This window comes from Labilibaculum sp. K2S, assembly GCF_030372765.1.
Taxonomy (GTDB): domain Bacteria; phylum Bacteroidota; class Bacteroidia; order Bacteroidales; family Marinifilaceae; genus Labilibaculum.
Genome location: NZ_JAUCMW010000002.1, coordinates 301,642 through 359,312 on the forward strand (window position 1 = coordinate 301,642; position 57,671 = coordinate 359,312).

The window sequence follows — 57,671 nt, forward strand, 5'->3', positions numbered from 1 at the left end:
CTTTAGTTTTTTCCTGAATTTTTTGAAAAATCCGTCCAAAGCACCCAAAAGTCCAATGGTTTCACCTTCCAGACTCATGCCGTTAAGCGGTGATAAATTTGCTTTTTCCCACTCCGATCCGTCATTTAGTTTGATGATGATACCGTCCAGAGAATCACCGTTTTTCAAGGCTTGAAAAGCTCCTTTCATATGCTCCCAGTACCTTCGGCCAAAACCCAAAGCATGGTATTTTTCGGGCTCTTTTTCGTACTCCCGCAAGGTGGTTGCCAATTGGGTTTTTCCCAATAATCTCAGGGCTTGTTCCTCTTCGGCCAATCCTGAATCCTGAATGCCGTTAAGCTCTTCCTGCTTCTCAATGTTCTGCATTGTAGAATCAAAATCTTCACCGCTTTGATGCAGTTCGCTTAATGCTCCAAGACCTTCAAGCTCGTTTTCTCCGTGCCCTGCCAATGTTTCAATTTGCATTTGCTTGTCTTTTTTAGATGTATATTTTGCTTCACAGTTGAAGCGATGTAAAACGGTATCTATGCAAACATCACCGCAGATCACGTAAACATGTGAATAGGGTTTTCCCCCGTAACCGGCTATCCGGATGGTAAAAGGAATTCCCAGACAGTAAAGAAGGGAACCCACAAAAACGGTATGATCGTCACAATCACTGGGCGTATTGGGTGTAGACCGGTTCAGCCAGATTCTTGCCGGTGTGCTCAATTGTTCAACCCCGACTTTATCCCGCTTGTACTGGATGTGATGAAACACAAAATCCCAGATGGATTCCAGCGTTTTAATCCGGCTGTCCTTTTTCAGGAAATCGGCCAAGGCTTTTACCTGTGGGTGGTGTTTTCGGATGAGTTCACACATCATCAAAACGGTATCTTCAACCGTTCCTTCTGTAAATGTGCTGGTGAACTGTACGCTTTTGGTATCAATCAGGTGATCGTACTGATCACCTGACTGAATCCTCCTGACACCTTGATTCACTAATAAACCTGTAGAAGTTCGGAAAGCTGTCTCCCCTTTTTCGTTGATCGTTCTTGAGATTGTTTCCATGTTTAAAACTGGTTGTACAGGTCAGTGATTACAGAGGCAGGGTTTTTGACTTTTCCGGCAATGTCCCGCCATGTTTTGCTGATGTCTATTTTCACACCGGGCATATCCAAACCGTTAACCCGTAAACTGTCTACATAAAGAAACAGTCCGTAGCTTAACAGTTCTTTGGATTCCAACAGTTTGGAAATGCTGTCCAGCTTTACCGCAAAAACATAGTTGACTGCTGTTTTTGAATTTCCTTTTATCTCCTTGTTTGGCGTTAAAAGCGGGGTTTTTCCCAGTGATAGTTTTTTGTCTCCTTGTTCCAGAACCAGATTAATCTGATAACTGTTCAGTGTGGCCGATAAACCTACTTTAGTCGATAATTCTATACTTCCTTTTAGGGTGATGGCTCCTCTTAGAAAATCCACCCCCAGCCTTGGAAAGCCTTTGGGGGTTATGCTGATTTTACTGGTGGTGTATGAAATGATTTTATCTTTTATCTCACTGGTCTTACCACTCACATAAGGGATGATATCGTCTTTAAAAACTAAGGCGGTTACAACTCCGCCAATGAGTATTATGTGTCCTGTTTTCATGCCTCAAATATGGGAATATCATGTCAGTAAAAAATGTAATTAACTGACCGTGAGAGATGTTGACATACCAAGAATTACGGTGAATTACGATGATTTACAGGCTTACTTGTTTTTTAACCTACTTTTATCCCCATAAGACATGGCTAATTTTCAGACACAGGTAAAACGTTTGATTATCAATCATTTGACAGGGATTAAACCTGTCTATAAACAGGTTTAAACAGGTCTAAGCAGAAAATGACCGGAATAAAATCTGCAAACAATTGATTTTTAGATTTTTAACCAAAAATAAACCGGTTGCTAAAGGGGTTTATACCTGTCTTTTCTGAAAAACAAGCCTCTTATCACAAACAAAGCTTTGATTGAAAGCATTTTAACCTAGATAAAAACCAGTAAACAGACAGGACTATGACCAGAAAATGTGAGGTGTGTTTAAAACCCATTAGAAACAGGCGTGCTGACAGCAAGTATTGCTCTGCAAGCTGTGCAGGCAGGGCGAGACGCAAAAGAGTAACGGAAAAAGAAAAAAATGAATTAAACGGGTTTAAACACGTTTACGAAGAAAACGACCCAAAAAAACAAAACATGGATAAAACAGGAATAAACGAGCTTAGAACCATAGAAAAGGACAATTTCAACACGATTTTAAATCTAAGAAGTGAGTACGGGGATAAAATCAGGGCTTTGGAGAACTCGAACTTAACGTACAATTTCACCATTGAAAAACTCTCTGATAAAATTGCTGATCTTAAGGAAAAACATGCAAAGGAACTTGCAGAACTTAGGGAGAAACACAGTAAAGATATTAGCGATGCCAATACCAGCACAACCAAAGAAACGGTTCAGGCAATCACACAAATGCCGGCCATTCAATCGGCTTTGGGTGCTTTTGCAAACAATCTCATTCCCAGCAACACCAATGGATTAAACGGCTTGGCTGATCAACTGAACATTCAGGAAAGACAAATCATTGATGCAATCCGAAGAATGCAACCCGATGCACAAGGCTATCTTGCACAAATGCTTTACATTCTCTTTTCAAAACCTTATGAGGAACAAATGCAGATATTCAGCTCATTACAGGCCTACATGACCCAAGAAGAGGAAACAGACGATATTTAACCGGTGTACACTAAAAAAAAGGCATAATGGCAATTATTAAATTAATGGCAAAGAAGAAAGCCTCCAAATTGGAGGCTTTCTTTTTAATTGAAAATAGGATAACAAAGATCATAAGTTTGGTATATCATTTACTACATCCGTCAGAAATCCTAGATCATAAAAATCTTCTTTGGGGTTCACATTTCTTTAGCCTTTTGACTGAAAGAATGAGCATAAAAAATGCCTCTAATTACAGAGGCATTCTATTTAGAATTATTTCTTAGTTTTCAAAAACATAAGAGTAAATGAAATCATTAGAACTAATAATATCAACATTGTAATTTTTATTCAATAAAAAATTACTTTCATCCGACACGTCATCATAAATGTATTTAAATTGCTTTTCATTATTAATGAAAACAATTACAGAATCACACTCTATAGGGAAAGATATATCTGAAGGAGATAAATCTTTTGGACCTTCAGTATCTACAATCAATTTCAACGTATCATTAACAGCGATATTATGATTTTCAAGAATCTCTCCTTTACTAAAAAAGTCTAATCTAATCTCACTTTTCATTTTGTTAATCAAATGAAATTGACCTGTTACACTATGATCAACAACCTTAGTTCCGCAAGCAAAAAACAAGCAACTAATTATTCCAGTAATCAAATATTTCATCCAAATTATTTTCTGTGTTACCACTATTTTGGTTTTAGTTGTTTTCTATTGGAATAGCTTTTTCATAATCTTCTTGAGTTATTGAAGCTTCGAAAGCCTGAAAAATAGAATGGCAAGACCGTGCGTCGCTAAGGTCACATTTTAAAACCAAAAGCTTTTCATCATTGAATACAACTCTGACAGAATCAATTTCATCTTCTGAGAAATAAGTGTTAGTATTTAATCCCTCCCCTGTATCCCACGTAACTTCATAAGATAGAAGTGGCTCAATAAAAATTACTTCAGCTTCTTTGTAAAAAGGTTCATTATTTATATCTGTCCGATTACTAAACCCTGAAATTTTAACTTGATAGATAGTTTCGTTATGTAGCTTGTAAGTTACAGTTGGTGAATCTCCACAAGAATAAAACCCACAGCTAAAGAGTATTAAAAAAATATATTTCATGAAAATTTTATTTAATTATAAGTCCTGAATAAATAATCTACGTTTTCTTCTGTACTATTGTTGTATTTTTCTTTGATTTTTGTTCTCCAACTCCACCAAGATCCTAAAGCACCAGGGAGAGCATCGTTTAATTGTTTTAAAGTATATCCGGACACCTTATCATCAGGATAAGCCGAATTATTATAATGTGTAACTTTTTGATTCTCATCATCGATTAAATCTATTACTAGAGGAGTGTAGCCTTTATTATCAGTAATACTTTTGATTGTATAGCTTTGTAAATCTTCAGGATATGAGCCATAAATATCCTTAGTAACCTTCCATTCAACACCAACAGCCCAGCTTTCCGGTAACTTAGGGTCTGATGTTAATGCATCCAATACGAATTGTCCTGTAGAATAACCCATACCCCAATGAGCAACATGAGCCAGCTCATGAATTGTCGTTCCAAATATTTCTCGGCTGTTCAATTCTTTTCCTTTTTTGCTTTTTGAATACACAGCGACTTGTGCAGACCATATAAAATTATTAAAAGTAAAATAGTGCGAACGACCCGATTTGTCTTTTCCTGCAATATGAAGACGATGTTTTAATTTTTTAATTCCGGTTCTTCTTGGAGGTGGGGTTAATCCCCAACGCCCGTAATCATAAAAATATGTCATTGCAGCCCTATGTATATGTGCATATAGCCATGATTTAGGAGTGCTCGCTTTAGTGATAGTGAGATTCCAAGATTCTTTTCTTTTTTTTACAAAATTATACCAAGCCTGTCCATATGAGCCACTACGGATATCAAAATCCCGTCTTTCCCATTTTATACCATATTTAACGGTTTTACTCCGGAATTTTGCAGTACTGAATTTTCCGTTTTTATCGGTAATACTATGCTTCCATTTGAACCATCTTTTTACAACAACACGGACTCCCACCAAAGGGATAACCCCCATATAATCGTCCTCTACTTTTATTTCTCCCGAAGGCCTCCATTTTCTTTTCAGATTTCCTTCTTCCTGATAATCTTCAGGATTGTAATTTCCTGTTATCTTCAGTGCTTCGTCTTCCAGATTAGCCCAATCATTATTCTGCATCAGTCCGCTTTTGGTCATGCCACTATCTTCCTGATCTTCCTCCTGAAGGAATAATTCAGCCAAAACTTCATATGTAACATCCGGGAAATTGTAATTTACAGGCACAACCGTGTATTGCCAAGTAATTTGATCTGTAGAAATTCCCGGATCATGATAAAATGTTCCGCCCTCTTCTATCTCATAATCCAAAGGCATGTCAAAAAGTTCAAGACTGTCTGCCCTTAACTGTTGCCACTGCTCTTCATCAGCAGGTGCAAACCTGACATACAGGTCTGTAGTTTGAATTTGAAAGGAGGATTTTAGCCCGTTTTCTTTATTCAAATTATCGTATGCTTTCTGCATATTTTCCACTGTATAGGGGTTTTCTAATTTCTTACCCAGAACAATATCCGGCACTTCTGCTTGCAGTTCTTCTTTTTGTATCAAAGATGTTTCGTTCTTGTCACAGGAAACAATGAATAAAATACAAAAGAAACTTAGTAATGTGTAATTAAATTTCATCATAAAAATTCAAAATTAAAGATTTTACTTAAACTATCCCTTTATTCCGAATTTAACAAAAAGGTAACCCCAATAAACAATTTTTATTAATAATTTCGGGATATTAATTTATTAACATACTCAATTATAGGCAAATAACACTCAATTTATTTCCATACTGCTTTCTTATTTTACATAGCAAGCTTTTAGTGTTATCCGACTGGTATTTTTCACCATTGCAGTAAACAACAAACGGACATTTGCCCTCACTGGTAATTATTTGTTCGACTAAGAATTTTTCATTTCTTATAATCTCTTTTACTTTTTGATTAAATTTTTGCAGTTGGGTATTTACCCGATGAAACCGAACCCGACACTTTCCACTGCAAAATTCCTGTTGCTTATTTTTAGCCGTGAATATTTGACCGCATGCAGAACATTTTTTTCTGTTTTCCTGTAACGGTAAGCCATTACAGGAATCCTTTATTAATGATTCTGCCCAGTCAATATCTATTTGGCATTCTTCGGTTATTTCCAAAATGCCGTGAAAATTTTTATAATGCTCAATTATCCTTGTTCGATTCATATCAGTTGCTTTTTTTTATCCTTTTCAATTTTAGGCCAATCCAGCCGGACTTTGCAATTATTACATTTTGCACTGTTTGCCTCAATACTTGCTTTGCATTTGGGGCACAAATAAAAAGTTATTGGTTTTGACAATGCAATAAGGATTTCTATAAACATGGTCTTTAGCTTTTAATTTCGGATGAAATTTTCTGGAATGTATTCTTTTTAGAGTGTACCCAATAGAGGGCACATTTATTTATGTGAAAAACCCTTGTTTTGCTGTGTTCATTCAAACACCCTTAAATGAACACTCTTTTTGTTTCTCAATAAATGATTTCACCCTTTGAACCGTGGATTTTGATTTTTTTACAATCTTCGCCGTGTTTCGTATAGACTTGCCATCGTTTAGCATTTCGATAATATCAGAATGTTGCTCTAAATATTTTTCATTGCTCATTTTTCCTTTTCCAGCATGAAGCTGGTAAACCTCTTTTATTTTAGCAACGGCAATACCTTGTCTTTGGGCTTCTCGATTACTCATGTAATCCATTTCGGCTAATGATGCCATAATTCCAGTCATAAGAGTAAAAAAGAAATCATCCTTTCCGTTTTTTTTGCTTTTCAATCCATGCCTAACTATTTCAATCGTGCAGTCCTGTTTTACAAGCGTGTTTATTGTTTCAACAATATCAAACGTATCTCTTCCAAGTCTGTTTATATCTTCAACAATCACATAGTTAATTTCCTTGTTTGCCACATCTTTTAAAAGTTTTGAACCCTGCTTTCTTTCTTTAAACGGGATTCGTCCGCTTATCTTCTCAATGTAGGCCTTGCCTTGTATGATTTCTTCCTGTCTGCCTGTGTTTTGTCCTTCGGTTGAAACTCTTATATAAGTGGCTTTTTTTACTGTATCCATATCGGGGTCAATTTTAGAGTGGGTTCGTTTTTCATTGTTTTGATTGGGAAAAAATCAATATTCCCTTTGTTTTCAGGCTCAAACTAGACTATACCCTATTTTGAACCTGTTTTGTGTTTATTCGTATTTAGTATTCATATCGGTTACTTTCTCAATAATGTACTTTGCCTGATTCTCGAACAAAATAGGTTTGCCAAAAATCAGTTTTTGAAATTCAGGATTTAAGTTTCGTATTCTTCGGGAAAGAGTGGATACTGAAATTTCCAATTCCTTCGCAATTTCTTTTCGGTTCGTTGTTTTGTATTTCATAGTTATTTAGGGTTTAATGAGGTTTTACAAAATGAACAAGTGTTTTCTGTTTTTATATCGATCTGAGCCCCACAATTGGTACAAGTCTCAAAAACTTCATGATTAGATATTTTATTATTCGCTTTCATTTCCTAATGCTTTTTCATATCGATCAACTAATTCGGATAAAATCATATCTGTATCAGTAATTTCAGGAGGAACACACATTATGTGACTTCTCCCACCTGTTCTAGCCATTTCGGATATTTGATGTCTAACTTTTTAAATTAAAACATCATTTGGCATTTCAGCCTGTAGTTTTTTTAATTCGTCTGTAGTCATGATTTTTATTTAAGTAATTCAATAAATTTATCGTTGAGTGTATTTCCAGCTTTTATCTTTCCTTCATTCAAAAGCTCTCGAAGTGCTTTTCCAATCTGACTGCCTAATTCTGCCTTAAGCTCCAAATACATCACATGGGTAGGAAACTGTTTGCCTAGTATCTTCTCTTTGGTAATCCTTTCCAAGTTTTCTAATACAATTTGCTTCATGGTGTCGGTATTGGGTTAAATTCTTTACTTTCTGTTTTCTTTTCGAATTCATTCAGGAAGAACCTGGCTTCTGATCCGTGGTAATATTTTTTCTTTCCTCCTATGGTCACCACTATTGAGGTTTTCCGGCTGGGAACTCCCTTTATCTTTTTTCTATTGGGGTTGGTAGTCCTGACTAAGCTCAGTTCACTACCTAGTTTTTTAATCAGGTGTAGTATCTCCTTTTCTTTTTCACTTCGTTTGGCTTTCCTTTTCTCGGACACTTTCAGGTTATAGGCTTTATCCCTGCATTTCCTGTTATGGGAACAGTACTTTGATTCTTTCTTCTGGTGGGAAATATCCGCTCCACAACACAAACAATATTTTTTTTCTTTCACCTCACTTTGTTCGGTTGAATCCGCACATACAATACAATGTGTATTCGTCCCCTTTTTTACTGCGTTTTCGGTATTGTTCCAGTTTTCAAGGCTTTCAAATCCGGTGTATTCGTCCCCTTTTTTACTGCGTGAAAACCTTTTTAATTCGAATGAAATCAAGCCTTTCAGAATGTTTTTAATGTTACGGTTTGCATACTTGTCAATCAGCTTTTCAAGCAACACTTTATTTCTAAGCCTTTCTTTTCTGCTTCGCTCATCTTTTATCCACCAATCGGGATTACGTAAGTCTTTAAACTTGCTTTTGTATTTGGCCGGTAGTTTTCGGGTGGTTTTGATTTGCTCCCATTCAAAAAAGATTGTTTCATCGATGGGTTTCAGGAACTTATCTAATATTAGCTTGCTTAGTTTTTCCCTGTCTAAAAGGTCGTTCAGGGTGAAAATCTTGTAACTTTCCACCGCTCTCATTCGGGTGAATTTGGTTTCAACCCTTAAGAGTTCAGCTTGTATTTTTGATTGCTCCGCTTTATCGTAGAATTTGTAAGTGGCATTGGTCGTATTGTAGGTGTATCCATAGCCGATTTTTCCGTTTAGCTCCATATCGGAGCGTTCCGCCCCTCGGCAATAAAGGATACTTTCCAAAAAAGTTTTAGTATCAATTTTACTATTTGAAGTATCTAGGTTTAAACCGATCTCGAAACTTTTTAATCGGGTTTTTTCCGCTTCGATTCCAAAAACTTTTAATTGACTAACTGCTTTCTGTAAATCCTCATAGGTAAAGCGGTTAGCATTGTTTTGTCCGTTGTTGTAAAACTTGTGAATCGAGCCTTTAAGCTTGGCTTTTCCTCTTGGTTCCAGAATAAAATCTAAACCCCTGTAATGGGCTTTTCTGCTTCCCAGCTCTTCACCGGAACCAACCGAGGTAAGCACCGAAAATTCAAGTTCCGGTATTTGTTCCCAAGTACTTGGATTGAAATTTAAAAGCTCTATGGAAATGCCGTCTATCAAGGTGAGTAGATGAGTGAAATGTGGTGAGTTAATTGTCTTAAAATGTATGTGTATGCGTACCCTAAAGACGTGCGTTTTTATTTTCCAAAAATGGAAATTCAAAAAAAATACAGACTTTAAAAGTCTGTGTATTCGTACCCTTTTTTACTGCGTGTTTCGCTCTGGATTATCAGTAAATACGAAGCATAAAGCCGATTTAAGAAAAACCGTTTTGCAAGCCCATAACAACAAAGCCTTTTTCAATCCCAAAGCTCCCACCCTCTAAAATGTAGGTGACTTTCTTTTCGATTACCCTACCTGTGAATGATTGAATAGAAATGCTGTATTCTGCAAGAATTAAAATATCTCCCACCTCGAAGCCTCTGTCATTTTTGCGGACTTCAAAAGTCTTGGTTCCTTTTGCCACTTCTTCGAAGTATTTAGGCCAAATCTTTAAAAGATGTTTCATGATAATTGCTTTTTTGCTGGTTCAGCAAAGCTGAATTGTAGAGTTAAACACATTATTAGAGTAATGATATGCTGATATGCTCCAATGATAATTCCGATTAAAGCCATTATGGCAAGAAATAGGAATAGCACCCGAAATGCTTTATTAATTGTTTTTTCCATAGTGATGTTTATTTTTTGGAGGGAATAAAATCTTTTTCTCAACTACCCATTTTTCAAATCTTCTTCGAAACAACTCCGTTTCGGTCATAGGTTTTGGTTTCAATTGCTGGTCAACTTGCACACCTTTCCCTAACTGCTCAATAAGCTGTAACTTATCTTGATCAGTTAGATTCATGCTATCAATAACACTTAATACTATGTCGACTGCTTTTGACACCCTACGAAACCCGTTTAATGGTTATTGACATACCTCGAGAACTTGTACTAAAACTAAAACCCGATTGCTTAAGACGTGTACACTTAACTTTAATTTGATTAATCTCCCTTACATCAGTAATCAAGAAAGTTTTTTCATCATTCGGATTTAGACTCAACAAAGTCTCTTTCCAATTTACCGACATGATAGGCTTGCATTCTTGTTTGTTTTCCATAATTCTATTTTGTAATTTCGTTCGTAATCAGATTGCGAATATATAGACATATATCTCAATTAACAAATAAACCATAGACATATTTCTAAATGATTAAAGACAGAGTTTTAAAACACATTGACAGCTTGAACATTAGTAAGAGTAAGTTTTACAAGCTTACAGGCATACCAAATGGCACTCTGGATAAAAAAACTGGTGTTTCGGAAATGTTTATTGAGAAATATGTCTCGACTTTTCCTGAGATTAATACAGCTTGGCTTATAACAGGAGAAGGAGAAATGCTGTTAAGTGGGGAAAATCAAAATTCACCCAGCGGAAGTTTTCAAGAAGAACGTATAATCACAATACCACTATACAATGCAGAAGCTTCAGCAGGTATTGGCGCATTACAGCTCAGCAATGAATATGTAATAGATAATTTACAAGTTCCTTTTGCACGTGAAAATGACATAGCTCTTACAATTGTTGGAGATTCAATGACACCAGCAATGCAGAGCGGTGACATTGCAGTAGTTAGAGGCATGCCAAATTGGAGAGAATATTTAGACTACGGAAATATTTTTATTGTGGTAACCGATAATGAAGTATATTGTAAAACCGTCTCAAAGAGTACCGAAAAGGATATTTTCACACTAAAAAGCTACAATACCAATTATGGTGATTTTGAAATACCTAAAAAGTATATTTCTGAAATATATAAGGTAATTGGGATAATATCACAAAGGAGTTACTAATAGACATATTACTACGACAAATTCAACATAGCTTGCGAAAATTACTTCCTAAACAGGATGAATAATACAATTTTGATTCCAAATATAAATGGAATAAATGCTATTGCGTTTATTTAGAAGTTGTATTTAGGCTTGCCCCTCATTAAGCTCTTTTAGCTTCTGCCTTTCCTCCAAAAATTAAAAGAGCTTTCATTTGCAATCGCTCAATAGATATCCCGAAATCCTAAATAGATATCCTTTTTTCATATATTTGTATCAACAAATTCTAAATGATGACAGAATTAGGAGAATTTTTTAATAAGAAATCTGTTAATAAAGCAGAAATTTCAAGAAGAACTAGAATCAACACTTCAAGACTTAGTGAGTTAAGCCTTAATAGAAAAGCTAGGCTAACGGCAGAAGAGGTTGTTTTAATTGCGAAAGCTATGGATATTGAGCCTGCTATTTTATTAATGGAAGTTTGTAAAAATGTTGAACTAGTAACAGAGAAATAATGTCAAAAGTTGAGTTCACTGTATCAGCAAGGACGGTTAGATTAATTGGTCGTGAAAATGTAGCCAATGCAGAAGGTGCTATAATTGAACTGGTTAAAAATTCATATGATGCAGATGCAAAATGCTGTATTGTATATTTTGACAACAAATATAATTCTCCTCCAATTGAACTTTCAAAAGAGGAATTTGAACATTTTTCTTCGGAGAATGAAAATATTAAAAATGTATATCACCCCAACTTACTTGGCAGTTTTTCTTTGATAGAAAAATTAGAGAAAGAAATAGAAAAAAACATTTCTCAATTCTTTCGTTCCAAAACATCACTTTATATTATCGACAATGGTGAAGGAATGGACAATGATATTATCCGAAAAAGATGGATGCACATTGGTACAGATTTCAAATTAAACGACATTTATACACCCAATGGAAGAATTCGGTCAGGAGCTAAAGGTATTGGACGTTTTGCTCTTGATAGATTAGGTGATAATGGTGAAATGGTTACATTACCAAATAAAATTACACAACCAGATAACACCTTCAAACCAAATATATCTTCTCTTGGCTTTAAATGGAATGTTGATTGGTCTGATTTTGAAAAAGAGAATGCAATCATTGGAAAAGTTACAGCAGATTTATTTGAAGTTAATAATATGAACTTTAATGATGAAATTGTAAATTCTGTAGACAATAAGCGGATTGAGGAAGTTGTAAATTGCGAATTCAATAATGGCACTATTCTAAAGGTGACCAATCTGCGTGATGATTGGAACGAAAAAAATGTACGTAGAATATTCAATAGCCTTGAGATATTAACACCTCCAGAAGGACAACGGGAGTTTTCAATTCATTTATTTTCAAATGCTCAGCCTGAAGATTTTGGTAAAATTGACAATTCTGATTTTAATGATTACGATTATAAGATTCAAGCAAGTTTTTTGAACGATACAGAAAAGAATATAGAAATTACAATTGAAAGAAATGAAATCGACTGGGAACTTTTAGACAAAGATTTATTTCAGGAAGAAGATATGAAATCTTACCCTTTTGATGCTGACACAATTAAAAAGAGTACTTTTACATTATATAGAACGCTCTATGATTTCTTTCCAGGCTATAAAGAAGAACTTGGAGAGTTGGCGGAGGAAAAGTTTAATATGTTAGGGCAATTTGAATTTAATTTCTATTTTTTAAAGCGCTCAATATCAAGCATTGACCAAACAAAGTTTTTCCAAAAGGATATCTCAAAATCTAGGCGAGACAATTGGTATAAAAAATTTGGAGGAATTAGAGTTTTCAGAGACAGTTTTAGAGTTCGTCCATTTGGTGAATTAAATAGTAGCTTTTATGATTGGCTCGCTCTTGGGGAGAGACAAGCAAGTAGCCCAGCTGCGGTTAGTAGAAAGAATCAATGGCGAACTAGACCATACAATGTTGCTGGGAATGTTCATATTTCAAGGATCTTCAATCTTGAATTGCAAGATAAATCAAGCCGTGAAGGGCTTCAAGAAAATGAGACTTTCAACTTACTTAGAGAGGTGTTACTTAAAATCATTAAGATTTTTGAAGATGATAGAAGTACTATTGCATACAATTTGGATGTTCTAGAAACTAAAAAGAATAAAGTTAAAGAAGCCATTGAAAATGCTAACCGCATACTTGAAGAAGAAAAAAAGGAAAAAGAAGAACAGTTAAAAAGGGAAAAAGCAGGTAAACATCCAAATCCAAAGAAGGATAAAACTTTAGAGCAATTAGAAAAAGAAAATCAAGACTTTAAAACAAGTTTTGAAGCGCTAAAGAAGGAACAAGAGTTTTCTGTAAATAAAGAAGCGCGACTACAATCGTTAGCTAGTACTGGAATATTATTTACAAGTTTTGCTCATGAACTTGCTGCAATAAGGAATGATTTGGATAGTCAAATTCCTTTCTTAAGAAAATATATCAATGAGTTAAATATTGATCTTAGCGAATTAATTAAGCACAAAAATCCATTGTATTGGGCAGGTCAAATAGAAGAAACAGATGTGATAATTAAACAGTGGTATGATTTTGTTTTGAATAAAATAAATAGAAAAAAACATTTATCAAAACCTCAGAGCATAGTAAGTTATTTAAACTCGTTAACATCGCAGTGGCAGAACTTAATCAATACCAACGGTATTGTTGTTGATTTTAGCCCGAATCTATACGATGAAGTATTTACTTTTTCAGAAATTGAGTTTAACTCAGTTTTTGATAATTTAATAGTAAATTCTGTTGATGCTTTCTCTAGACCTGGATTTAAGGGAGAAAAGAATATCAACATTAATCTAACTGATAATGACAATTCAATATTAATTGAATATAAAGATTCCGGACCAGGTCTAATTGAAGCTTATAAAAAAGAACCTTATAGAATATTAGAGTTTAATGAGTCTTCAAAAATAAATAAACAGGGTGAACAAGAGGGAACAGGTGTCGGTATGTGGATTGTTAAGAATACTGTAAATGAATACAAAGGAACTTTGAAAATAGACACTACTGTTGAAGGATTTAAAGTTTTAATTGAATTCCCAAAGAAATAGAATATGACGAAATATAGATTAGGCATAATTGACGAATCAGAAAAAGATAGAACTAAAAGCATAGCTTTTTTTGAAGATGATTTTGAGTGTATAGAACTATCCTTGGATGTTGAAAATGAAGATGAATTAATTAATCAAGTTATAGAGAATCAATTGGATGCAGTTGCAATTGATTACAAATTAATAGATCATCCTAAATTAGATTTTAATGGCAATATCATTTTGAAAAAATTAATGGATGAAAGGTATAATTTCCCTGCCTTTATTTTAACAAATTTAGTCCCTGATGCTTCAGAAGAAAATATCGATGATTTTAGAATAATTTCAAAGAGGGCAATAAATCCAGAATCAACAGAAGGTGAAGAACTGTTAAAGAAGCTAAAAAACTATATAATAAAGTATTATAAAGAAATAGAAAAAAAAGAAGAAGAACTTTTTAACCTAATCCAAAAAGAACAGAAAGAAGAATTGAGTGACCCTGAAAGAGAAAAAATGATTGACTTAGATGATTTCTTAGAACATTCATTTAGTCAAAAATCAAAAATACCAACAGGATGGAAAAGACCTGAAGGTTTTGAAGGAATAGAAAAGATGAGAAAGCTAGCCGAAGAAATTTTAAAAGAAATAAAAGGAGAAGATGAATAATTTCAGAGAACAGAATCCATCCAAAAGAGAGATTGATAAAGTTGTATCTAAATATCAGAATCATAAATCTGATTTAAAAATAGACTTTAACAATAGGTGTGGTTATTGTGATGACCATGCTACTTGGCGTAGTTCTTTTTACGAAATTGATCATTTTGTTCCTAAACAATATCTATCTGGCAAAGAAATAACGGACTACGGGAATTTGGTTTATTCTTGCCGTTACTGTAATAATTCAAAGCGTGCTAAATGGCCTACAGGAGATAAAAATAACCCAAATGATGGTAAGGCTGGTTTTGAAAAACCGTGGACTTCAGATTATTCTAATATCTTCAGAAGAGATGATAAAGGAAGAATAGTATCAGATTCAGATTTAGGTAATTGGATGATAAAAAATTTGAATCTTGGATTAAAAAGACATTCAATAATATGGCAACTAGACAAATTAAAAAGTGTAGTAGAACAAATAAAGACTCATTATGAAAGTAAAGAAAGCATTGACCCTAAAATTGAGTTTTTATTAGAGTATATTAAATTGAATGAAATGTTGAGAGATAATATTTAATGAAAGACATTAAGAAACATACGGGTTCATATTATACACCAGATTTTTTAGCTGGGTTCATTTCCAAAAGAGTTCTCTCTCATTTTGAAGGTAGGAAACGTATATCTATTCTTGAACCAAGTGTAGGGAATGGTTCATTTATAGCAGAACTCGATAAAAGTAAACTTGCAATTAATGTTACAGCGATTGACATTAATGTACAGGAGCTGAAATATGCTAAATCTAAATGGAATGGCAATAAGTCTGCATTTATTAATAGTGATTTCTTAAATTTTAACACAGAAAAAAAATTCTCTGCTATAATTGGTAATCCTCCTTATGTTAAGAAAAGCTTTTTGAAAGAAGAGCAAATTGAAATTGCAAAAAGAATACATGAAAAGGAAGGTTTATCTGAAACATCCGTAAAAAACATATGGACTACTTTTTTAATTAAGTCAAATACGCATTTAGCTTCTTCAGGTGTTTTAGCCTTCGTTTTGCCTTCTGAGCTTCTTCAGGTAAAGTTTGCTGAAGAAATAAGAGAATATCTTAAAAATCAATTTCAAAGGATAGAGATTTTTACTTTTAATGATTTAATGTTTGAGTGCAAAGGACAAGATACTATTGTTCTTTTTGCATACAAGTTACATTCTCAAAAAGGGGAATACTTTACAAATATCGTTAATAAGAACAGTCTAATAGATCAGTCTTTTGAATTAAAAAATAATGACTTATTGGTAGAGTCAAAAGTAAAATGGACACATCATTTCCTTTCTAATGATGAAATAATCTTTTTAAAAAGGCTAAAAGAATCTCTCTCAAAAATAAATGACTATTGTGAATCTAAACCTGGCATTGTTACAGCAGCAAATAAGTTCTTTATCATTGATCGGCAAATAGAAGAGAAATTTAATTTATCAAACTATACTAAACCGATAATTCAAAAAGGATATTATGTGAATGGTAGTGTCGAATTTAATTATTCAGATTTTGCCAACTTAGAGAATAAACACCCATCACGTCTTATTCAGCTTAATAATAGCGATATAATCAACAATGATTTGAAAAAATATCTTGAAATAGGCGTTGAGCAAGAAATTCCGAAAAGATATAAGTGCACGAAAAGAAATAACTGGTATGTTATTCCGAATATAGCTAATTCACCGGATGCTTTCTTTTTCAAAAGGAGTCATCATTATCCTAAATTGTTAAAGAATAATACAAATGCCTTGGTTACAGATTCTGCTTACAAGGTTATGGTTCGGGAAGGATTTGATTTAAATAGCCTAATATTTTCTTTTTATAATTCATTAACTCTAGCATTCTCAGAAATTGATGGGAGATATTATGGTGGAGGAGTTCTAGAACTTACACCAAATGAATTTAAGAATTTACCTATTCCTTATGTGGCAATTAATAATCAAGACTTTGTAGAATTTGTAAACAGATTTGAAAACAAAAATAATATAAATGAAGTTTTGCACATAAATGATAAGCTAATACTTAACAAAGTACTTAACTTATCGCTACCTGACATTGAGAAAATTCAAAATATTAGAAAAAAACTTATAACGAAACGAATGAGATAACCCCTCCCCTTTATGCTCAAGCACATTTGCCTTTTCCGTGCCTCCAAAGTCAAAAGAACTTTCATTCCGACCCAAGACAGAAAACAAAGCTAGCATACTACAATGTGTATAATTAAGGGTTTCAGAGGTTTTCGAGCATTGTAGTTTTGAGTGGCAACATGACAAGGTTTAAAGCCCGAAATCCCTTACAAAGTCATACATTTAACGTTGCACTAAAAAAAAACAGATAACAACAACAATATTAAATGATAGTAATACTAACAACTTAACAAGACGCATACAAAGGCGAATATTATTGACAGAATACAAGGGTAAGACTGAAACCCTAACAGTCTGACAGTCTGAGACCATTGATTTCATTGGTAAATTGTGGTTCCAGAGGTCGCCGGTTCGAGACCGGTCTTTCACCCTAGATAAAAAGTCAATGAAAATGCGCCTTACGGCGCATTTTTTTATGGCTAAAATTATAGACCTACTACGTAGCGAATACTCAAGCGAATACTTTGTGAAAAAATATACTACACCTTGTATTTATCCAAAAATTGTAATTTCCAAGCCACTTTCCTCATTCACAAATGATGAGAAAAATGCTATTCTGAAAAAATACAACCGCTGGTATGTTTACTATTCTTTTGAACATCCAACGGCAAAAACTGAGTTCGGAAATCCTAAAAAAATCCGTCAGGCTCCCATTTATTTTAATGTCAATAAAGATCACCCTGATTTCGATGAACGGGGTCAGGAGGAAAAGTTGGGGGGATTAAATTTTAAGCATTTTTGATAGTCGAAAAAAAAAACTCAACATATCCATACTAAAATCTATCTGGAACAACATAAAGGTAATAATTGTAAACTCAGTGGATTATAGCAGCTTCTGTTAAAACTCCTCCTATACCACCAACTACAACCCCTGAAACGGAAACTAGAATTGTTAAAATAATATTTCATTGGAATTTTCTCGCCACACTTCTATATTTCTTTTGTTATTGGTAAGAAATTGAGGAATTCAATGACAAACTCCAGGAATAAGACAACCAAACCCAATATACAGCCAATATTAATATCACAAAAAACAATACAACCAAAAGTCTGTCAATCACTTTGGCTTTTGTACTAAAAATATCATAATTATTCATCTTATTCATACTTACATTACAAAACGCACACAAAAGATAAGAGTGTCACTTTTTACTTCTCAATCATGCTCCACATTAAACAAATCTTCTTTATTAATTGGTCTAGGTGGAGTATTATATAACTCTTCAGGATTACATTCAAAAAAATCAGCAAGCCTTATAATTACTTCAGAAGGAAAATCTTTTACTGAACCTTCCGGAGCATTAAGAATTCTGCTAACATGTTCTCTTGTTCTGCCCATCATCAATGCAATTGCCTTTCTGAGTGCAGCTCCCTCCTTGGCTTTCAGATTCCCCAATCGATCATTGATGTTAAATTTTTTCTGCATTGAATACCGCTATTTTAAAACTATTGCTTAATTTGTGCGCTAGAGATCACATAACCCTTATTCTATTTCACAATAAAGATTATAAATTTCACAAAGATGTCCAAATAAAATAGACACTTTTTGATTAAATAATTCACACCCTATGTCAAAAGGCGATATTATCAAAACATTAATTACAGAATCGGGACTGCCAATTACTGAAATTGCAAGAAGAATTAATGTTGACAGACGAACAATATATACCTATATGAAGAAAGACAATTGGAAACCTGAAACTTTAAAACAGATTTCGATTGCCTGTAATAAAGATGCCAACTATTTGCTAAAAAAAATATTGGACAGCAACTCTAAGCAAGGAGAAGATAAACAGATAAAAATAGAAGAACCAAACGTAATCTATCACAGTACAAAAAAACTAAACGATCTTTTAACCGAAAATGCAATTCTCCTGCACAAATTAGTGGAATTACAGGAAAAACATATTCTACTGCACGAGGAGTATTTACAATTAAAAAAAACAATTCCGAACAAGCAATAATTCGCACAGATAATTTACTCAAAATTCAATTCTAAACTGATATTTTGAAAACTTAATATATTGGAGATATTAGTCTAAAAGAGATTATTGATTACATAGAGGCAACAAAAAAAACAATCCCACCTACGAAACAGTTATTTTGTGACTAGCTTGAATTGGTGACAAAATTTCACGTAAATTCCCTCTATGTAAATTTCAGTCAACATTAATTCGGAGAATCATCTTCACACGGCATATAATCCAGAATATCAGCTGGTTTACAATCGAGTTCACGACAAATAGCCTCCAATGTAGAAAAACGTATGGCTTTCGCCTTACCACTCTTCAGAATAGATAAATTGGCTACAGTAATCCCTATTCGATCTGCAAGATCTTTCGAACTCATTTTTCTCTTGGCCAGCATCACATCTAAATTTGTTATTATTGGCATGTCAATATTTCCTTTAAATTGTTAATTCAGCATCATTTTTCATCTCCAAACCAACCTTATAAACTTCAGCAACAACAAAAAGAATCATAGCCTTGAATACACCAGTAAGAATTATTCCATCGGGTATAAGCCTTAAGAGATTACCTGCTAATTTAAAATCCTCTATCAAAAACATAGAAAAACCAAAAAATATAACAAAAGTATAAACAGAATAAGCTAAAATCAAAAATGCCAATTTTCGAATTCGAATGTAATTCTCCTTGCAAAAATAACCCTTCTCTCGATTTTCTTCTTTTAATGTATTAAAAATATCTTTTAGTTGCTTAACACTTAAAATAAAGAATCCCATAAGAATTAACTTATTCAATACTGCAACAATTCGGAACCAAATATTACTTGAAATAATAGACTCGGGTCTAACAATAAATTCACGAATTCCTTCCATGTGTTCTCCCCATAGAAAAGAAAAAGAATACGGCAGCTCTACTGTGCTGTAAAATGGTAAACTAAGCCCAATATCATCCCCAATAATCAGGAATACAACTCCAGAAATCGCGCCTACCACACCAATCAAAATACTAAAAAAAAATACAACATTAAACAGCCCGTAAAGAAACCCTATAATTCTGTTACTATCTTTCATATGTTTATAATTATATGTTTTTGCTATATGGAACTTACCATGCTGAAATAATCATCTCCCTGTGCGTCAAAATCGCTTTGGCATGGACGTTTCATTTGTTATGAGATTAATTAACATTACAGACACAAACATAAATAATAATTTCTTGTTTAGCAACAATTTATTATCGAATAACAATAATTAATTATTAATATATAACCATTTGCACATCAAATTTATTTGACATTATAATTACCCTACACTCCTAATTTTCAATACTTACCTAACATACAGCCAAAAACCGAAGTGTGAACAATTTCACTTAAACTCATCCTATTCGCATCCTCTTTAACTTAAATTCTACTAGAATTACACAAACCAATATTTTCATCAATGCTATTCCTGTTTTTACTGCTATATTTGCCTATTTCAAACTCGATGAAATTTTAAACTTCCAGAAAATGGCAGGTATTTCCATCGTAATTTGTGGTTTGTTTCTATCCCAAGCCAAACAAAAACTTTCAAAAAACAGAATCAAGTAATGAGCAATATAGAGATCGATTTGGAGTTACTGAAGCAGAATGCAAAAAATACCGAAGCTGCTACCAAAGAATTATTCACCAGACTTAAAAAGAAGAAACCCAAACAATTGGACTCTATTGTTCACACACTTCACGATGAAGTATTCGAAGATCTGGATTGTTTGGAATGTGCCAATTGCTGCAAGAGCATTAGTCCGATTGTTATCGATAAGGACATTGAACGTCTGGCAAAACAGTTTCGAATGAAACCTTCCGAATTCATCAATCAATATCTGTATATGGACAATGAAAACGATTATGTTTTTAAAGAAACTCCTTGTCCGTTTTTAATGCCTGACAATTACTGTATGGTTTATGAAAATCGTCCTCGTGCCTGTCGCGAATATCCACATACCGATCGCAAACGCTTCTTTCAAATACTCGATCTTACATTAAAAAATACACATTACTGTCCGGCAGTATACGAAGTAGTCGATCGCCTTAAAAAGAAAAAAGAACAACTGTAAGCAAAAATCTTTTCATTCGGATTTCTATCTTTAGGATGCCTAAGCAATCAATTTCATGAATAAAACAGCAATTCTAATCCTCATTTCCCTTCTTGCAAGTCTTTCTTTGAAAGGCCAAAATGGAGGCGAGAACATCTATGAGTTTCTGAATTTGGGAAGTTCGGCCAGAGTTGTTGCTATGGGAGGAGATCAAATTGCACTAAGCGATGTGGATGCAGATTACTCTTTTTACAATCCCGCAGCCCTTCATCCCGATTTGGATCAAAAAGTAGCTTTGAATTACGTAAATTACCTTACCGATATTAATTACGGATATGCTTCCTACACCAAAGATTACACTAAAACAGGCACCTTTTCATTGGCGATGCATTACGTAAACTATGGAAAATTTACCGAAGCAAACGAATTTGGAGAAATAACAGGCAATTTTAAAGCTTCCGATTACGCACTGATTATTAGTTACGGCCGGCAATTGAATAAGAACATTCGTGTGGGAGCTTCCATAAAACCGATCTACTCATCATTAGAAAAATACAGCTCTTTTGGTTTGGCCGCCGATTTGGCTTTTATCTACGACAGTTCCGATGAACTATTCAGAGCTTCAATTGTGGCACGGAATTTTGGTTATCAGATAAAAGCTTACTACGGATCGCATCGGGAAGATCTTCCGAATGAAGTATTAATTGGAATGAGCACCAAACTGCAACACGCTCCTTTCCGTTTTGCAATCACCTACCGCCATCTGGAAGAATTCGATCTGACTTACGAATCCGAATTAAATAAAACGGACGACTCCTTCTCAAAATCAAGCAAAGACGGCTTCTCCGACAAAGCACTGAAGCACTTTATTTTAGGCACAGAGTTTCTGCCATCGAAGAACTTTAGCATTCGGCTGGGTTACAACTTTCAGCGAAGAATGGAACTTAAAGTCGATGAAAAAACTTCTACTGTTGGATTCACCTGGGGATTTGGAGTTAAAGTTTCCCGTTTCCGGATAAATTTTGCCTCGGCAAAGTATCATTTAGCAGGTGCTAGCAATCATTTTTCAATCAGCACCCGATTAAGCGACTTTAATTTCTAAAAAAATAATTCAAATTACGCATTTCAATCGTTTACAGGAGACTATAATCTTTCGCACCCCCTATTTTTAGTTCCAAATCTCATATTTTGATGGATTTTCTTTATACTTTTGTAGCCAATTGCACAAAAAAATCGAGCAATAAATAGAATGGATATACCTGAAAAGAAACTAATTATAGCAATCGACGGACATTCGTCGTGCGGAAAAAGTACTGTTGCCAAGGATTTGGCAAAAAAAATTAAATACACTTATATTGATAGTGGTGCAATGTATCGGGTGGTAACTCTTTTTGCAATGAGAAACAACTTAATTTCCGGCGACAAAGTAGATGAAAATAAGTTGGCTCATTTGATCGACCAAGTAAACATCTCTTTTCAATACAACACTGAAAAACAACGTCACGAGACTTATTTGAATACTGAATTGGTTGAAGATGAGATTCGTAAAATGGATGTTTCGAACAATGTAAGTTTGATTGCTAAAATCAAATTTGTTCGTGAGAAAATGGTGGCTTTTCAACGTGAATTGAGCAAAGAAGGTGGAGTTATAATGGATGGCAGGGATATTGGAACTGTGGTTTTCCCAAATGCTGATTTGAAAATATTTATGACTGCCGATGTGGAAATAAGAGCCATTCGCCGTTATAAAGAATTAAAAGATAAAGGAGAAAATATTTCATTGGACGAAATCAGAGAGAACGTTTCAAAAAGAGATTATATCGATGAAAACCGTAATGAAAGCCCACTTCGAAAAGCTGATGATGCAATTACACTCAACAACAGTCATTTAACTCCTGATGAACAATTGGATTGGATTGTTGATCGAATGAATGAACTATAGGTAATCAACAGATAGGATAAAGAATGAATATTGAAATTGATCCTAACGCCGGATTCTGCTTTGGTGTTGTAAATGCCATAAATAAAGCGGAAGAAATACTGAAAGAGGATAATCAACTCTTCTGTATTGGTGATATCGTTCACAACAATATCGAAGTTGATCGCCTTAATGCTCAAGGATTACAAGCAATCAATCACGATCAGTTTTCGAAACTATCAGGAAAAAAAGTTTTATTTCGAGCACATGGAGAACCGCCATCCTCTTATGAAACAGCTAAAAAACAAAATATTAAAATTATTGACGCTTCGTGCCCGGTAGTTTTAAACCTGCAAAAAAAAATAAAAAAAGCATACCGGGAGATTAAGAAGTCAAACGGTCAAATAATTATATACGGTAAAAAAGGTCATGCCGAGGTAAATGGTTTAGTCGGTCAAACCGAAGACAAGGCAATTGTTGTTGAAAACACAGAAGATCTAAAATTGGTAAACTTTAGCTTGCCGGTTGTTCTGTTTTCACAAACAACAAAAACCATTTCAGGCTTTGCTGAAATTTCAGAATATCTGAAAAAAGAATGCAAAAACAGCCTTAGTATTAATGACACAATTTGCAGAAAGGTATCAAATCGTGTTCCTTTAATTGAGGATTTTGCAAGCAAACACGATGTGATCATTTTTGTGAGCGGGGAAAAAAGTTCGAACGGAAAATTACTGTTCGACGTCTGTAAAAAAACAAATCAGAACAGTCATTTTATCACTTGTCCCGATGATCTGAATATGGATTGGTTTGCGAATGCGAAATCGGTTGGTGTAAGTGGAGCAACATCTACTCCTGCCTGGCTGATGAATAAAACAATTGAAAAAATAAAACTTGAAAATAAAAACGATTTAAGCATGTCTAAAATTAAGAAAATTGGAGTTTTAACTTCAGGAGGCGATGCTCCAGGAATGAATGCAGCCATCAGAGCTGTTGTTCGTGCTGCTATTTACAACAAAATTGAAGCTGTAGGTATATTCCAAGGATACGAAGGCTTAATTCATGGTGATTTTAAAAAAATGAAATCTCATGATGTAAGCAACATTATTCAAAAAGGCGGAACTATTCTTCGTTCGGCCAGAAGTGAAGAATTCAGAACAGTAGAAGGAAGAAAAAAGGCGCATGAGCAAATGATTGCCAACAAAATAGATGCTCTGGTAGTAATTGGTGGTGACGGAACATTTTCAGGAGCACGTATTTTTACTCAGGAATATGATATCCCTGTAGTGGGAATTCCGGGTACTATCGACAATGATTTGTACGGTACTGATTATACCATTGGTTACGATACAGCTATCAATACTGTAATTGAAGCTGTTGATAAGATACGTGATACGGCGAGTGCTCACAACCGTTTATTCTTTATTGAAGTAATGGGACGTGATGCTGGTTTTATTGCTTTACGAAGTGGTATTGCTACAGGAGCGGAAGCCATTTTGATTCCTGAAAGAGAAACTCATACTCAAGATCTGCAAAGATATCTTGAAAAAGGGTACAAAGAACACAAATCGAGTGGTATTGTAATTGTAGCCGAAGGTGATAAATCTGGCGGAGCTTATACAATTGCTCAGGAAATTGGGAAAGAACATCCTGAATACGATATCCGTGTTTCCGTATTAGGTCACATGCAAAGAGGTGGTTCTCCATCGGCTTTCGACCGTGTTACGGCTTCTACTTTAGGTGTTGCTGCAGTTGATGCATTACTGGATGATCAGAAGAGTATCATGGTAGGAATAGTAAACGGTGAAGTTTCACATGTTTCATTCAACAAAGCAATTAAAAATAAAAAGAAAGTGAAGGATTCACTATTGAGTCTTAACGATATTCTTTCTATCTAAATAATTTGAGCACGGTGGTTTTTGTTCATGCCAGCTTTCCTGTTAGGATTTAATGCCCAAATGATGAGATTCTAATCAGAACTCATAACTTTGAGGAAAATGCACACAGTAATGAACAAGACTACCGAATTTGCAGATATTATACTGCCACTTCCATTGGCCCGGCTTTTTACCTACTCTATTCCAGAGGAACTAAAAGCTGATGTGGCCATTGGAAAAAGGGTAGTTGTTCCCTTTGGCAGTAAAAAATTCTACACCGGAATTGTTAAAAGCACTCACAACACTCCTCCTGCTGATTATTCAACCAAAGACATTATTACTTGTCTGGATGAATCTCCGATTATCAATTCTTTTCAATTCAATTTTTGGGATTGGATATCACAATATTACCAATGCACCTTAGGTGATGTTTTTAAAGCTGCTCTTCCTTCAGGATTAAAGCTGGAAAGCCAAACCAAGATAACTGCAAACGAAGATTTTCAGACTCAGGAAGCCCTTAGCAAAACCGAGGAGCAAATTTTGAATGTACTAAAGCATTCAAAGGATGTGAACATCTCTGCTTTAAATCAGGCCACAGGATTAAAAAATACGCTTCCTCAAGTAAAATCACTACTCGAAAAAGGAGCTGTTTCCATCGAAGAACAAATCATTAACCATTACAAGGAAAAGAAAAAAGAGTTTGTTCGATTGGCATCTGATTTTAACGAATCGGAAATGGGAGATTTGATTAATGACCTAAAAAGAGCCAAAAAGCAACAGGAGGTTCTTCACTCCTATCTCAACCTTTCCAAACACTATTTTGAGGAAAATGCTCAGAAAGTTTCGGTCCTGGAACTTTTAAAGTCAGCAGATGTATCCAAAAGTGTTTTAAAAGCTTTGGTAGAAAAAAGCATTCTTGAAATTTATCATGAAAAGCTGGATAGAATCGATCTGTCTCAAGCAGAAACTTCAGGACTAAAAGAGCTGAATGAATACCAGAAAAAAGCAATTGCTGAAATCCGTAAGAATTTTGAAGAAAAGAACTGTGTACTGCTTCACGGAGTCACCTCAAGTGGAAAAACAGAAATATATATCCATCTGATTCAGGAGCAATTACAGCAAGGCAATCAGGTTCTTTACCTGTTGCCTGAGATTGCTTTAACAACTCAGATCATCAATCGGCTTCGAACTGTATTTGGAAATAAAGTAGGAATCTACCATTCAAAATTTAACGATGCCGAACGGGTAGAAATTTACAACAACATCAATCAAAACGATCCTGATTCTGCATATCAGGTTATTTTAGGTGTTCGTTCATCAATATTTTTACCTTTCAAAAATTTAGGATTAATTATTGTCGATGAAGAACACGAAAACACGTACAAACAATTCGATCCGGCTCCACGATACCACGCCCGCGATGCTTCTATCTACCTGGCTCATTTGCATCAGGCTAAAACTTTATTGGGGACTGCGACACCAGCCATCGAAACTTATTACAATGCCCAAACAGGCAAATATGGTTTGGTAGAATTATTTCAGCGATACCAAAATCTGGAAATGCCCGAAATAATTATTGCTGACATAAAGGAAGCCAAGCGAAAAAAACAGATGAAATCCATGTTCTCTCCTGAGTTGATGCAAATGATGGAGACTTGTCTGGAAAATAAGGAACAGATCATTCTATTTCAAAACAGAAGAGGATATTCTCCCTACCTGGAATGCAAAAGCTGCGGATGGGTTCCTCATTGTCCAAACTGCTCTGTCAGTTTAACATACCACCGATTCAACAATCAATTGGTTTGCCACTACTGTGCTCACAGTATTCATCCGCCAAGCAGTTGCGATCATTGTGGCTCAACCGAAATTGAAGACAGAGGTTTTGGAACTGAAAAAATTGAAGAAGAATTGACGGAATTATTTCCCAATGCACGAATTGCAAGAATGGATTTGGATACCACCCGTAAAAAGATGGCCTACGAAAAGCTTATCTACAAATTCGAAAACAATGAGCTTGATATTTTAGTGGGCACACAGATGGTTTCGAAGGGTCTCGATTTTGATAATGTTAGTTTGGTGGGCGTTTTAAATGCTGACTCGATGCTGAATTATCCGGATTACCGTGCCTATGAGCGCAGTTTTCAAATGATGGCTCAGGTTTCCGGTCGTGCCGGACGAAAAAAGAAAAGAGGAAAAGTACTGATTCAAACTTTCACGCCAGAGCATCCAATCATTAAAAATGTGATTGACAACGATTACCTGTCTATGTATAATGGCCAGCTGGCAGAAAGAAAGGAATACATTTATCCACCATACTATCGATTAATCAACATCTGTTTAAAACACAAAAACCAGACTGTAGTGAATCAGGCGTCAGAAACCTTAGCAAAATCTTTACGGAAAATTTTTGGCATCCGTATTTTTGGACCTCAAGCACCTGTTATTAATCGAATTCAGAACTTTCACATTGTTAATATTCTCCTGAAAATAGAGAAGAAAAGTTCTCCATCAAAAGCCAAATGGATTTTAAATCAACAAGCGAATCATTTAAAAAGCATGGATAAATTTAAGTCTGTCCAAATAAATTTCGATGTTGATCCGATGTAAAAATCTTCTTTTACGATTCAAAAAGCACTCACAACGGAGCTATTTGCTCTGACAGACCAGCCTTTTACTATAATTTTGATGTGAAAACTACTAAATAGATGCTTTTTACTGTTATTAAGATGTAAAATACATGGTGATATTAGTTTTTCACCTAAAAAGAGAAGCTAATTACTTAATCGATACTGTTTTGCAACTAAAGAATGATGTAAACCGCATAAGGAATAAATGTTTTTTATTAAAATATCATGCAAATTACATAAGCAACAAAGTTTTTTTCATAAAAACACAAAGGGTTTTACTCCAAAGCCCTCGCTAACTGCATCGTAAATCAGGTCTTTCACTCCATTACCGGCCCTGTTTTTCAGATGATAAGGACATCCGGCTTCTTAGGCAATAAGCACAAACACATCAGCGAAAGCTCCATTTTTTCACGCCTGCAAAGTTTTTTAAAAATGTTAAAAATACATAAGGGATGTACCAAAAATTCGCAAACACGTGAATTTGTTTATCTTTGCTTTCATAATTCAAAAACCAGGAAATAGTGAATATAATTGAATTAGAACAAATCTTCGGGTCCTTCTCCAAATTGAATGTATTAATTATCGGCGACGTTATGGTCGACGCTTATGTTTGGGGAAAGGTAGATCGAATATCGCCGGAAGCTCCGGTACCAATTGTTTCTTGTGTTAAACGCGAAAGTAGATTAGGGGGAGCCGCCAATGTAGCTCTAAATATCAAATCATTAGGCGCAAACCCTATTCTTTGTTCGGTGATTGGAAAAGATGAAAAAGGCACAGAATTTCTAAACCTTTTAACTGACATACAAGAGGAACAATATGGAATCGTTGTTAGCAGTAAACGCAAAACAACAGTAAAAACGCGCTTCATAAGCAATAATCAACACCTTATTCGTGTAGATGAAGAAGATACTCATGAATTAGCGGATGAAATAGAAGATGAATTTATTGATCACATCAAAAGTTTAATCGAAAAGCATGAAATTCATGCGATTATTTTTGAAGATTACGACAAAGGTGTAATCACTAAAAATCTGATTGATGAAATCACCAATCTTGCTAATAGTAAAGCAATTCCTGTTTCCGTAGATCCTAAAAAACGACATTACAACGATTATAAAAATGTAAGCCTTTTCAAACCCAACTTCAAAGAATTTGTGGAAGGTTCCAATCTCCTGCTTGAAAAAGGAGATATTCAAGGATTATTCGATGAAGCCAAAAAGTTTCAGAATGAAATGGGTATTAAAAAACTATTTATTACGTTATCTGAGTTAGGCGTTTTTATCAGCAATGAAAAAACCTATGAACATATTCCTGCTGTAGTTAGGCAAATTGCTGATGTTTCAGGAGCCGGTGATACTGTAATCAGTGTTGCTACCTTGTGTTTGGCCGCTGGTATGAATGCAAGACAAATTGCCGCAATCTCGAACCTTGCAGGTGGAATTGTGTGTGAAATTCCGGTTGTTGTTCCAATCAACAAGGATCAGCTTTTAGCCGAAAGCAGTATGATAATCGACAAACTTTAGAAAATCAAAAGGGCTATCCTGTGATTATGAAAAACGTTCATCCCCAGGGAGTTCTGTTTCCTTATACTTTTAGCCTTACAAGGCTATAATATGTTGATAATTTACTTGCTTTTGTTACTATTTTAGATGGCTTCAAAATTTTAAATATGCTTTAAAATAGTATCTTTGGAACAAGATCATTTTTATAATATAAAACCTTGTAATTAGAATTGTTTATGGCTAAAATAATTGCTCTGGCAAACCAAAAAGGAGGGGTTGGAAAAACCACTACAGCAATAAATCTTGCTTCAAGTCTTGCTGTTTTGGAGTATAAGGTTTTAATTGTTGATGCTGATCCGCAGGCAAATTCGACTTCAGGCATTGGCTTTGATGTTCGAAACATTGAAAAAAGCATTTACGAATGTATTGTTGATGGAATTGAACCCAAAGAAGCCATTCTACATAGCGAAATTGAAGGATTTGATATTCTTCCTTCGCATATCGACTTGGTAGGTGCTGAAATTGAAATGTTGAATCTTGCAAATCGTGAGCAAATCTTATTGAAGGTTCTTGAAAAATTGAGTCCTGATTATGATTTTATTCTAATTGACTGTTCGCCTTCACTTGGTTTAATTACCGTGAATGCGCTAACAGCAGCTAATTCAATAATCATTCCTGTTCAGTGTGAATATTTTGCATTGGAAGGTTTGGGCAAACTTCTGAATACAATTAAAATTATTCAGAACCGTTTAAATCCGGATTTGGAAATTGAAGGATTTCTTTTGACGATGTATGACAGCCGTTTACGATTATCAAATCAAGTTGTAAGTGAAGTTAAAAAACACTTTCAGGATATGGTTTTCGAAACGATCATTCAACGTAACACTAAGCTAGGTGAGGCTCCAAGTTACGGTAAACCAGCAATTCTTTATGATGCAGAATCGGCCGGAGCAGTTAATTACTTAAATTTGGCTCGTGAATTATTGAAAAATAATAACCTGACAAAAACAAACACCAAAGCAAAACTCATTAGCGAATAATATTGAAATAGTAAGATGATAAAAAAGAGCGCATTAGGAAGAGGATTAGGAGCACTGATTAATGATATCGATGATGTTCAGGCGAGACCTGAAAGAGATTTAAGTAACGAAATCGAGATCTCAAAAATTGAAGCAAATCCCTATCAGCCAAGAACCAAATTTGATGAGGAAGCTTTGAATGAATTGGCTCAATCTATTAAAGAATTAGGAATTGTTCAGCCAATTACGGTTCGAAAAATTCATAATAACTCCTACCAGCTTATTGCCGGAGAAAGACGCTATCGAGCAGCTAAAATTGCCGGACTGACTAAAATTCCAGCTTACGTTCGATTGGCTGAAGATGATAAAATGCTGGAACTTGCCTTGGTTGAAAATATCCAACGTGAAGACCTTGATTCTATTGAAATTGCCATTAGTTATCAAAGATTAATTGAAGAGTGTAAACTAACGCAAGAGAGTTTATCTGACCGTGTAGGTAAAAAACGCTCTACAGTATCCAACTATTTACGACTACTAAGACTACCTGCTGAAATCCAAAAAGGAATTCGCGAGAAAAAACTACTTATGGGCCATGCCCGCGCATTGGTAAATGTTGATGATCCAAGAACTCAACTTGAAATTTTTCAAGTAACCGTTGAAAATGATTTCTCAGTTCGAAAAGTTGAAGAATTGGTTCGTAATTTCAACCAAACAACTGAAGAAAAACCGACTCAGGAGAAAGCAACAGCACTTCCTAAAGAGTATGAATCTTTAAAGGATCACTTAGCCAATCATTTTAGTGCAAAAGTTGATCTTAAACGCACCAAAAACGGCAAAGGAAAAATCATTATCCCATTCACATCCGATGACGATTTAGAACGTATCCTTGCTGTATTGGATCAAATGAAATCATAAGTTAGTTGAAACTTTTAAAAATTTAAACATTGAATAATTTGCGCCTGGTAATTATCCTTGGGCTGATCTTTCTTATGCTTTTTGGCAAGTCAAACAATGCCATTTCTCAGCAATTAGTAGAAGCAGACACTGTAGCGGTAGAATCAATTGTTAAAGTTCATTCTCCGCATAAAGCAACCATGTACTCTGTTATATTTCCTGGTTTAGGACAAGCCTACAACAAGAAGTATTGGAAGATACCTATACTATACGCGGGAATTGGGGTAACAGTTTATGCCATTAACTGGAATACCAAAAATTATAGAAAGTACAAAAGTGGCTTTAAAGATTTTTCTGAATTTTATGATTGGAAAGCTCTCTCTGCAGAAGAAAAACTAGTGACCGAAAAACCTACTGCGGATAGTTATCAGAAAATTCTGGAAAATGATTGGGATGCCACAACAACATCCTATGATACATGGTTTAAAACCACTTTACAAAATGGCAAAGACTCTTATAAGCACGATCGCGATCTTAGCTATATCATTTTGGTCGGAGTTTACGTACTAAATATTGTAGATGCTGCGGTTGATGCACATTTTACCAATTTTAATGTGAACAATGACTTGACTATTAAAGTAGAACCTGCGGTTAGCTACTCTGCTTTTTCGGGCAATTCTCTTGGCTTTAGATGCCAAATTACCTTTTAAAAAACAATGATGAAAAGAAAACAATATATTTTACCCCTTATTTTTTTGGGTACAACATTTGCTTGCAGCACTACCAAACAGTCAAGTTCAGAACAAACATTCAAAACAGAGTCAGAAATTGAACAAGTAACTCTTTCTGAAATTGACACCTTATCGAAAGTTGCAGAAAATGTAATTGAGGAAACTGAAAAGGACTCTTTGGATTTTCTGAAAATTAATCCGGTGGATGTTCGCTGGGATTTGAATGACAGTATCAATACAACTTTCTCAAACAACTTAGACAGTTTGCTTTATTCGTGGTACGCAAAAAACACGTTTAAAACAAGAAAATACATTCAGGACTCCATTTCAGTTCAAACAGAAAAAATTCCTGATTCCGTTTATATCAAACGATTGGAACAAATTCCTTCTGTAATCGATTTATCTTACAATAAAATCGTACGAAACTACATCGAATTGTATTCGCAAAGAAGAAGATCTCAGGTTGAAATGATGATGGGAATGTCAGAATACTATTTCCCGATTATCGAAGAGATTTTGGACAAAGAAGGTCTGCCTCAGGAATTAAAATATTTACCCATCATCGAATCGGCTTTAAATCCAAAAGCACTATCCAGAGCCGGAGCAAGTGGTTTATGGCAATTTATGTATGGAACGGGAAGAATGTACAAGCTCGATATTAATACTTTTGTTGATGAACGAAGAGATCCTGTAAAAGCGAGTTACGCTGCAGTAAAATATCTGAAAGATATGTATCGGGTTTACGGCAATTGGCATTTGGTAATCGCTGCCTACAACTGCGGACCAGGAAATGTAAATAAAGCGATCAGACGAAGTGGCGGCAAGAAAAACTATTGGGATATTTATTTTCACTTGCCTAAAGAAACAAGAGGATATGTACCGGCATTTATAGCGGCTCTTTATACTTTCAATTACCACAAAGAGCATCAGTTATTCCCACAACCATCTAATTTGCCAGTTGCATGCGACACATTGCTTATCAGTGAACAACTTCACTTCGATCAGGTTGCCAACGTAATCAACATTTCAAAAGAACAATTAAGAGAATTGAATCCTCAATACAGAGCTGATATTATACCTGCGAGTAAAAATGGTTATGCATTAAAAATCCCTCTGGAGTACACCGCTAAGTTTATAGATAATCAAGACTCTATTTTTGCTTACAAAAAAGATTTTTATTTTAGCATGAGAGATAAGGTGGTAAATCCTAATGACCGGTACCAAAAGTTTGCCCACGTTACACCCAAGGATAAAGATAAGGTGTATTACAAAGTAAAATCGGGTGATGCCATTGGACTTATTGCTTCCTGGTTTCATGTTAGAACCTCGGATTTAAGATATTGGAATAACATAAGAAGAAACTTAATTAAGGTTGGGCAAAAACTGGTTATTTATGTCCCTAAAGGAAAAGAGTCCTATTATAGTAGTTTCAATGCAATGGGTTACAGCCAAAAGCAAGCTACATTAGGAAAAACAGTTTCATCAACAACACAAACCACAACGAAATCAACTCCAACCGCTAACAGTAATGGATCATACATTTACTACACTGTAAAAAGAGGTGATAACTTCTGGACTATCGCCAAAAAATTTCCGGGTATTTCCAACTCCGACATCATGAAAATCAATAATATAAAAGATGATGGAAGTCTTAAGGTGGGGCAAAAACTAAAGATTCAACCCAAAGGCTAAAAATAAATCCTAGTTAAAACAATATAAAATAAAAAAAACGAAGTAGTTACTTCGTTTTTTTTATGCTGTTTTATTAACAATACTAAATATTTTATTAACAAAAATTAGTGATCTTTATTTTTATTCCTTTTAAATAACGCTAATGAAAAGTGCTGCACACACTGATTTTACTGACTAGAAACCTTTTCATCACAACAAACAATCCACACATTAATCAAAAAATTTTGATCGGAAAGAAATATATAATTAAATTGCCATCAATAAATAAAATCAGACTCGATCTGACTTATTTATCCCGATTTATTGATATGCTAATAAGCTTCTGGTTGTTCTTTCCCGGAATTGCCAGAAGCCGGGATAAAACTCCTTCTACTACTACCCTTTCTACTTTATAAAACCAGGTTTCATTCTTTTAGATCGCTTTCTCCGTCTTCTTTCAAAACGGAACAAACCATATGCAATTATTAACACGAGTGGAAGTAAGAAATTAAGGTATTTCAAAAAGAAAACTCTGGCATCGGTAATTTCTTTTATGGGGCGTGAAGAAACGCCTTTTGTTCTTAGCGACATTAATCCGGTATCATCACTTAACCAATCTACCGCATTTGCTAAAAAATTAATATTATCCCTCTGAATAGTAATCTTACTTGTACCTAAACCATTTACAATAAAATTTCCATCACCAACAACACAAATTCGCGCTTCTTTTTCACCCCCCATATTTCCTCTAATTGTTGCTGCAACGGTTAAATCGGGATAGAGAAAATCCTGTGCTCGCCATATTCTTCCAATATTAAAACTAATTGGCGCTTTTAATTTCCCCGAAATGTCGGATGTAAAGGCAAGAGGCTGATAGTTCATCGTGCTATCACCAATAAAACTAATCGGACTTGCAAATTGCAATACAACCGTTTCGATACCATCCGTAATCGTATGATTTGAAAATTTAGATATCACAGGTAAAAAGGGAAAATTAATTTGCTGTGGATAGGAAAAATATCCTTGTTGCTGAACCGTTACAGTTCCACATTTTTTATCAACAATAAAGGAATCATCTACATATAAACCTTTGGTTTGCAACCATGTTTCTAAACCAGTATTCACAGAAACTCCAATTCCATCATTCAACATTCCGTTTACCCGCTCAATGGCTATAAATAAATTACCTCCTTCAGCTAAATATTTATCCAGTCGCGATAATTGTGTTGATGAAATGGTTGCCATTGGCCCAATTAACATCAAAGACTTGTATTCCGAAAGATCAGGCTCAGACAATAAATGAATCTGCTTAACGTCGTACAAAATAGACAATTCAGCAATGGCCTGTTCCAATTTTCCAAGTGCAGGCTCACCGTGTCCAACAATGTAGCCAATTTTAGGTTTATCCTTAATGGTTAGTCTCTTAATTAAGGTAGACAAAGTATATTCCATAACTATTCCAGGCTTAATTAATGGAATAATTTCTGACTTATCTCCAACCTGAATAGACATTCCCAAAAAGACCCTTTGTACTTTAATCTGATCCTTTTCCCGAATTTCCAACGGCACTGGATTGATTCCGGCCTCGATAGCCTCTTGTTCCAACTCCTCATTCGTATTGGGGTTGATAAATTCAAAATCAATTTTCTTCTTACTGTAATTATTATATTCTGTTAAAAGATTTTTCAGATCCTGTACCGTCCTGTTAACGTCTGGAGGTAAATTATCAGACACATACAAAGTAATTATAATAGGTATCTCCACCTCTCTTAAAATACGTTTGGTTGAACGATCCAATGTATATCTCTTATCCTCGGTAAAATCAGCTCGAAAGAAAAAAACCGAAGAAATAAAATTCAGGATAATTAAAATCCCTGCTACAACTAAACTGCTATATATTATATTTTTTCTTTTAGTCATAAATCAGGATTTACAGATTGCGATTTGATAAAATCATTTTTGACGTAAAAAGACAGAAAAACACAATAGAGAAGAAATAAATCAGATCTTTTGTATCAACAACACCTCTTGAAATCGATTCAAAATGAGTTGAAAGACTCATATAACTAAAGAAACTCCCAATGAGGCCTACAAAGTTAGAAGCCAATACATCAAAAATAATGTGAAAAAAAATACCTATGGACAAGGCTGCTAAAGATGCAATTATTGGATTGGAAGCAATACAGGAGGCAAGCAATCCAATACTAATATAAACCATACTCATAAGCAATAAGCCCACGTATCCCAATAAAATTGCGGAATGATCTACCGGACCAATTGCCCATAAAGTGAAATAATAAATTACTGTCGGAGCCAGTGCTATTGCAATTAACAGTAAAGTGGACAAAAATTTACCAAAAATTAATTGCCAATCGCTTACAGGTTTAGTAAGAAGGAGCTCAAGTGTTCCTGCCTTTAATTCCCCGGCAATTGAACGCATAGTAAGAGCCGGAATAAAAATAAATAAACTCCAGTATGCAACTGTAAAAAATGTATTGAGATTAGCTTGCCCTACAAAAAAGACATCTGCCCCGTAAATCCAGGTAAAAAAACCACTAAATCCTAAAAAAATAACGATTAATACATAAGCCGTTAATGAATCAAAAAAAGTGCTTAGCTCTCGGCTGGCAATGTGTAAAATTTGTTTCATAAAAATCTAATGAAGGGTTAATATCCGAAATATATCCTCCAGTTTTTTTTCTGTAGGGGTCAGCTCAGTAATGTAATAATTATTTCGAACACAAGTATCAAATATAGATTTAACTGATGTTGTATTGGGCAAAGACTGGATCTCAAACAATTGTTTATCAACATCAATAATATCAATAGAATCAATCGTTTCGATCTCAAATAAGGATTCAAAGATATGATCGATATTACCTCCTTGTACTCCCAATTTTAAAATCTCATTTCCCTGGGCTTGCTTCCTTAATTCTGCAGCGGTTCCGTCCACTACAATTCTACCATTATTAATAATTAAAATACGATCGCAGGTAGCTTCAACCTCGGCTAAAATATGAGAGCTTAAGATAACCGTTTTTTCCTTTCCAATACGCTTAATAAGCTCCCGAATCTCAACAATCTGATTTGGATCAAGCCCTGTTGTTGGCTCATCAAGAATTAAGATATCCGGATCATGTATTAATGCCTGAGCCAATCCAACTCTTTGCTGATAACCTTTAGAAAGCTCACCAATTAATTTGTGTTTTTCCCCCTCTAAACCACAAGTCCGAATCATATCCAATATCCTTTCGGGAATAAGATATTTTGGTATCCCATGAATTTTCGCAACAAATTCCAAAAAATCAATGATGTTCATTTCCTGATACAATGGATTATTTTCGGCCAGATATCCAATATTTTTCTTAATGATTTCGGGATGATCATGAATAGAGTAACCACCAACCAATATGTCTCCTTCTTCAGGTTTAATAAAACATGCCATTGCTTTCATGGTAGTGGTTTTTCCTGCTCCGTTAGGACCCAAAAAACCCAAAACCTCTCCTGCTTTCACACGAAAAGATACATTATCAACAGCCTTTTGAGGGCCATATCTTTTGGTAAGATGTTCAACAACAATATCCATATACGAAAAATCTAATTGTATCTAACAAATTTAGAAAAAAGGCCATCTATCCAACTGAACTGTTAGCATTTTAACAATTATTAACAGTAAATAATCAGATGTGATGGCAGCCCTCTCTATCATATACTTAAAATAAGTATTTTTGCAAGCTAAATGTACAATGTAACTATGATTAAAGCAGTAATTTTTGATATGGATGGTCTTCTGATAAATTCAGAACCATTCTGGCAAGAGAGTGAAACAAAAGTATTCTCTTCACTTGGACTGGATGTTAACAATAAAATGTTTGAACAGTTCATGGGAAAAAGAATAGACGAGGTAGTTGAAGTCATGTATAAAATGACGCCCTGGAATCATGTTTCGAAAGAGAAAGTTACCGAAGATATTGTTGAAAACGTTATTCGTTTGGTCTTGGAAAAAGGAGCTTGTTTGGATGGTGTGAATAAGACTCTGGAGAATTTACAACAGGCTTCCTTTAAAATTGGGCTTGCCTCATCCTCAAAAATGAAAATTATTTCAGCTGTTTTAGAAAAACTACAACTTCAGGATTATTTCGAAGTAGTTCATTCTGCCGAATTTGAAAAGTATGGAAAACCACATCCGCAGGTTTTTATAACAACAGCGGAATTACTCGGAATTCACCCTTCGGAATGTGTCGTTTTCGAGGATTCTTTAAATGGTGTAATCTCCGCTCTTGCGGCTGGCATGAAATGTATTGCTGTTCCTGAGAAAGATGCCTTTAATCTTGATAAATTTATCATCGCAAATAAAGTTCTTGGTAGTTTAAATGATTTTGAGATTCCTCAACTTACAGATTTATAATTGGATCAAGAATTGTGGTAAAGTCACCTAATTCCAAATTACCAGAGACCATTTTATACTGCGACTTTTCATAAAAAGGCATTCTGATCTTCAAATGCCTCTTTATGTAGTCCAGTAATTCATCCTGCGAGAAATTTTTCACCAAAGGACGCTCAGTATCAGAGTTCGTAATTCGCTCACGAAGCAATGAAGGACTGCATTCGATAAACAAAGTAACTCCCAAGCGATTCATCTCCTCCATGTTGTTATTAAAACATGGAGCTCCGCCTCCGGTGGCTACAATAATATTTTCCGTATTGGAAATCGATTTCAAAGCATCATGCTCCCGTTGCCGGAAACCAGACTCTCCAAATTTTTCGAAAATTTTCGGGATCGTTAAATTCTCTCTCTCTTCAATTAAAGTATCAAGATCAACAAAACGAACCCCATAATGGGCTGCAATAATCTTACCCCAGCGCGATTTACCACACCCCATATATCCAATCAAAAAAATCTTCATTACAAAATATTAAATAAATGAGGAATCAGAATTCGCTAAAAAAGAAAATTAATCCTGACCATCCCCGCTAGGATCAACATTATCAATCTCAACACCTTCAACATTTTCATCCTCATCTTCGCGTGGCAGAGGCTCAATTTCTTTGATTTCAGATACTTCGTAAATCGATAATCTTTTTCCCCTTGCTTTGTATGATTTTACACCAATAAACTCATTTCCATCTACAATTTCATTAGGCCGATCTGCATTTTTACCTCCATATGAAATTTCAAACCTTGGATATTGCTCATCAGTCAAGCATACCAGTCTGTTGGCAGGATTTTCACCTAAGAAACTTACCTCTTTGCCATTTCCTTCCATGGTAAAGCGTTTTAGGTAGTAATAATCCTGATCGGCATCAAAAAAGACAGCAGACCAAATTTTTTCATCATCGTATTTTTCAATAATACTGATATTATCGGGATAGTGATTGCTTAAATCGAAGCTTGTAAAATGAAATGATGATGCTCTTGTTACAACAAGAATTTTGTCATCTCCTGTAAATTCACCAATAAAATCGCCTCTTTGGTCCGTATTTATACGCAAAACATCTGGATCAAACCAAATTTTTCGTCCACCCAAAGTGGAAACTCCTTCTTGTTTCAGAGTGATCTTATGGACATCATTTCTGGATAATATATTCCCCATTGAAGCACGTCCTTTAACAGCCAATTCAGCAAAATCAAATTCAAAAACTGTTTTTTTCAAACGAGCCTTTGGCTTTAAAACAACACGAATAACTTCAGCCTCACCGTTTGGATTCGCACTAAAGTACAGAATTCGTGAACCATCTTTTGATTTGGTGATATCGTACTCTTTGTCACGAGTAATACTGGTGACCGAAAAACGTTTTACGTAAGAGTTTCCAGCCTTGCCATCCCGATAAGCTACATTATAAATCGTTCTCTTATCATTCTTTCTGAATACCGCTATGTGCAACAGGTTCTTTCCAACAAAACACTTATCAGCAACTTTAGTCACAAAATAAGTACCGTCTTTTCTAATCACAATAATGTCATCAATATCAGAGCAATCGCAGATATACTCATCCTTTTTGAGACCTGTTCCAATAAAGCCTTCCTCTCTGTTAACGTATAATTTTTCGTTGGCAACCACTACTTTGGTTGCTACAATATTTTCGAAACTTCTAATTTCAGTTTTTCTTTCACGTCCTATTCCATATTTCTTCTTTATGGATTTATAGTACCTGATTGTGAAAGGAATAATATTCGCCAAATGAACCTCAATTTCTGCAATCTCATCTTCAATAGATTGAATAAAATCCTTGGCTTTATTGATATCGAATTTAGAAATTCTTTTAATTTTAATTTCAGTCAACCGCACAACATCGTCACGGGTTACGGCACGCATTAATGTTGCCGTAAAAGGTTTTAAGCCAGTATCGATGGTTTGGATAACCTCTTCCCATGTTTCACACTCCTCAATATCCCGATAGATTCTGTTTTCGATAAAAATTCGCTCCAAAGAAGCATAATGCCATGATTCTTCAAGTTCATTTTTTCGTATTTCAAGCTCCAGCTTCAGTAAAGCAACCGTATTATCGGCAGCGCGCCTTAAAATTTCAGCAATTCCAATAAATTTCGGTTTATCATTCTCTACAATACATGCATTGGGAGAAATAGAAATTTCACAATCCGTAAAAGCATAAAGAGCATCAATGGTATTATCAGAAGAAATACCATTGGCCAAATGAATCTGAATTTCAACAAATTCAGCCGTATTGTCGTCAATCTTTTTGATCTTGATTTTTCCTTTATCATTTGCTTTGATAATGGATTCAATTACGCTTGATGTTGTTTTTCCAAATGGAATTTCAGTGATTTTAAGAGTTCGGTTATCGAACTTTTCAATTCGAGCTCTCACTTTCACAGCACCACCACGCAAACCATCGTTGTAACGGCTTACTTCAACCATCCCTGCGGTAGGAAAATCGGGATAGAGTTCAAACTCCTCACCACTTAGGTAGGACACACAAGCATCAATTAATTCGTTGAAGTTATGCGGCAATATTTTGGATGCCAGTCCAACCGCAATACCTTCTACACCTTGCGCCAATAATAGTGGAAATTTTACCGGAAGCGTTATTGGTTCTTTGTTACGCCCATCGTAAGATTGTTTCCAATTGGTTGTTTTTGGATTAAAAAGAACCTCAAGAGCAAATTTAGATAAACGTGCTTCAATATATCTTGGTGCAGCAGCAGAATCACCGGTGAGAATATTTCCCCAGTTTCCCTGCATGTCAATCAACAAATCTTTTTGTCCCAGCTGAACCAAAGCATCCCCAATCGAAGCATCTCCGTGAGGATGATACTGCATGGTGTTACCAATAATATTGGCCACCTTATTGTATCGTCCGTCATCCAACTGCTTCATGGCATGCAAAATTCTTCGCTGAACAGGCTTTAACCCATCATTTATATAGGGTACAGCTCGTTCTAAAATCACATAGGATGCATAATCCAGAAACCAATTTTGATACATCCCGGAAAGATATGTCACATTCCTCATTGTTTCGGAGTGCGCGCCATTCACATCATTATCCATTTCCTCTGGGATTTCCATACCATTTGTCTCGTCGTTACTCATAGAGGTATTTGGGTTTATTTAGTTCTAAAAAATAGATTGATGAAATTTGCTTAAAGCTCATCTCTTTCAATATGAAGATTACCGATGATAAATTCTTGTCTTAAAGGAGTATTTTTCCCCATGTAGAATTCCAACATGTCCGGAACAGAATCATCTTTCTTCATTACAACAGGATCAAGCCTGATATCTTTACCTATAAAGTGTTTAAATTCACTTGGTGAGATTTCACCTAAACCTTTAAATCGGGTTATTTCAGGGTTAGCTCCTACACTTTTCATTGCCTTCACCCTCTCCTCTTCGGAGTAACAATAGTGAGTTGTTTTCTTATTCCGGACCCGAAACAGCGGTGTTTGTAAAATATACAAATGTCCGCTTCTAACAACATCAGGAAAGAATTGTAAAAAGAAAGTAATTAATAGCAAGCGAATATGCATCCCATCCACATCGGCATCAGTTGCAATAATCACATTGTTATAACGTAAACCTTCCAACCCATCCTCAATGTTTAATGCCGCCTGCAACAGATTAAACTCTTCATTCTCGTAAACAATCTTTTTCGTTAACCCATATGTATTCAAAGGTTTCCCTTTTAAACTAAAAACTGCCTGAGTGTTTACATCGCGAGATTTGGTAATTGATCCGCTGGCGGAATCTCCCTCGGTAATAAAGAGAGAAGCTTCTGATTTTTGTTCGTGCTTTGTATCGAAATGAACCCGACAATCACGTAATTTTTTATTGTGTAAACTAGCTGTTTTTGCTCGTTCTTTGGCAATTTTTTTAATGCCGGAAATGGCCTTTCTTTCCTTTTCTGACTCAATAATTTTCTGGAGAATAGCCTCGGCTACAATTGGGTTTTTATGCAGATAATTATCCAAATTAGAAGTCACGAAATCCATTATAAAATTCCGAACGGATGGCCCCTCGGGTCCAATATCTTTAGACCCCAATTTTGTTTTCGTTTGTGATTCAAAAACCGGTTCCTGTACTTTAATACTAATTGCAGATATAATAGAAGTCCTGATATCTGATGTGTCAAAATCTTTTTTAAAGAAATCCCGAATCCCTTTCACCAAGGCCTCTCGAAATGCAGCAAGGTGAGTTCCCCCTTGCGTTGTATGCTGTCCGTTTACAAAAGAATAGTACTCTTCACCATACTGTCTGCCATGGGTCATAGCAACTTCGATATCCTCACCTTTCAAATGGATAATATCATATAATCCTTCCGAATTCATATTCTCATTCAAAAGATCAAGCAATCCATTTTTCGAAAAGAATCTTTGACCATTAAAGTAAATAGACAGGCCTGCGTTTAGATAAACGTAGTTTTTAAGCAGTGTTTCAATATATTCCGAAATAAACCGATAATTTAAAAACAACTCCTCGTCAGGATGAAAAACGATTCTCACACCATTTTTTTCCTCGGTAGGCTGAATTTCATTTTCCTCAACAAGAACACCTCTTGAGAAAATAGCTTTCTTAACCTCTCCTTCGCGAAAAGATTCAATAATGAACTGATCGGACAAAGCATTTACGGCCTTTATCCCCACTCCATTAAGACCTACGGATTTTTTAAATACTTCAGAATCATATTTTGCTCCCGTGTTCATTTTAGAAGTTACATCAATTAACTTCCCCAAGGGAATACCCCGGCCAAAATCACGAACCGTTACGTTCCTGTCTGTAATACTAACATCAATTGATTTGCCCACTCCCATAGCAAACTCATCAATTGAATTATCAATTACTTCTTTCAATAAAATATAAATACCGTCATCATGAGAAGATCCATCGCCAAGTTTCCCGATATACATACCTGGGCGTTTGCGAATGTGTTCTTTCCAATCTAATGTACGGATTGAGTCTTCAGAATATTTTGCAGTCATGAAAAATCGCGTTTTTACAAATATAGTTAAAAGAACCATTCGTTAGGAAGTAGTTTATCAACAGCCTGTTGAAATGCGCTTACTTAAAGCAATATTCCGGAAATAAAGCCATTCCTATTTCCCTAAAAATCAACGAAAAAAGATATTACAACACTCAGTAATTCAGAACAAACACAAATAAAATTCAATCTAAAAACTTAATTGTATTGACTATTGCTTTTTTTAAGTTTTACTAAATCAAAAAAAAGAAAGACAAAGAAATAAAGAAAATAAACAATGGTAGAATCGAAAAAAAGGCAAAATTCCTGATGTAAAAAAAGCTTCTTTCTCATCAGTAAATGGAGAAAGAAGCCGTAAAATATTTTAATGCTATTAAAGCTTACTCATTAATAGCTTTCCAAAGCATATCTTTTAGTTCGGCAAGTCCTTTTTGAGCCACTGAAGAAATAAAAACATGTGGTATTTCAGGTAAATCCTGTTCCATCTCATCAATCAACTCCTGATCCAACATATCCGATTTTGTAATTGCCAGTAATCGTTGTTTGTCGAGAAGTTCCGGATTAAACTGTTTTAGTTCGTTCAACAGAATTTTGTATTCATTATGAATATCATCGCTATCGGCAGCTACCATGAACAGAAGAACCGAATTTCGCTCAATGTGTCGTAAAAACCGCAAACCTAATCCACGCCCTTCGTGTGCACCTTCGATAATACCAGGAATATCTGCCATTACAAAGGAACGATTATCACGGTATGACACAATCCCTAAATTAGGAACCAATGTGGTAAAAGGATAATCTGCAATTTTTGGCTTAGCTGCAGATACTACAGAAAGTAAAGTAGATTTACCTACACTGGGAAAACCAACTAAACCAACATCTGCTAGAACCTTTAATTCTAGTATTACCGGTCGTTCTACTCTTTCTTCTCCGCTTTGAGCATAACGAGGTGTTTGATTTGTTGAAGATCTGAAATTCCAGTTCCCCAGACCTCCACGACCACCTTTCACTAAGATTTTCTCTTCACCATCTTCGGTTACATCAAAAATAACTTCACCAGTTTCAGCATCACGGGCAACTGTACCCAATGGCACCTCAATCACCTTGTCTTCTCCTTCTTTACCCGTACTTCGGCTCTGACTTCCATCGCCTCCATCACCAGAAAAGACATGGCGACTATACTTTAAGTGCACCAAAGTCCAAAGTTGTTTATTTGCACGTATGATAACATGTCCTCCCCTGCCACCATCACCACCATCCGGTCCACCGGTCATTGTCAACTTATCCCTGAAAAGGTGAGTTGACCCGGCACCTCCGGCACCTGAACGACAAAATATTTTTACGTAATCAACAAAATTAGACCCAGCCATAATATTATATTTTTAATCTATTGTACTTCAACAGGAACCAATTGTCCCGTTAAACATTTTTCCAGCAATAAGCTAATTCGTTCAAGTACATCATTTAATGATCCTTTTGCATCGAGAGAGTGATACACACCCTTTTCTTTATATCGCTTTGCAATTGGAGCAGTAACATCTTCATAAATCCGAAGACGTTTTTCAATTACTTCTCTTCCACCATCATCCGGTCGGCCGGAAGATTCGCCTCTTTTTAAAAGTCGTTGAATTAATTCTTCTTCTTCCACTTTTAATTCAATAACTATATCAACAACACTGTTCCGTTTGGCTAACATTCCGTCAAACACATCAATCTGACCTTCATGACGTGGCATTCCATCATACACAAACCCCTTTGCTTCGGTATTACTGTCTAAAAACTTCTCAACAATTCGATAGGCTAATTTATCCGGAAAAAAATTTCCTCCATCAATCAATCTTTTTGCTTCTAATCCTTCGGGTGTTGCCAGCTTAATTTCTTCTCTGCATACATCACCTGTAGAAAGGTGAATCAACCCATATTTTTCCTGAAGCAACTTAGACTGAGTTCCTTTTCCCGAACCAGGAGGTCCAAACAAAACAATGTTCAACATTTACTTTTCAATTACAGTATATACATCCGGAAGGTTTCTACCCATTCCATCGTAATCCAAACCTCTTCCAACAATAAAATCATTTGGTATTTCCATACCTACGTAATTTAATTTCACATCACGAATCAAAGCATCCGGTTTAAACAACATGGTTGCAATCAAAACTTCTTTGGCTTCGTAATCTTTAATCTGTTCCAGTGTATTTGTGATCGTAATTCCTGTATCAACAATATCTTCCAACAATACAACGGTTCTGTCTTTTAAATCTTCCGTAAAACCCATTAATTTTTTCACCTTACCAGTTGTTCCCATTCCGTCGTATGAGGACAATCTCATAAATGTAATCTGAGCATTTTCAACAGTTATCTGCTTCATCAAATCTGATGCGAACATGAAAGAACCATTTAAAATACAAATAAATAACGGATTTGTCCCAGCAAGATCCTTATTCATTTTTTCAGCCATTTTAGCAATTACATTGTCAATATCCTCAGAAGGAATAGACACTCTAAATTCTCGATCCAGAAGTTTTACAGTTTTCATTGATTCAATTTTTGTCTTAGTTGTCCGATTTCCCCCAACAAGGTTTCCCTTGAAATATCGGGCGTTTAAGGCAATGCCCTAAAATATCGTAAAATAAATATGTCTCACTCTAAAAAAACAGAAATAAAAAATGTTTCAATTCCACAGTGTTACATACATATTTTTTTTTCAATTTTACGCTTGAAAAAATAGTCAGCGATGCAAGCAACATTGGAATTAAAACAATTCCTTAATTTTTGTTGCAAAAGTACAATTTTTTGTCATTTTATTTACCAAATCCACGAATAAAACCATATGAAAGCAAAAGTAAGTATCATAATGGGAAGTACATCTGACCTTCCGGTTATGGAAAAAGCCGCCAAAGTCTTAAACGACTTCAAAATCCCTTTCGAGATTCATGCATTATCTGCTCACAGAACACCTGAAGAAGTTGAGATATTTGCCAAAGGAGCATTCGACCGTGGAATAAAAGCCATTATTGCCGGAGCCGGAATGGCAGCGCATCTGCCTGGTGTAATTGCCGCAATGACACCTGTGCCGGTAATTGGAGTGCCAATCAACGCATCCTTAGATGGTATGGATGCACTTTTAAGTATTGCTCAAATGCCTCCGGGAATTCCTGTTGCAACAGTTGGTATTAACGGTGCTATGAATGCAGGCATCCTTGCCGGGCAAATGCTTGCCATTGGAGACAGTGAATTACAAAAAGAAGTTATCGCGTTTAAAGAAAGTCTTAAAGAAAAGATCGTTAAAGCGAACGAAGAATTGTCTTCTATCAAATACGAATTCAAGACCAACTAGGAAACAAAATAAAATTCACCAACACAAAACCACAAAACATAATTCTGTTTTGTGGTTTTTTTTATTATATTTATCACCGATGTAATTCTGATTAACATTTAAACGATGTAATTCTGTTTACAACAAACAACCAAAGCTTATAAGATAACACAATCACAATTTTCAACAATAATATTATTTCATAGATTCAAGGGTATCAATACATTAAAATCCTCTCGGAACAGATAATAATCATAAGAGGAAAGGTGTTCATTTATTCTTTCTATGACTTGGACAATAATCTCAGGATGAAAAAAACATATCTGCTTCTTCTTCTTTTACTCCCAATTCATTTATTCGCATCAAATGAAAATCATTTAGCTGGTGCCCGCTCGCATGCAATGGGAAATTCAAGTGTAGCATTATTAGATATTTGGGCTGGCTTCCACAACCAGGCAATATTGGCAAAATTGGATGAAAAATCTTTTGGAGCGTACTACGAAAATCGGTTTGATGTAGAAGAATTAAGCACTAAAGCATTTCATTTTAACTATCCGACTCAACAGGGAACTTTCAGCATGACTTATACTCAATTTGGTTTTAATCTATATAAAGAAACCAAAATTGGTATCGCTTATTCCCGTGCTCTAGGGAAACACTTTTGGGCAGGATTGCAATTTGATCAAATCCGACAAGAATTGAATCAATCCTACGGATCACAGAGCAAATACACATTCGAAGCTGGAATTCTCGCAGAAATATTTCCTGATATTCATTTAGGCTTTCATATTTTCAACCCAAGTCAAACAAATTTCACCACTGCAGATTATGAAGATAAAATTCCCTGCATAGCAAGATTTGGTCTTTCATGGAAGTTGTCCGATCAAACGATTATCACCTCTGAAATTGAAAAGGATTTGGATCATGACATGAGAAGCAAATTTGGCATTGAATACGGAATAACCGAAAAAATATCCCTACGCGCCGGAGTTTACAATCATCCGAATTCAATCAGCATGGGAATGGGATTTTCTTTTAAAATTGTGAAAGCCAACATTTCCTTTTCCCGGCATCCGGTATTGGGTTATACTCCTTCGGCTGATATCAATATAACCTTTTAGTTTGTGCGCATGAATTCTTCAAAACATTTAATAATACTCTTGTGTTTATTCAGTTACGCACTGATAACCAAATCACAAAACACAGCATCACAAAATGATTTGATTGAAAATTTAATTGAATCAATTGCAGAACAAAGTGAAGAAAATTTGGACTACTCGAATCTGCTAGACGAATTAAACATCCTTTTAATTGATCCAATAAATCTAAATAGTGCGAATGAAAGTGATCTGAACAAGCTGCTTATTCTCAATAAAAATCAAATCAATAATTTTATAAAATACAGAGAAAGTACCGGACAAATATTTAGTCTTTATGAATTACAGCTAATACCTGGATTTTCATCGGAAATTATTCGAACCATTTCTCCTTTTGTTAGTCTAAAACAAATGGTGCAGGATACTCTCAGCAAAAGAAAAAAAGCAAAGCACATTCTACTTTTAAAATCAGAAAGAACAATTGAAGAAGAGAAAGGCTACGCAATTGAGAACGCAAATTCAAGATATCTTGGAAATCCATGGAAATATTATACACGCTACCAATATGTATCTCCTAAAAAAAATATCTCTTTTGGTTTTACCTCCGAAAAAGACAAAGGAGAGCCGTTTTTTGAAGAAGAAAATAAGAATGGTTTCGATTTCTACTCAGCTTTCATTCAATACAATTCCGAAGGAATTTTAAAGCAAGTAAATCTGGGTGATTATCAGATCAAATTTGGACAAGGACTGAGCGTTTGGTCTGGATTGGGAGGTGGAAAATCCTCTTTAACAACTCATAACGCATGTAAATCTCAAGGGATTAAAAGCTATAAATCTACTGATGAAAACCAGTTCCACCGTGGTATATCAGTACTATTAGAACCTCTTAAAAATGTAAATTTTGCACTGTTCACCTCCTACAAAAAGAAAGACGGAACTCTTCAATCTGATTCCACTGCATCTTTCATATCAAGCATTGTAAACACAGGTTTTCATAGAAACGTTACCGAATTTGATAAAAAACACAAATTGAAAGAAATGATTTTTGGCTCCTACTTATCAGCCAATCTGAAAAAGATAGAACTGGGAATATCATTTCTGCAATCTAAATATACACCTGAAATAAAAGGAACTGATGCCACTTACAATCTTTACGGTTTTAAGGGAAGTGGCAACCGTAATATTAGTCTTTACTACGAAACACAATTTCGATCGATACACTTATTTGGAGAAATAGCGCAAAGCAAATCCGGAGGCAGAGCACTTTTGCAAGGAGCAAATATACAAGCTCATCCACAACTTAACTTCGAGCTGATCTACCGAAAATACGATCCGGATTATCATGGATTATTCTCGAATGCATTTGCAGAACAAAGTAAAACTCAAAACGAAGAAGGGGTTTACATAGGCGTAGAATTTCATCCTTATCCAAAATGGACGTTAAAAGCTTATTACGATCAATTCGAATTTCCCTGGCTAAGATATTCAGCCAACTCGCCCAGTGAAGGACATGAATATTTCTCACAACTTGAATTTACTCCCAACAATTCGGTTTCGGTTTATTTTAGGTACAAGCAGGAGAGCAAACCAGAAAACAACAGTTCAAGCGTTATTAAAAGTCTGGTTATCCAGAAGAAAAATCAATACCGTCTTCATTTATCGGCAAAACTGAATGAAAATTGGGAAATACGAAACCGAATTGAAATTGCTCAATATCAAAAGGATAATGTAAGTGAGAGTGGTTATCTGGTTTATCAGGATTTAATCTATCACTTTACCAACAAACCAATTTCCCTAAATTTTCGTTACGCTTTATTCGACACAGATTCTTTTAATTCAAGAATTTACGCGTATGAAAATGATATTCTTTATGCCTACTCCGTGCCCGCCTACTATCTGAAAGGAAATCGTTTTTATTTCAATTGTAACTGGGAGCTAAACAGGCATCTTAAATTATACGCGAGATATTCTCAAACAAAATATTCCAACCAAACAAGCATAGGCTCCGGGAACTCAGAAATAAGTGGTAACACAAAATCTGAAATCAAATTACTGCTCAAATTTCGTTTTTAATACCGATAATTAAATGAATCTAGCGCCAAGTTCGTTACACTCCTTCGCTTTGTTCATTTATACATCGGCAATAATTTCGGAATTAAAGAATCCTTTCTTACTTTCGAAACCGAAATTCAATAAGCATGAAAAAAATAATCAATCCTTATATGGAAACCGAAAATGGAAACTGCTTTGGTTGCTCCAAAAAAAACGAGCAAGGTTTGCAAATGGAATTCTTCGAAGATGACGATTTTATTGTCTCTCACTAGAATCCGAAAGCTCATTTATCGGGTTTCAAAAATGTATTACACGGAGGAGTTCAGACTGCCATTCTTGATGAAATTGCTTGCTGGGTAGTATTTGTAAAATGCCAAACCAGTGGAGTAACCACAGCCTTAAATGCAAGATTCAGAAGCTCTGCTTTTACAGATAAAGGATTGCTGACAGTGCGGGCTCAATTAATTTCTCAAGAAAAGAAATTTGCGAACATTCATGCCGAAATATTGGATGAAAATGGAAAAGTTTGCTCTGAAGCCGAGGTACAGTATATGATATTTCCTACTGAGATGGCAAAGAAAAAGTTTGGGTATCCAGGAATCGAAGCATTCTATGAGTAAAATTACACCAGATTAAGATCTTCTTTGTATCTCTTCCATCGTTTTTCTTCCATTTCCATAAAACGGCCGAATTTATAAGGTGGATTTATTGAAATATCCATCTTCTCGTTGGTAAACGGATGATAAAACTGAAGCCCTGTAGCGCATAAAAACAATCCCTTTTTACGCAAAATCTCACCTTCACTTCCATATAATTTATCGCCCAAAATTGGAGTTCCCATTCCTGCCATGTGAATTCTCAACTGATGAGTCCTTCCTGTTTTAGGAAATAAATCGACCATGTTCAAGGTTTGATTTCGAATAGAATTATTTCTTCGAATGACCTGAAATGAACTTACAGCATCCTTACCATCAACAGGCATATCAACCATCCCTTTATCAGGCAAACTACCTATTACAACTGCCGTATATCGCTTACTAACAATTCTTTTCTCAAACTGAACTCCCAACGCGCCAATTGCCTGAGATGTTTTCGCAATCAGCAACAAACCACAGGTTGGATTATCCAAACGATGAACAGGACGAAAAACACGCAAGACATCCTTGCACGATGATAATTTCAAATTAAAAGGCAAAGTATTCTGAACAGTACGAAACAGATTTCCACTTACCGAAATTCCTGCTGGTTTATTGATCACAGCAATATGCTCATCTTCGTAAATTACTTCCAGTTGCAGCTCATATACTTTTGCCGGTGGCAATTCCAAATCACACATTTCAATTCGTTGCCCTGATTCTACCCATAAACCAGTTTTTGCAACAACACCATCCACAAAGACCATCCCCTTCTTTATCGCCTTTTTCATCCCCTGATGAGATGAAATTGAAACAAAAACAGAAGGAGCATAATCCTGCAAACGAATATCTCCTATGCCCTCCGGAACAATATGCGTTTCGATTACTTTCATAATATTTTAGTTTAAGTTTCTATCCCTGAAAGATAAAACAAAATCAGGACAGTATTTGCCTTAGATCGACACCCGATAAAAAATTGTCATTATTCTGTAATAACACACTTCAAATATCTAATCTTCTTTCACTTAAATATGTAATTTTAATTCTTAACAAATTAAAACAATAATATTATTTCCTCCTGCAAACCTTTGTTTCTGACAAATGTCAGTTTTTTAATGGGCAGACAAAAAAGTTTTTAATTTTGAAATTTAAAAATTTTACTACTTTTGCGCCTTATTATAAAGGCATCATCTGGGAAACTGGTAGTTTCCAGTAAAAAACGATTGTTTTTTAACTGGCCAAAAAACAAAAGGATGAAAAAGACAAATGCTGCCCGCATTTTAGATCGGGCAAAAATTGAATACGAAATTATCGATTACGATGTGGATCCAATAGAATTGGGAGCCGAACGCGTAGCCGAAAAAACAGGTCAGCATATTCAATTTATCTTCAAAACACTTGTCCTTACCGGAGATAAAACAGGCACAACTGTCGCTTGCATTCCCGGAGCCTCCGAACTTGATCTTAAAGCATTCGCAACTCTTAGCGGCAATAAAAAATGTGCAATGGTTCCCGTGAAAAATATTCAGGAACTTACTGGCTATATTCGTGGTGGCTGTTCTCCGCTGGGAATGAAAAAAGATTACCCTATCTTTATGGATATGAGTGCTCTTAAGCTTGATTATATTTTAATTAGTGCTGGTATCAGAGGCAAACAGCTAAAGCTAAATCCACATGATCTGCTAAAAGTATCAGGTGCAGCAACCGGAGCAATAGCTACCTTAAAATCCCAAACTAAATGATAAAAAGTAAAGCAATTATTTGGGATTACAACGGAACACTTTTGGATGATCTGTCAATAGGACTTAAGAGTATCAACCAAATGCTGATAAAGAGGGAGCTTCCTATATTAAGCACGGAAAGCTATAGAGACGTTTTTACTTTTCCGGTAAAAAAATATTACGAATCTGTTGGATTCAATTTTGAAAAAGAAGATTGGGATCTTACAGCAAAAGAATTTATCTCTAATTACAGATCCTTATTACCCGAATCAAGTATATTTCCTGAAGCCATTCAGCTTCTTTCCCATTTTTCGTCCTTAGGTAAAAAACAATTTATCCTGTCGGCAATGGAACAGAACATGCTGAACGCTTCGGTTGCAAGTGTAAATATCGGCAATTTTTTCTCCGAAATTTCCGGTATTGATAACATTTATGCCAGTTCGAAAATTGCAAATGGAATTAAAATGATTGAAAGTCATCAGCTTACTCCGAAAGATGTTTGCCTGTTTGGAGACACTACTCACGACTACGAAGTTGCTCAGGAATTAGGCTGTAATTGCATATTAATTGCTGCAGGTCATCAATCAATCAAGAAATTAAAAGAGACCGGTTGCCCTATTGTGGTCAATCATCTTAACGATATTATAAAGAATTAAAACAACCATTTTTAGTAACTACTATTTTTAAACCTAAACAATCATTTTAAGATGAAAAAATTACTTGTAATCTTCGCTGTTCTGGCTTCTTTCGCAGTTAATGCGCAAAACTTTCAGTTGCACCGCGATTTCGACAGAGATCAATTTACTTCTACTTTCGAAATGTTTAAAATAGACAAATGGGGTAACACTTTTACTTTCGTAGATTTTGATTACAATTCAGAAAACGGAATCAACCAAGGTTATTTTGAGATTGCCCGTGTCTTAAAAACAGAAAAAATGCCTATTGGTATCCATATTGAATTCAATGGTGGTGTTGGAAATGCCACAAACTTCGGATACACCATTACAAATGCCTGGATTTATGGTTTAAACTATTCCAAAGGAAATGCAAAATGTGGGTTTTCGGCTTATGCAGGTTACAAATCTTTTAAAAATGCCGGCAAAGGTAATTTTCAGGTAACAGGAACTTGGTATGCGAACCTGTTTAAAAATAAAGTAACACTATCTGGTTTTGCTGATCTTTGGTCAGAAAATGGAGACAATGAAGCGATTGCCTCAGGTATTGTTTCAGACAAACTGGTTTTCTTAACTGAACCACAATTTTGGTATAATGCCACAGAAAACATCTCTCTTGGTGGAGAAATTGAAATCTCTAACAATTTTGCTGGTGACGATTTTAAAGTTCGCCCTACTTTAGCTGTAAAATGGAATTTCTAATCGAAAAACTAATTATAAACAACCATGTTAGATAAATTTTTTAATATCACCGGGCAAGGTTCAAACTTGAAGACAGAAATTGTCGCCGGTTTAACCACTTTTGCCACTATGGCCTATATTTTGGCTGTAAATCCATACTTTCTCTCCGTTGCAGGGATGGATTATGGTGCTGTAATGACTGCAACTGCATTATCAGCAGTTATTGCTACATTAGTTATGGCATTGGTTGCTAAACTTCCTTTTGCTTTGGCTCCGGGAATGGGACTAAATGCCTTTTTCGCATTCACCGTATGTGGTGTAATGGGATGCAGCTGGCAGTTAGCTCTTACTGCAGTATTTGCTGAAGGTATCATCTTTCTTTTGCTTACGTTCTTTAACGTTCGCGAAGCCATTATCAACTCAATTCCTACCAATATTAAACATGCTATTTCTGTAGGTATTGGTCTGTTTATTGCTTTTATCGGATTAGCTCATAAAGATGTTGCAATTATTGTTCAGGGACAAGGAGTTCCTGTTCACTTAGGAAACCTTCATTCTGCAGGGGCATTGCTTTGTATCTTAGGCATCATTGTTATTGGTGTACTTTTGGTTCGCAATGTAAAAGGTGCAATCTTAATTGGACTTCTTGCAGTAACTGTTGTTGGATTGATTCCAGGATTAGATGTTACCAGTCTTCCTAAAGATGGTGGTTTAGTTAGTCTTCCTCCATCATTAGAACCTATTTTCTTTAAGTTTGTCGGATTTGAAGAAATTCTATCCTGGAAATTTGTTTCGATTCTATTCGTTTTCCTTTTTGTAGATATGTTCGACACTGTTGGAACTCTTGTTGGTGTATCTTCAAAAGCAAATCTTTTGGATTCAGAAGGAAGAGTACCACGTGTTAAGCAAGCTCTTTTTGCTGATGCTATTGGTACTACTGTAGGTGCGGTATTGGGAACATCAACTGTAACAACTTACGTTGAAAGTGCTGCGGGTGTAGCCGAAGGCGGAAAAACAGGTATGACCTCATTGGTTGTAGCATTCATGTTCTTTCTGGCCTTATTCTTCACGCCGCTTTTCACAATGATTCCTGCAGCTGCAAGTTCATCAGTTCTTGTAATCATCGGTATTTTCATGATGAGCCCAATCACCAAAATTAACTTTGATGATTACTCAGAATTCATTCCTGCTTTCCTTACCATGATTATGATGCCTCTTGCATACAGCATCGCAGAAGGTATTGCATTCGGTATGCTTTCCTATGTAATTTTAAAAGTACTAACTGGTCGTTACAAGGAACTAAACATTGCAATGATTTGTATTTCCTTTTTATTTGTACTGAAATACATTTATAATATTGGTGAGTAATTGCCTCTTCCCAAAATATTTACAATCCCTCATACAGTGTATGGGGGATTTTTTTATCATTTTTTTTTCAATTTCATAGAAACAAAATTATGCTCAACCACACACTAATCGCAGAATATAAGTCATTTATCACCATTTATGAATCTTTTATCAAAACTTTATTGTTTTTTATCCGTTTAAGAATACATATTGAAATAAATAAGGAAAGATATGAGAGCGAGAGGATTAATAGGTTGGGCATTTCTTATTATACCAGGAATAATTTCCTGTTCCACATCGGAAGAAGATATGAATATGGAAATTCAAATCACCAACGCGATTAATATTGAAGAAAATGCGATGGTGAACTGCATTTTAGAAGACCTTCTTTGTGAGGTGGAAAAAAATGTGATTGCAACCGATTATGGTACAAACATAAAAGACAACACCAAAAGAGATTCAATTCCAGTCATTAAAGTAAGTGGTGACGACGAACCTCAAACATCCACAAAAACAATAAGTATCAACTATGGATTAAGTAATCATACCGATCATTTAGGAAGATTAAAGCGTGGACAAATACACAACGAAATTTCAGGGAGATACATGACGAGTCAGACTCTTCAATCTATTCATTTCGAAGAATTTTGTATTAATGATCTAAAAATAGAAGGTCGTATTGAAATTACATCGAATGGATTCAACGAATTTGATCAGCTAAGCTTTACCATTTTATACGACAGTATTGTTTTCACCTCTTCAAACGGATTACAATACAGTATTACAGGTACAAAAACCAAAGAATGGATTGACGGATACAGCACTCCGGAAAACCCATGGGATGATCAATTTCTGGTTTCCGGTGAATGCCATGGAATCAATTCTGAAAATAGAGAATATCATTCAAAGATATCAACACCATTGTTAATAAGTCGCTCGTGCGAGTTCATTTTATCCGGCGAAACTGAATTTCAAATAGAAAATGAAACGGTATTTTATAGTTTTGGAGATAGCATGTGCGACAACAAGGGACACTACATCCGAAAAGGCGAGACAAATAATTTTGAATTTGGAAGATATTCTTTTAGAAAAATAACCCAATAAATTTCTTGATGTATTAATATAGTATATGACAAAAAAGTCCCAACCGGGACTTTTCGTTTATATCTATTGTGAGTAAAGTATTCTTAACTAGTCCTCCTTACTTCCTTTAATTGGCTTAGAAGTATCTGGTAAAATCAGATTCAAAATAACTCCTACCAAAGAAGCAAGACCAATTCCTGCTAAGGAGAAAGTTCCATATGAAATTTGTGCTCCACCAATTCCTACGGTTAATACAATAGAAATAATCACCTGATTTCTGGTTTTTGAGAAATCTGTCTTGGCATCAATTAATGTTTTGATTCCAATACTGGCAATCAGACCAAACAACAGCAGCATAATTCCTCCCAAAACGGCTTGTGGAATTGTTTTAAGAAATGCACTCACTTTTCCGATCAAAGAAAATACTACTGCCGTAATTGCAGCAATTCTCAATACCCGCGGATCGGTAACCTTAGTTAATGCTATTGCTCCGGTTACTTCAGAATAAGTTGTATTTGGTGGTCCACCAAAAAATCCAGCGAAAGCTGTTGCAATACCATCACCAAGAAGTGTTCTGTGCAAACCAGGATCTTTTACAAATTTCTTATTCGCCACTCCTCCAATCGCATACATATCACCTACGTGTTCTATAATCGGGGCAAAAGCAACAGGAAGCATATATAATACAGCACCCCAGTTTAATTCCGGACGAACAAAATCAGGCAATGCAAACCATGCAGCATCATTAATTGACGTAAAATCAACTTTTCCTAATACAATAGAGAGAATGTAACCAACAATAATTCCCACAAAAATAGGAATCAGCTTAATCATTCCTTTGCTGTAAACAACGATAAGAACTGCCGTTAATAAAGAGACAGAGGAAATAATCCAATTTGTTTTCGCCATGTTTACGGCTACTGGAGCCAGTGAAAGACCAATAATCATGATTACAGGGCCCACCACAATAGAAGGAAATATTTTCTCGATTACACCTAAGCCCCAAACTTTGATTATTGCAGAGACAACGCCATATACCAAACCAACAGCAATTAAACCAGAGAGCGCTCCCGGTAAACCATACAATTCTGTGGCGGCTACAATTGGTGCGATAAATGCAAAACTACTGCCTAAAAAAACAGGAACCTTACCTTTTGTGATTAAATGAAAAATCAAGGTTCCAATTCCTGCTGTAAATAATGCGACTGATGGGTCAATACCGACTAATAACGGGACAAGGACTGTTGCACCAAATGCAACAAATAAGAACTGAATCCCGATAATAATTCTTTTCGCGGGACTATCAAAGTTCGGAGTGCTGGTTTCTTGAGACTGGATCATAAAATAGGTTTAGATTTTTTACAAATTGGCGCAAATATAGCAAGGATGCCTCGAAGAACAAATTCGAATAGTTGTTTTTAAAGAAGCTCTCTTTATGATGATCATGCTCAACACACAATAAAATCAAGCGTTTAAAACACTCAGACTATCTAAATAAAACAGTCAAAAAAAGGAAATAAAATGAATAAACAGGAAGAAACCAATTCCTGATAGATCTAAAATTATTTAGAATTTAATATCACGAACCATTAATTGAGTTTCAACTTTTCCCATGTACTCATTCTCCTGAAGTGAGTAACAAACATCAAATGGAACACCACTTGAAATTTTAGGATACAAATTTCCCATTGAAAAGGCAATACCTGCTTTTACATCTCCTTCGCGAATATCATCAACAACTGAAAGTTTAAGATGTTCTTTATTTCTTCCTACCGGACGACTGTAACCGTAATCGAGAACTTGTTCGCTCATAAAAACCGGGGTCATATTCTTTGGACCGAAAGGCTCAAACTGCTTAATAATCCGGAAAAATTTAGGTGTGATATCAGATAATTTTATATTTGCATCAATCTTAACCTGAGGAACTAACATGTCTTCTGAAATGTTATTTACCACATAATCTTCAAAACGTTTTTGAAATTCACCAACGTTCTCAATTTTCATAGTTAAACCTGCAGCATACTTGTGACCACCAAAGTTTTCCAATAAATCACTACATTCCGAAATTGCATTGTACAAATCAAAACCGTCAACCGAACGAGCGCTGCCAGTAGCAAAACCATTCGACTCGGTAAGAATTACTGTTGGTTTATAATAATTCTCAATCATTCGAGAAGCAACAATACCAATCACTCCTTTGTGCCAGTTCCGATCAAAAAGAACAGTACTTTTTTTAGCAAGCAACGCGTTGCTTTTTGCAACTCTTTCCAGTGCCTCATCCGTAATATTATGATCCAATTCTTTGCGATCTTCGTTCATCACATCAATAGTATCTCCTATTAATATGGCAGACTCCTCTGTATCGGCAATCAGCAATTGAACTGCCCGATTGCCCGATTGAATTCTTCCTGCAGCATTAATTCTTGGGCCAACTTTAAAAACAATATCGTTTACTGTTAAATCTTTGTCAACTCCGGCTAAATTCAATATTGTTTTCAGGCCTAATCTCGGAGAATTATTTAGCTGTATTAATCCAAAATAAGTCAGTACTCTATTCTCGCCAGTAATTGG

Annotated in this window: 59 protein-coding genes and 1 pseudogene (2 of these 60 only partly in view); 31 read left to right on the forward strand and 29 right to left on the reverse strand. The window is 35.2% G+C overall.

Going from position 1 to position 57,671, the window contains the following annotated elements:
• Positions 1–1,050, reverse strand: the start of a protein-coding gene (locus QUH73_RS04345) for a hypothetical protein (RefSeq protein ID WP_289529238.1). The gene continues 1,065 nt to the left of window position 1, outside the view; only the first 1,050 of its 2,115 coding nucleotides appear in the window; the start codon lies at positions 1,048–1,050; its stop codon lies beyond the left edge, outside the window.
• A 2-nt stretch (positions 1,051–1,052) separates the two neighbouring features.
• Positions 1,053–1,628, reverse strand: coding sequence for a hypothetical protein (locus tag QUH73_RS04350; protein ID WP_289529239.1), 576 nt, complete (start codon positions 1,626–1,628; stop codon positions 1,053–1,055).
• 408 nt (positions 1,629–2,036) lie between these two features.
• Between QUH73_RS04350 and QUH73_RS04355 the strand changes: the two genes are divergently transcribed.
• The gene (locus tag QUH73_RS04355; RefSeq protein WP_289529240.1) at positions 2,037–2,750 is read left to right on the forward strand and encodes a hypothetical protein; all 714 of its coding nucleotides are present in this window, start codon (positions 2,037–2,039) and stop codon (positions 2,748–2,750) included.
• Positions 2,751–3,009: 259 nt separating this feature from the next.
• Here QUH73_RS04355 and QUH73_RS04360 read toward each other — a convergent pair whose 3' ends face one another.
• The 12 genes from QUH73_RS04360 to QUH73_RS04415 form a co-directional block, all read right to left on the reverse strand.
• On the reverse strand, positions 3,010–3,414 hold the full coding sequence (locus tag QUH73_RS04360) for a hypothetical protein (RefSeq protein ID WP_289529241.1): 405 nt from the start codon (positions 3,412–3,414) through the stop codon (positions 3,010–3,012).
• Between the two features lie 34 nt (positions 3,415–3,448).
• Positions 3,449–3,859, reverse strand: a complete 411-nt coding sequence (locus QUH73_RS04365) for a hypothetical protein (RefSeq protein WP_289529242.1) — start codon at positions 3,857–3,859, stop codon at positions 3,449–3,451.
• A gap of 11 nt (positions 3,860–3,870) precedes the next feature.
• Positions 3,871–5,451 (reverse strand): hypothetical protein, encoded by a 1,581-nt coding sequence (locus QUH73_RS04370; protein ID WP_289529243.1) that lies wholly within the window; start codon positions 5,449–5,451, stop codon positions 3,871–3,873.
• Positions 5,452–5,572: 121 nt separating this feature from the next.
• On the reverse strand, positions 5,573–6,013 hold the full coding sequence (locus tag QUH73_RS04375; protein WP_289529244.1) for a hypothetical protein: 441 nt from the start codon (positions 6,011–6,013) through the stop codon (positions 5,573–5,575).
• Positions 6,014–6,283: 270 nt separating this feature from the next.
• A complete protein-coding gene (locus QUH73_RS04380; RefSeq protein WP_289529245.1) occupies positions 6,284–6,910 on the reverse strand; it encodes a recombinase family protein in 627 nt (208 codons plus the stop codon).
• Positions 6,911–7,027: 117 nt separating this feature from the next.
• Positions 7,028–7,219 (reverse strand): helix-turn-helix domain-containing protein, encoded by a 192-nt coding sequence (locus QUH73_RS04385; protein WP_289529246.1) that lies wholly within the window; start codon positions 7,217–7,219, stop codon positions 7,028–7,030.
• A gap of 114 nt (positions 7,220–7,333) precedes the next feature.
• Positions 7,334–7,456, reverse strand: coding sequence for a hypothetical protein (locus QUH73_RS04390; RefSeq protein ID WP_289529247.1), 123 nt, complete (start codon positions 7,454–7,456; stop codon positions 7,334–7,336).
• Positions 7,457–7,545: 89 nt separating this feature from the next.
• Entirely contained in the window at positions 7,546–7,749 is a 204-nt protein-coding gene (locus QUH73_RS04395) for a hypothetical protein (protein ID WP_289529248.1), read from the reverse strand.
• The gene (locus QUH73_RS04400; protein ID WP_289529249.1) at positions 7,746–9,131 is read right to left on the reverse strand and encodes a hypothetical protein; all 1,386 of its coding nucleotides are present in this window, start codon (positions 9,129–9,131) and stop codon (positions 7,746–7,748) included. Before QUH73_RS04400 ends, QUH73_RS04395 begins: the two co-directional genes overlap by 4 nt.
• A 196-nt stretch (positions 9,132–9,327) precedes the next feature.
• A complete protein-coding gene (locus QUH73_RS04405) occupies positions 9,328–9,579 on the reverse strand; it encodes an ASCH/PUA domain-containing protein (RefSeq protein ID WP_289529250.1) in 252 nt (83 codons plus the stop codon).
• Positions 9,580–9,723: 144 nt separating this feature from the next.
• Positions 9,724–9,957 carry a hypothetical protein gene (locus tag QUH73_RS04410; protein ID WP_289529251.1) on the reverse strand — a complete coding sequence of 78 codons (234 nt, stop codon included), beginning with the start codon at positions 9,955–9,957 and terminating at the stop codon, positions 9,724–9,726.
• A gap of 1 nt (position 9,958) precedes the next feature.
• A complete protein-coding gene (locus tag QUH73_RS04415) occupies positions 9,959–10,171 on the reverse strand; it encodes a hypothetical protein (protein ID WP_289529252.1) in 213 nt (70 codons plus the stop codon).
• An 89-nt stretch (positions 10,172–10,260) separates the two neighbouring features.
• Here QUH73_RS04415 and QUH73_RS04420 point away from each other — a divergent pair, with 89 nt between their 5' ends.
• The 7 genes from QUH73_RS04420 to QUH73_RS04450 all read left to right on the forward strand — a co-directional run bounded on the left by QUH73_RS04420 (position 10,261) and on the right by QUH73_RS04450 (position 17,522).
• Complete coding sequence (locus tag QUH73_RS04420) at positions 10,261–10,905, forward strand: S24 family peptidase (RefSeq protein WP_289529253.1); 645 nt, start codon at positions 10,261–10,263, stop codon at positions 10,903–10,905.
• Positions 10,906–11,177: 272 nt separating this feature from the next.
• Positions 11,178–11,399: a helix-turn-helix domain-containing protein gene (locus QUH73_RS04425; protein WP_289529254.1), complete on the forward strand. Its 222-nt coding sequence runs from the start codon at positions 11,178–11,180 to the stop codon at positions 11,397–11,399.
• Entirely contained in the window at positions 11,399–13,963 is a 2,565-nt protein-coding gene (locus tag QUH73_RS04430) for a sensor histidine kinase (RefSeq protein ID WP_289529255.1), read from the forward strand. The genes QUH73_RS04425 and QUH73_RS04430 overlap by 1 nt, the downstream gene beginning before the upstream one ends.
• A 3-nt stretch (positions 13,964–13,966) precedes the next feature.
• The gene (locus tag QUH73_RS04435; RefSeq protein ID WP_289529256.1) at positions 13,967–14,608 is read left to right on the forward strand and encodes a hypothetical protein; all 642 of its coding nucleotides are present in this window, start codon (positions 13,967–13,969) and stop codon (positions 14,606–14,608) included.
• Positions 14,601–15,173, forward strand: coding sequence for an HNH endonuclease (locus QUH73_RS04440; protein WP_289529257.1), 573 nt, complete (start codon positions 14,601–14,603; stop codon positions 15,171–15,173). Before QUH73_RS04435 ends, QUH73_RS04440 begins: the two co-directional genes overlap by 8 nt.
• Positions 15,173–16,741, forward strand: coding sequence for an Eco57I restriction-modification methylase domain-containing protein (locus QUH73_RS04445; RefSeq protein ID WP_289529258.1), 1,569 nt, complete (start codon positions 15,173–15,175; stop codon positions 16,739–16,741). Before QUH73_RS04440 ends, QUH73_RS04445 begins: the two co-directional genes overlap by 1 nt.
• 424 nt (positions 16,742–17,165) lie before the next feature.
• On the forward strand, positions 17,166–17,522 hold the full coding sequence (locus QUH73_RS04450) for a hypothetical protein (RefSeq protein WP_289529259.1): 357 nt from the start codon (positions 17,166–17,168) through the stop codon (positions 17,520–17,522).
• A 414-nt stretch (positions 17,523–17,936) separates the two neighbouring features.
• On the opposite strand, the gene QUH73_RS04455 is transcribed toward QUH73_RS04450, so the two are convergent.
• Positions 17,937–18,206, reverse strand: coding sequence for a hypothetical protein (locus QUH73_RS04455; protein ID WP_289529260.1), 270 nt, complete (start codon positions 18,204–18,206; stop codon positions 17,937–17,939).
• 142 nt (positions 18,207–18,348) lie between these two features.
• Between QUH73_RS04455 and QUH73_RS04460 the strand changes: the two genes are divergently transcribed.
• Positions 18,349–18,744: a terminase gpP N-terminus-related DNA-binding protein gene (locus QUH73_RS04460; RefSeq protein WP_289529261.1), complete on the forward strand. Its 396-nt coding sequence runs from the start codon at positions 18,349–18,351 to the stop codon at positions 18,742–18,744.
• A gap of 205 nt (positions 18,745–18,949) precedes the next feature.
• Here QUH73_RS04460 and QUH73_RS04465 read toward each other — a convergent pair whose 3' ends face one another.
• Entirely contained in the window at positions 18,950–19,174 is a 225-nt protein-coding gene (locus QUH73_RS04465; protein WP_336622385.1) for a helix-turn-helix domain-containing protein, read from the reverse strand.
• 13 nt (positions 19,175–19,187) lie between these two features.
• Positions 19,188–19,817, reverse strand: a complete 630-nt coding sequence (locus tag QUH73_RS04470) for a DUF2975 domain-containing protein (protein ID WP_289529262.1) — start codon at positions 19,815–19,817, stop codon at positions 19,188–19,190.
• Between the two features lie 320 nt (positions 19,818–20,137).
• Here QUH73_RS04470 and QUH73_RS20840 point away from each other — a divergent pair, with 320 nt between their 5' ends.
• The 11 genes from QUH73_RS20840 (at position 20,138) to QUH73_RS04520 (ending at position 33,080) form a co-directional block, all read left to right on the forward strand.
• On the forward strand, positions 20,138–20,338 hold the full coding sequence (locus QUH73_RS20840) for an EamA family transporter (protein WP_442913389.1): 201 nt from the start codon (positions 20,138–20,140) through the stop codon (positions 20,336–20,338).
• Complete coding sequence (locus tag QUH73_RS04475) at positions 20,338–20,844, forward strand: YkgJ family cysteine cluster protein (protein WP_289529263.1); 507 nt, start codon at positions 20,338–20,340, stop codon at positions 20,842–20,844. The genes QUH73_RS20840 and QUH73_RS04475 overlap by 1 nt, the downstream gene beginning before the upstream one ends.
• Before the next feature lie 55 nt (positions 20,845–20,899).
• Complete coding sequence (gene porQ / locus QUH73_RS04480; protein WP_289529264.1) at positions 20,900–21,925, forward strand: type IX secretion system protein PorQ; 1,026 nt, start codon at positions 20,900–20,902, stop codon at positions 21,923–21,925.
• A gap of 147 nt (positions 21,926–22,072) precedes the next feature.
• On the forward strand, positions 22,073–22,765 hold the full coding sequence (cmk, locus tag QUH73_RS04485) for a (d)CMP kinase (RefSeq protein WP_289529265.1): 693 nt from the start codon (positions 22,073–22,075) through the stop codon (positions 22,763–22,765).
• 23 nt (positions 22,766–22,788) lie between these two features.
• Positions 22,789–24,636: a 6-phosphofructokinase gene (pfkA, locus tag QUH73_RS04490; protein ID WP_289529266.1), complete on the forward strand. Its 1,848-nt coding sequence runs from the start codon at positions 22,789–22,791 to the stop codon at positions 24,634–24,636.
• 111 nt (positions 24,637–24,747) lie between these two features.
• A complete protein-coding gene (priA, locus tag QUH73_RS04495) occupies positions 24,748–27,222 on the forward strand; it encodes a replication restart helicase PriA (RefSeq protein ID WP_289529267.1) in 2,475 nt (824 codons plus the stop codon).
• Between the two features lie 541 nt (positions 27,223–27,763).
• On the forward strand, positions 27,764–28,765 hold the full coding sequence (locus QUH73_RS04500) for a bifunctional heptose 7-phosphate kinase/heptose 1-phosphate adenyltransferase (protein WP_289529268.1): 1,002 nt from the start codon (positions 27,764–27,766) through the stop codon (positions 28,763–28,765).
• A 215-nt stretch (positions 28,766–28,980) separates the two neighbouring features.
• Entirely contained in the window at positions 28,981–29,784 is an 804-nt protein-coding gene (locus QUH73_RS04505) for a ParA family protein (protein ID WP_101308054.1), read from the forward strand.
• Between the two features lie 15 nt (positions 29,785–29,799).
• Positions 29,800–30,678: a ParB/RepB/Spo0J family partition protein gene (locus QUH73_RS04510; RefSeq protein ID WP_289529269.1), complete on the forward strand. Its 879-nt coding sequence runs from the start codon at positions 29,800–29,802 to the stop codon at positions 30,676–30,678.
• 29 nt (positions 30,679–30,707) lie between these two features.
• Positions 30,708–31,367 (forward strand): DUF5683 domain-containing protein, encoded by a 660-nt coding sequence (locus tag QUH73_RS04515; RefSeq protein WP_289529270.1) that lies wholly within the window; start codon positions 30,708–30,710, stop codon positions 31,365–31,367.
• Between the two features lie 9 nt (positions 31,368–31,376).
• The gene (locus QUH73_RS04520) at positions 31,377–33,080 is read left to right on the forward strand and encodes a lytic transglycosylase domain-containing protein (RefSeq protein ID WP_289529271.1); all 1,704 of its coding nucleotides are present in this window, start codon (positions 31,377–31,379) and stop codon (positions 33,078–33,080) included.
• 384 nt (positions 33,081–33,464) lie between these two features.
• On the opposite strand, the gene QUH73_RS04525 is transcribed toward QUH73_RS04520, so the two are convergent.
• The 3 genes from QUH73_RS04525 to QUH73_RS04535 are packed head-to-tail and all read right to left on the reverse strand — an operon-like array spanning position 33,465 to position 36,645.
• Entirely contained in the window at positions 33,465–34,979 is a 1,515-nt protein-coding gene (locus tag QUH73_RS04525) for a GldG family protein (protein WP_289529272.1), read from the reverse strand.
• Positions 34,980–34,989: 10 nt separating this feature from the next.
• Positions 34,990–35,709, reverse strand: coding sequence for an ABC transporter permease subunit (locus QUH73_RS04530; protein ID WP_289529273.1), 720 nt, complete (start codon positions 35,707–35,709; stop codon positions 34,990–34,992).
• Positions 35,710–35,715: 6 nt separating this feature from the next.
• Positions 35,716–36,645, reverse strand: coding sequence for an ABC transporter ATP-binding protein (locus tag QUH73_RS04535; protein WP_289529274.1), 930 nt, complete (start codon positions 36,643–36,645; stop codon positions 35,716–35,718).
• A gap of 168 nt (positions 36,646–36,813) precedes the next feature.
• Here QUH73_RS04535 and hxpB point away from each other — a divergent pair, with 168 nt between their 5' ends.
• Entirely contained in the window at positions 36,814–37,467 is a 654-nt protein-coding gene (hxpB, locus tag QUH73_RS04540) for a hexitol phosphatase HxpB (RefSeq protein ID WP_289529275.1), read from the forward strand.
• Here hxpB and QUH73_RS04545 read toward each other — a convergent pair.
• The 6 genes from QUH73_RS04545 to hpt form a co-directional block, all read right to left on the reverse strand.
• The gene (locus QUH73_RS04545; protein ID WP_289529276.1) at positions 37,454–37,966 is read right to left on the reverse strand and encodes a shikimate kinase; all 513 of its coding nucleotides are present in this window, start codon (positions 37,964–37,966) and stop codon (positions 37,454–37,456) included. The genes hxpB and QUH73_RS04545 overlap by 14 nt on opposite strands.
• A 48-nt stretch (positions 37,967–38,014) precedes the next feature.
• Positions 38,015–40,612, reverse strand: coding sequence for a DNA gyrase/topoisomerase IV subunit A (locus QUH73_RS04550; protein ID WP_289529277.1), 2,598 nt, complete (start codon positions 40,610–40,612; stop codon positions 38,015–38,017).
• Positions 40,613–40,662: 50 nt separating this feature from the next.
• Positions 40,663–42,495 carry a DNA topoisomerase IV subunit B gene (locus QUH73_RS04555; RefSeq protein ID WP_289529278.1) on the reverse strand — a complete coding sequence of 611 codons (1,833 nt, stop codon included), beginning with the start codon at positions 42,493–42,495 and terminating at the stop codon, positions 40,663–40,665.
• Between the two features lie 379 nt (positions 42,496–42,874).
• Positions 42,875–43,864 (reverse strand): GTPase ObgE, encoded by a 990-nt coding sequence (gene obgE / locus QUH73_RS04560; protein ID WP_289529279.1) that lies wholly within the window; start codon positions 43,862–43,864, stop codon positions 42,875–42,877.
• 17 nt (positions 43,865–43,881) lie between these two features.
• Complete coding sequence (locus QUH73_RS04565) at positions 43,882–44,487, reverse strand: adenylate kinase (RefSeq protein ID WP_289529280.1); 606 nt, start codon at positions 44,485–44,487, stop codon at positions 43,882–43,884.
• A complete protein-coding gene (hpt, locus tag QUH73_RS04570) occupies positions 44,488–45,030 on the reverse strand; it encodes a hypoxanthine phosphoribosyltransferase (protein WP_289529281.1) in 543 nt (180 codons plus the stop codon). It lies immediately after the preceding gene.
• A gap of 294 nt (positions 45,031–45,324) precedes the next feature.
• Here hpt and purE point away from each other — a divergent pair, with 294 nt between their 5' ends.
• The 5 genes and pseudogenes from purE to QUH73_RS20845 form a co-directional block, all read left to right on the forward strand.
• Positions 45,325–45,831, forward strand: coding sequence for a 5-(carboxyamino)imidazole ribonucleotide mutase (gene purE / locus QUH73_RS04575; protein WP_289529282.1), 507 nt, complete (start codon positions 45,325–45,327; stop codon positions 45,829–45,831).
• 287 nt (positions 45,832–46,118) lie between these two features.
• The gene (locus QUH73_RS04580) at positions 46,119–46,931 is read left to right on the forward strand and encodes a hypothetical protein (RefSeq protein ID WP_289529283.1); all 813 of its coding nucleotides are present in this window, start codon (positions 46,119–46,121) and stop codon (positions 46,929–46,931) included.
• Between the two features lie 9 nt (positions 46,932–46,940).
• Positions 46,941–48,980 (forward strand): helix-hairpin-helix domain-containing protein, encoded by a 2,040-nt coding sequence (locus QUH73_RS04585; protein ID WP_289529284.1) that lies wholly within the window; start codon positions 46,941–46,943, stop codon positions 48,978–48,980.
• A 125-nt stretch (positions 48,981–49,105) separates the two neighbouring features.
• The gene (locus tag QUH73_RS04590; RefSeq protein WP_289529285.1) at positions 49,106–49,231 is read left to right on the forward strand and encodes a hypothetical protein; all 126 of its coding nucleotides are present in this window, start codon (positions 49,106–49,108) and stop codon (positions 49,229–49,231) included.
• Positions 49,232–49,273: 42 nt separating this feature from the next.
• Positions 49,274–49,579: pseudogene (locus QUH73_RS20845) on the forward strand (PaaI family thioesterase); the annotation flags it as partial.
• Positions 49,580–49,581: 2 nt separating this feature from the next.
• Here QUH73_RS20845 and QUH73_RS04595 read toward each other — a convergent pair.
• The gene (locus QUH73_RS04595) at positions 49,582–50,487 is read right to left on the reverse strand and encodes an RluA family pseudouridine synthase (protein WP_289529286.1); all 906 of its coding nucleotides are present in this window, start codon (positions 50,485–50,487) and stop codon (positions 49,582–49,584) included.
• Between the two features lie 360 nt (positions 50,488–50,847).
• On the opposite strand from QUH73_RS04595, the gene ybaK reads away from it, so the two are divergent.
• The 5 genes from ybaK (at position 50,848) to QUH73_RS04620 (ending at position 55,121) form a co-directional block, all read left to right on the forward strand.
• Positions 50,848–51,336 (forward strand): Cys-tRNA(Pro) deacylase, encoded by a 489-nt coding sequence (gene ybaK, locus QUH73_RS04600; RefSeq protein WP_289529287.1) that lies wholly within the window; start codon positions 50,848–50,850, stop codon positions 51,334–51,336.
• Positions 51,333–51,971, forward strand: coding sequence for an HAD family hydrolase (locus QUH73_RS04605; RefSeq protein WP_289529288.1), 639 nt, complete (start codon positions 51,333–51,335; stop codon positions 51,969–51,971). Before ybaK ends, QUH73_RS04605 begins: the two co-directional genes overlap by 4 nt.
• A gap of 51 nt (positions 51,972–52,022) precedes the next feature.
• Positions 52,023–52,691, forward strand: coding sequence for a DUF5020 family protein (locus tag QUH73_RS04610; protein WP_289529289.1), 669 nt, complete (start codon positions 52,023–52,025; stop codon positions 52,689–52,691).
• Positions 52,692–52,715: 24 nt separating this feature from the next.
• On the forward strand, positions 52,716–54,038 hold the full coding sequence (locus tag QUH73_RS04615) for an NCS2 family permease (RefSeq protein WP_289529290.1): 1,323 nt from the start codon (positions 52,716–52,718) through the stop codon (positions 54,036–54,038).
• Between the two features lie 210 nt (positions 54,039–54,248).
• Entirely contained in the window at positions 54,249–55,121 is an 873-nt protein-coding gene (locus QUH73_RS04620) for a hypothetical protein (RefSeq protein ID WP_289529291.1), read from the forward strand.
• 87 nt (positions 55,122–55,208) lie between these two features.
• Here QUH73_RS04620 and QUH73_RS04625 read toward each other — a convergent pair whose 3' ends face one another.
• Together QUH73_RS04625 and recJ are read right to left on the reverse strand one after the other, a co-directional pair.
• The gene (locus QUH73_RS04625) at positions 55,209–56,441 is read right to left on the reverse strand and encodes a uracil-xanthine permease family protein (RefSeq protein ID WP_289529292.1); all 1,233 of its coding nucleotides are present in this window, start codon (positions 56,439–56,441) and stop codon (positions 55,209–55,211) included.
• A gap of 225 nt (positions 56,442–56,666) precedes the next feature.
• A protein-coding gene (recJ, locus tag QUH73_RS04630) for a single-stranded-DNA-specific exonuclease RecJ (protein ID WP_289529293.1) crosses the window boundary here: on the reverse strand, positions 56,667–57,671 show its 3' portion. Its footprint extends 705 nt past the window's final position; 1,005 of the gene's 1,710 nt are visible here — the last part of the coding sequence; the start codon falls outside the window, past its right edge; its stop codon occupies positions 56,667–56,669.

Excerpts from the sequence above, each read along its gene's own strand:
- QUH73_RS04350 (WP_289529239.1), bottom strand. The coding sequence starts at position 1,628 with ATGAAAACAGGACACATAATACTCATTGGCGGAGTTGTAACCGCCTTA.
- QUH73_RS04355 (WP_289529240.1), top strand. The coding sequence starts at position 2,037 with ATGACCAGAAAATGTGAGGTGTGTTTAAAACCCATTAGAAACAGGCGT.
- QUH73_RS04360 (WP_289529241.1), bottom strand. The coding sequence starts at position 3,414 with ATGAAATATTTGATTACTGGAATAATTAGTTGCTTGTTTTTTGCTTGC.
- QUH73_RS04365 (WP_289529242.1), bottom strand. The coding sequence starts at position 3,859 with ATGAAATATATTTTTTTAATACTCTTTAGCTGTGGGTTTTATTCTTGT.
- QUH73_RS04370 (WP_289529243.1), bottom strand. The coding sequence starts at position 5,451 with ATGATGAAATTTAATTACACATTACTAAGTTTCTTTTGTATTTTATTC.
- QUH73_RS04375 (WP_289529244.1), bottom strand. The coding sequence starts at position 6,013 with ATGAATCGAACAAGGATAATTGAGCATTATAAAAATTTTCACGGCATT.
- QUH73_RS04380 (WP_289529245.1), bottom strand. The coding sequence starts at position 6,910 with ATGGATACAGTAAAAAAAGCCACTTATATAAGAGTTTCAACCGAAGGA.
- QUH73_RS04385 (WP_289529246.1), bottom strand. The coding sequence starts at position 7,219 with ATGAAATACAAAACAACGAACCGAAAAGAAATTGCGAAGGAATTGGAA.
- QUH73_RS04390 (WP_289529247.1), bottom strand. The coding sequence starts at position 7,456 with ATGGCTAGAACAGGTGGGAGAAGTCACATAATGTGTGTTCCTCCTGAA.
- QUH73_RS04395 (WP_289529248.1), bottom strand. The coding sequence starts at position 7,749 with ATGAAGCAAATTGTATTAGAAAACTTGGAAAGGATTACCAAAGAGAAG.
- QUH73_RS04405 (WP_289529250.1), bottom strand. The coding sequence starts at position 9,579 with ATGAAACATCTTTTAAAGATTTGGCCTAAATACTTCGAAGAAGTGGCA.
- QUH73_RS04415 (WP_289529252.1), bottom strand. The coding sequence starts at position 10,171 with ATGGAAAACAAACAAGAATGCAAGCCTATCATGTCGGTAAATTGGAAA.
- QUH73_RS04420 (WP_289529253.1), top strand. The coding sequence starts at position 10,261 with ATGATTAAAGACAGAGTTTTAAAACACATTGACAGCTTGAACATTAGT.
- QUH73_RS04425 (WP_289529254.1), top strand. The coding sequence starts at position 11,178 with ATGACAGAATTAGGAGAATTTTTTAATAAGAAATCTGTTAATAAAGCA.
- QUH73_RS04430 (WP_289529255.1), top strand. The coding sequence starts at position 11,399 with ATGTCAAAAGTTGAGTTCACTGTATCAGCAAGGACGGTTAGATTAATT.
- QUH73_RS04435 (WP_289529256.1), top strand. The coding sequence starts at position 13,967 with ATGACGAAATATAGATTAGGCATAATTGACGAATCAGAAAAAGATAGA.
- QUH73_RS04440 (WP_289529257.1), top strand. The coding sequence starts at position 14,601 with ATGAATAATTTCAGAGAACAGAATCCATCCAAAAGAGAGATTGATAAA.
- QUH73_RS04445 (WP_289529258.1), top strand. The coding sequence starts at position 15,173 with ATGAAAGACATTAAGAAACATACGGGTTCATATTATACACCAGATTTT.
- QUH73_RS04450 (WP_289529259.1), top strand. The coding sequence starts at position 17,166 with ATGAAAATGCGCCTTACGGCGCATTTTTTTATGGCTAAAATTATAGAC.
- QUH73_RS04455 (WP_289529260.1), bottom strand. The coding sequence starts at position 18,206 with ATGCAGAAAAAATTTAACATCAATGATCGATTGGGGAATCTGAAAGCC.
- QUH73_RS04460 (WP_289529261.1), top strand. The coding sequence starts at position 18,349 with ATGTCAAAAGGCGATATTATCAAAACATTAATTACAGAATCGGGACTG.
- QUH73_RS04465 (WP_336622385.1), bottom strand. The coding sequence starts at position 19,174 with ATGCCAATAATAACAAATTTAGATGTGATGCTGGCCAAGAGAAAAATG.
- QUH73_RS04470 (WP_289529262.1), bottom strand. The coding sequence starts at position 19,817 with ATGAAAGATAGTAACAGAATTATAGGGTTTCTTTACGGGCTGTTTAAT.
- QUH73_RS04475 (WP_289529263.1), top strand. The coding sequence starts at position 20,338 with ATGAGCAATATAGAGATCGATTTGGAGTTACTGAAGCAGAATGCAAAA.
- porQ (WP_289529264.1), top strand. The coding sequence starts at position 20,900 with ATGAATAAAACAGCAATTCTAATCCTCATTTCCCTTCTTGCAAGTCTT.
- cmk (WP_289529265.1), top strand. The coding sequence starts at position 22,073 with ATGGATATACCTGAAAAGAAACTAATTATAGCAATCGACGGACATTCG.
- pfkA (WP_289529266.1), top strand. The coding sequence starts at position 22,789 with ATGAATATTGAAATTGATCCTAACGCCGGATTCTGCTTTGGTGTTGTA.
- priA (WP_289529267.1), top strand. The coding sequence starts at position 24,748 with ATGAACAAGACTACCGAATTTGCAGATATTATACTGCCACTTCCATTG.
- QUH73_RS04505 (WP_101308054.1), top strand. The coding sequence starts at position 28,981 with ATGGCTAAAATAATTGCTCTGGCAAACCAAAAAGGAGGGGTTGGAAAA.
- QUH73_RS04510 (WP_289529269.1), top strand. The coding sequence starts at position 29,800 with ATGATAAAAAAGAGCGCATTAGGAAGAGGATTAGGAGCACTGATTAAT.
- QUH73_RS04520 (WP_289529271.1), top strand. The coding sequence starts at position 31,377 with ATGAAAAGAAAACAATATATTTTACCCCTTATTTTTTTGGGTACAACA.
- QUH73_RS04525 (WP_289529272.1), bottom strand. The coding sequence starts at position 34,979 with ATGACTAAAAGAAAAAATATAATATATAGCAGTTTAGTTGTAGCAGGG.
- QUH73_RS04530 (WP_289529273.1), bottom strand. The coding sequence starts at position 35,709 with ATGAAACAAATTTTACACATTGCCAGCCGAGAGCTAAGCACTTTTTTT.
- QUH73_RS04535 (WP_289529274.1), bottom strand. The coding sequence starts at position 36,645 with ATGGATATTGTTGTTGAACATCTTACCAAAAGATATGGCCCTCAAAAG.
- hxpB (WP_289529275.1), top strand. The coding sequence starts at position 36,814 with ATGATTAAAGCAGTAATTTTTGATATGGATGGTCTTCTGATAAATTCA.
- QUH73_RS04545 (WP_289529276.1), bottom strand. The coding sequence starts at position 37,966 with ATGAAGATTTTTTTGATTGGATATATGGGGTGTGGTAAATCGCGCTGG.
- QUH73_RS04550 (WP_289529277.1), bottom strand. The coding sequence starts at position 40,612 with ATGAGTAACGACGAGACAAATGGTATGGAAATCCCAGAGGAAATGGAT.
- QUH73_RS04555 (WP_289529278.1), bottom strand. The coding sequence starts at position 42,495 with ATGACTGCAAAATATTCTGAAGACTCAATCCGTACATTAGATTGGAAA.
- obgE (WP_289529279.1), bottom strand. The coding sequence starts at position 43,864 with ATGGCTGGGTCTAATTTTGTTGATTACGTAAAAATATTTTGTCGTTCA.
- QUH73_RS04565 (WP_289529280.1), bottom strand. The coding sequence starts at position 44,487 with ATGTTGAACATTGTTTTGTTTGGACCTCCTGGTTCGGGAAAAGGAACT.
- hpt (WP_289529281.1), bottom strand. The coding sequence starts at position 45,030 with ATGAAAACTGTAAAACTTCTGGATCGAGAATTTAGAGTGTCTATTCCT.
- purE (WP_289529282.1), top strand. The coding sequence starts at position 45,325 with ATGAAAGCAAAAGTAAGTATCATAATGGGAAGTACATCTGACCTTCCG.
- QUH73_RS04580 (WP_289529283.1), top strand. The coding sequence starts at position 46,119 with ATGAAAAAAACATATCTGCTTCTTCTTCTTTTACTCCCAATTCATTTA.
- QUH73_RS04585 (WP_289529284.1), top strand. The coding sequence starts at position 46,941 with ATGAATTCTTCAAAACATTTAATAATACTCTTGTGTTTATTCAGTTAC.
- QUH73_RS04590 (WP_289529285.1), top strand. The coding sequence starts at position 49,106 with ATGAAAAAAATAATCAATCCTTATATGGAAACCGAAAATGGAAACTGC.
- QUH73_RS04595 (WP_289529286.1), bottom strand. The coding sequence starts at position 50,487 with ATGAAAGTAATCGAAACGCATATTGTTCCGGAGGGCATAGGAGATATT.
- ybaK (WP_289529287.1), top strand. The coding sequence starts at position 50,848 with ATGAAAAAGACAAATGCTGCCCGCATTTTAGATCGGGCAAAAATTGAA.
- QUH73_RS04605 (WP_289529288.1), top strand. The coding sequence starts at position 51,333 with ATGATAAAAAGTAAAGCAATTATTTGGGATTACAACGGAACACTTTTG.
- QUH73_RS04610 (WP_289529289.1), top strand. The coding sequence starts at position 52,023 with ATGAAAAAATTACTTGTAATCTTCGCTGTTCTGGCTTCTTTCGCAGTT.
- QUH73_RS04615 (WP_289529290.1), top strand. The coding sequence starts at position 52,716 with ATGTTAGATAAATTTTTTAATATCACCGGGCAAGGTTCAAACTTGAAG.
- QUH73_RS04620 (WP_289529291.1), top strand. The coding sequence starts at position 54,249 with ATGAGAGCGAGAGGATTAATAGGTTGGGCATTTCTTATTATACCAGGA.
- QUH73_RS04625 (WP_289529292.1), bottom strand. The coding sequence starts at position 56,441 with ATGATCCAGTCTCAAGAAACCAGCACTCCGAACTTTGATAGTCCCGCG.